Annotated in this window: 51 protein-coding genes (2 of these 51 running past the window's edge); 26 read left to right on the top strand and 25 right to left on the bottom strand. The window is 67.8% G+C overall.

What is annotated here, in order from left to right; all coding sequences use genetic code 11:
* The 7 genes from ACTVZP_RS12650 to ACTVZP_RS12680 form a co-directional block, all read left to right on the top strand.
* A protein-coding gene (locus ACTVZP_RS12650; protein WP_443212504.1) for a branched-chain amino acid ABC transporter permease crosses the window boundary here: on the top strand, positions 1-605 show its 3' portion. 394 nt of this gene lie to the left of the window's left edge; the window shows 605 of its 999 coding nt (coding positions 395-999); its start codon lies beyond the left edge, outside the window; its stop codon occupies positions 603-605.
* A gap of 1 nt (position 606) precedes the next feature.
* Positions 607-2,208: a GMC family oxidoreductase gene (locus ACTVZP_RS12655; protein WP_443212505.1), complete on the top strand. Its 1,602-nt coding sequence runs from the start codon at positions 607-609 to the stop codon at positions 2,206-2,208.
* Positions 2,209-2,277: 69 nt separating this feature from the next.
* Positions 2,278-3,963: a Na/Pi cotransporter family protein gene (locus tag ACTVZP_RS12660; RefSeq protein ID WP_443212506.1), complete on the top strand. Its 1,686-nt coding sequence runs from the start codon at positions 2,278-2,280 to the stop codon at positions 3,961-3,963.
* Between the two features lie 200 nt (positions 3,964-4,163).
* Positions 4,164-5,459 (top strand): sn-glycerol-3-phosphate ABC transporter substrate-binding protein UgpB, encoded by a 1,296-nt coding sequence (ugpB, locus tag ACTVZP_RS12665; RefSeq protein ID WP_443212507.1) that lies wholly within the window; start codon positions 4,164-4,166, stop codon positions 5,457-5,459.
* A gap of 43 nt (positions 5,460-5,502) precedes the next feature.
* Entirely contained in the window at positions 5,503-6,384 is an 882-nt protein-coding gene (gene ugpA, locus ACTVZP_RS12670) for a sn-glycerol-3-phosphate ABC transporter permease UgpA (RefSeq protein ID WP_443212508.1), read from the top strand.
* The gene (gene ugpE, locus ACTVZP_RS12675) at positions 6,377-7,240 is read left to right on the top strand and encodes a sn-glycerol-3-phosphate ABC transporter permease UgpE (RefSeq protein WP_443212509.1); all 864 of its coding nucleotides are present in this window, start codon (positions 6,377-6,379) and stop codon (positions 7,238-7,240) included. The genes ugpA and ugpE overlap by 8 nt, the downstream gene beginning before the upstream one ends.
* Complete coding sequence (locus ACTVZP_RS12680) at positions 7,241-8,290, top strand: sn-glycerol-3-phosphate import ATP-binding protein UgpC (RefSeq protein WP_443212510.1); 1,050 nt, start codon at positions 7,241-7,243, stop codon at positions 8,288-8,290.
* 55 nt (positions 8,291-8,345) lie between these two features.
* Here the strand turns inward: ACTVZP_RS12680 and ACTVZP_RS12685 are convergent, their stop codons facing one another.
* The 3 genes from ACTVZP_RS12685 to ACTVZP_RS12695 all read right to left on the bottom strand — a co-directional run bounded on the left by ACTVZP_RS12685 (position 8,346) and on the right by ACTVZP_RS12695 (position 11,563).
* Positions 8,346-8,777: an acyl-CoA thioesterase gene (locus tag ACTVZP_RS12685; protein ID WP_443212511.1), complete on the bottom strand. Its 432-nt coding sequence runs from the start codon at positions 8,775-8,777 to the stop codon at positions 8,346-8,348.
* Between the two features lie 3 nt (positions 8,778-8,780).
* Complete coding sequence (locus ACTVZP_RS12690) at positions 8,781-10,166, bottom strand: aspartate aminotransferase family protein (protein ID WP_443212512.1); 1,386 nt, start codon at positions 10,164-10,166, stop codon at positions 8,781-8,783.
* Between the two features lie 194 nt (positions 10,167-10,360).
* The gene (locus tag ACTVZP_RS12695; protein WP_443212513.1) at positions 10,361-11,563 is read right to left on the bottom strand and encodes an MFS transporter; all 1,203 of its coding nucleotides are present in this window, start codon (positions 11,561-11,563) and stop codon (positions 10,361-10,363) included.
* Positions 11,564-11,801: 238 nt separating this feature from the next.
* Here ACTVZP_RS12695 and ACTVZP_RS12700 point away from each other — a divergent pair, with 238 nt between their 5' ends.
* The 3 genes from ACTVZP_RS12700 to ACTVZP_RS12710 all read left to right on the top strand — a co-directional run bounded on the left by ACTVZP_RS12700 (position 11,802) and on the right by ACTVZP_RS12710 (position 14,511).
* Entirely contained in the window at positions 11,802-12,083 is a 282-nt protein-coding gene (locus ACTVZP_RS12700) for a ribbon-helix-helix domain-containing protein (RefSeq protein ID WP_443212514.1), read from the top strand.
* Between the two features lie 325 nt (positions 12,084-12,408).
* Entirely contained in the window at positions 12,409-12,930 is a 522-nt protein-coding gene (locus ACTVZP_RS12705; protein WP_443212515.1) for a Twin-arginine translocation pathway signal, read from the top strand.
* Between the two features lie 12 nt (positions 12,931-12,942).
* Entirely contained in the window at positions 12,943-14,511 is a 1,569-nt protein-coding gene (locus ACTVZP_RS12710; RefSeq protein ID WP_443212516.1) for a GMC family oxidoreductase, read from the top strand.
* Between the two features lie 111 nt (positions 14,512-14,622).
* On the opposite strand, the gene ACTVZP_RS12715 is transcribed toward ACTVZP_RS12710, so the two are convergent.
* The gene (locus tag ACTVZP_RS12715) at positions 14,623-14,925 is read right to left on the bottom strand and encodes a hypothetical protein (RefSeq protein ID WP_443212517.1); all 303 of its coding nucleotides are present in this window, start codon (positions 14,923-14,925) and stop codon (positions 14,623-14,625) included.
* Here ACTVZP_RS12715 and ACTVZP_RS12720 point away from each other — a divergent pair.
* The gene (locus ACTVZP_RS12720) at positions 14,924-15,340 is read left to right on the top strand and encodes a hypothetical protein (protein WP_443212518.1); all 417 of its coding nucleotides are present in this window, start codon (positions 14,924-14,926) and stop codon (positions 15,338-15,340) included. The two genes, ACTVZP_RS12715 and ACTVZP_RS12720, sit on opposite strands and share 2 nt — an antisense overlap.
* Before the next feature lie 334 nt (positions 15,341-15,674).
* Here ACTVZP_RS12720 and ACTVZP_RS12725 read toward each other — a convergent pair whose 3' ends face one another.
* The gene (locus tag ACTVZP_RS12725) at positions 15,675-17,126 is read right to left on the bottom strand and encodes a DegQ family serine endoprotease (RefSeq protein ID WP_443212519.1); all 1,452 of its coding nucleotides are present in this window, start codon (positions 17,124-17,126) and stop codon (positions 15,675-15,677) included.
* A gap of 257 nt (positions 17,127-17,383) precedes the next feature.
* Between ACTVZP_RS12725 and ACTVZP_RS12730 the strand changes: the two genes are divergently transcribed.
* Positions 17,384-18,058 carry a response regulator gene (locus ACTVZP_RS12730; protein ID WP_443212520.1) on the top strand — a complete coding sequence of 225 codons (675 nt, stop codon included), beginning with the start codon at positions 17,384-17,386 and terminating at the stop codon, positions 18,056-18,058.
* A complete protein-coding gene (locus tag ACTVZP_RS12735; RefSeq protein ID WP_443212521.1) occupies positions 18,055-19,503 on the top strand; it encodes an ATP-binding protein in 1,449 nt (482 codons plus the stop codon). Before ACTVZP_RS12730 ends, ACTVZP_RS12735 begins: the two co-directional genes overlap by 4 nt.
* On the opposite strand, the gene ACTVZP_RS12740 is transcribed toward ACTVZP_RS12735, so the two are convergent.
* From ACTVZP_RS12740 to ACTVZP_RS12770, 7 genes are all read right to left on the bottom strand, one after another.
* Positions 19,490-20,821: a hypothetical protein gene (locus tag ACTVZP_RS12740; RefSeq protein ID WP_443212522.1), complete on the bottom strand. Its 1,332-nt coding sequence runs from the start codon at positions 20,819-20,821 to the stop codon at positions 19,490-19,492. The genes ACTVZP_RS12735 and ACTVZP_RS12740 overlap by 14 nt on opposite strands.
* Positions 20,822-20,890: 69 nt before the next feature.
* Entirely contained in the window at positions 20,891-21,286 is a 396-nt protein-coding gene (locus ACTVZP_RS12745) for a VOC family protein (RefSeq protein ID WP_443212523.1), read from the bottom strand.
* Between the two features lie 80 nt (positions 21,287-21,366).
* A complete protein-coding gene (locus tag ACTVZP_RS12750; protein WP_443212524.1) occupies positions 21,367-22,215 on the bottom strand; it encodes an ATP-binding cassette domain-containing protein in 849 nt (282 codons plus the stop codon).
* Positions 22,215-23,063 carry an ABC transporter ATP-binding protein gene (locus ACTVZP_RS12755; protein ID WP_443212525.1) on the bottom strand — a complete coding sequence of 283 codons (849 nt, stop codon included), beginning with the start codon at positions 23,061-23,063 and terminating at the stop codon, positions 22,215-22,217. The genes ACTVZP_RS12750 and ACTVZP_RS12755 overlap by 1 nt, the downstream gene beginning before the upstream one ends.
* A 4-nt stretch (positions 23,064-23,067) precedes the next feature.
* The gene (locus ACTVZP_RS12760) at positions 23,068-23,970 is read right to left on the bottom strand and encodes an ABC transporter permease subunit (protein WP_443212526.1); all 903 of its coding nucleotides are present in this window, start codon (positions 23,968-23,970) and stop codon (positions 23,068-23,070) included.
* 7 nt (positions 23,971-23,977) lie between these two features.
* Positions 23,978-24,985, bottom strand: a complete 1,008-nt coding sequence (locus ACTVZP_RS12765) for an ABC transporter permease subunit (protein WP_443212527.1) — start codon at positions 24,983-24,985, stop codon at positions 23,978-23,980.
* Positions 24,986-25,053: 68 nt separating this feature from the next.
* Entirely contained in the window at positions 25,054-26,652 is a 1,599-nt protein-coding gene (locus ACTVZP_RS12770; RefSeq protein ID WP_443212528.1) for an ABC transporter substrate-binding protein, read from the bottom strand.
* 219 nt (positions 26,653-26,871) lie between these two features.
* On the opposite strand from ACTVZP_RS12770, the gene ACTVZP_RS12775 reads away from it, so the two are divergent.
* Entirely contained in the window at positions 26,872-27,081 is a 210-nt protein-coding gene (locus tag ACTVZP_RS12775; RefSeq protein ID WP_443212529.1) for a DUF2945 domain-containing protein, read from the top strand.
* 50 nt (positions 27,082-27,131) lie between these two features.
* On the opposite strand, the gene ACTVZP_RS12780 is transcribed toward ACTVZP_RS12775, so the two are convergent.
* Positions 27,132-27,542: a PPC domain-containing DNA-binding protein gene (locus ACTVZP_RS12780; RefSeq protein ID WP_443212530.1), complete on the bottom strand. Its 411-nt coding sequence runs from the start codon at positions 27,540-27,542 to the stop codon at positions 27,132-27,134.
* A gap of 266 nt (positions 27,543-27,808) precedes the next feature.
* Between ACTVZP_RS12780 and ACTVZP_RS12785 the strand changes: the two genes are divergently transcribed.
* Positions 27,809-29,047, top strand: coding sequence for a lytic murein transglycosylase (locus ACTVZP_RS12785; RefSeq protein ID WP_443212531.1), 1,239 nt, complete (start codon positions 27,809-27,811; stop codon positions 29,045-29,047).
* A gap of 144 nt (positions 29,048-29,191) precedes the next feature.
* On the opposite strand, the gene ACTVZP_RS12790 is transcribed toward ACTVZP_RS12785, so the two are convergent.
* From ACTVZP_RS12790 to ACTVZP_RS12805, 4 genes are all read right to left on the bottom strand, one after another.
* On the bottom strand, positions 29,192-29,587 hold the full coding sequence (locus tag ACTVZP_RS12790; protein ID WP_443212532.1) for a cupin domain-containing protein: 396 nt from the start codon (positions 29,585-29,587) through the stop codon (positions 29,192-29,194).
* A 208-nt stretch (positions 29,588-29,795) separates the two neighbouring features.
* Complete coding sequence (locus ACTVZP_RS12795) at positions 29,796-30,824, bottom strand: lysine-2,3-aminomutase-like protein (RefSeq protein ID WP_443212533.1); 1,029 nt, start codon at positions 30,822-30,824, stop codon at positions 29,796-29,798.
* 166 nt (positions 30,825-30,990) lie between these two features.
* Positions 30,991-31,683, bottom strand: a complete 693-nt coding sequence (locus ACTVZP_RS12800; RefSeq protein ID WP_443212534.1) for an NAD-dependent deacylase — start codon at positions 31,681-31,683, stop codon at positions 30,991-30,993.
* 52 nt (positions 31,684-31,735) lie between these two features.
* Complete coding sequence (locus ACTVZP_RS12805; protein ID WP_443212535.1) at positions 31,736-33,319, bottom strand: sensor histidine kinase; 1,584 nt, start codon at positions 33,317-33,319, stop codon at positions 31,736-31,738.
* 561 nt (positions 33,320-33,880) lie between these two features.
* Between ACTVZP_RS12805 and ACTVZP_RS12810 the strand changes: the two genes are divergently transcribed.
* From ACTVZP_RS12810 to ACTVZP_RS12850, 9 genes are all read left to right on the top strand, one after another.
* The gene (locus ACTVZP_RS12810; RefSeq protein WP_443212536.1) at positions 33,881-35,977 is read left to right on the top strand and encodes a sensor histidine kinase; all 2,097 of its coding nucleotides are present in this window, start codon (positions 33,881-33,883) and stop codon (positions 35,975-35,977) included.
* A 187-nt stretch (positions 35,978-36,164) separates the two neighbouring features.
* Complete coding sequence (locus tag ACTVZP_RS12815; RefSeq protein WP_443212537.1) at positions 36,165-36,362, top strand: hypothetical protein; 198 nt, start codon at positions 36,165-36,167, stop codon at positions 36,360-36,362.
* Positions 36,363-36,842: 480 nt separating this feature from the next.
* Positions 36,843-38,984 carry a TonB-dependent siderophore receptor gene (locus ACTVZP_RS12820; protein WP_443212538.1) on the top strand — a complete coding sequence of 714 codons (2,142 nt, stop codon included), beginning with the start codon at positions 36,843-36,845 and terminating at the stop codon, positions 38,982-38,984.
* A 47-nt stretch (positions 38,985-39,031) separates the two neighbouring features.
* Entirely contained in the window at positions 39,032-40,078 is a 1,047-nt protein-coding gene (locus ACTVZP_RS12825) for an ABC transporter substrate-binding protein (RefSeq protein WP_443212539.1), read from the top strand.
* Entirely contained in the window at positions 40,075-41,061 is a 987-nt protein-coding gene (locus ACTVZP_RS12830) for a FecCD family ABC transporter permease (RefSeq protein WP_443212540.1), read from the top strand. Before ACTVZP_RS12825 ends, ACTVZP_RS12830 begins: the two co-directional genes overlap by 4 nt.
* Positions 41,058-42,050: a FecCD family ABC transporter permease gene (locus ACTVZP_RS12835; protein WP_443212541.1), complete on the top strand. Its 993-nt coding sequence runs from the start codon at positions 41,058-41,060 to the stop codon at positions 42,048-42,050. Before ACTVZP_RS12830 ends, ACTVZP_RS12835 begins: the two co-directional genes overlap by 4 nt.
* Positions 42,050-42,817, top strand: coding sequence for an ABC transporter ATP-binding protein (locus ACTVZP_RS12840; RefSeq protein WP_443212542.1), 768 nt, complete (start codon positions 42,050-42,052; stop codon positions 42,815-42,817). The genes ACTVZP_RS12835 and ACTVZP_RS12840 overlap by 1 nt, the downstream gene beginning before the upstream one ends.
* 11 nt (positions 42,818-42,828) lie before the next feature.
* Complete coding sequence (locus tag ACTVZP_RS12845) at positions 42,829-43,890, top strand: siderophore-interacting protein (protein WP_443212543.1); 1,062 nt, start codon at positions 42,829-42,831, stop codon at positions 43,888-43,890.
* A 190-nt stretch (positions 43,891-44,080) separates the two neighbouring features.
* Positions 44,081-45,190, top strand: a complete 1,110-nt coding sequence (locus tag ACTVZP_RS12850; protein WP_443212545.1) for an alpha/beta hydrolase — start codon at positions 44,081-44,083, stop codon at positions 45,188-45,190.
* Between the two features lie 6 nt (positions 45,191-45,196).
* Here the strand turns inward: ACTVZP_RS12850 and ACTVZP_RS12855 are convergent, their stop codons facing one another.
* Complete coding sequence (locus ACTVZP_RS12855; protein WP_443212546.1) at positions 45,197-46,363, bottom strand: glycosyltransferase family protein; 1,167 nt, start codon at positions 46,361-46,363, stop codon at positions 45,197-45,199.
* A gap of 325 nt (positions 46,364-46,688) precedes the next feature.
* Positions 46,689-47,312: a TetR/AcrR family transcriptional regulator gene (locus ACTVZP_RS12860; RefSeq protein WP_443212547.1), complete on the bottom strand. Its 624-nt coding sequence runs from the start codon at positions 47,310-47,312 to the stop codon at positions 46,689-46,691.
* Positions 47,313-47,448: 136 nt separating this feature from the next.
* Between ACTVZP_RS12860 and hpbA the strand changes: the two genes are divergently transcribed.
* Positions 47,449-49,485 (top strand): N-methyl-L-proline N-demethylase HpbA, encoded by a 2,037-nt coding sequence (hpbA, locus tag ACTVZP_RS12865; protein WP_443212548.1) that lies wholly within the window; start codon positions 47,449-47,451, stop codon positions 49,483-49,485.
* A gap of 61 nt (positions 49,486-49,546) precedes the next feature.
* On the opposite strand, the gene ACTVZP_RS12870 is transcribed toward hpbA, so the two are convergent.
* Positions 49,547-49,696: a hypothetical protein gene (locus ACTVZP_RS12870; RefSeq protein ID WP_443212549.1), complete on the bottom strand. Its 150-nt coding sequence runs from the start codon at positions 49,694-49,696 to the stop codon at positions 49,547-49,549.
* Between the two features lie 193 nt (positions 49,697-49,889).
* Here ACTVZP_RS12870 and ACTVZP_RS12875 point away from each other — a divergent pair, with 193 nt between their 5' ends.
* Positions 49,890-50,813, top strand: a complete 924-nt coding sequence (locus ACTVZP_RS12875) for a GNAT family N-acetyltransferase (RefSeq protein ID WP_443212550.1) — start codon at positions 49,890-49,892, stop codon at positions 50,811-50,813.
* Positions 50,814-50,978: 165 nt separating this feature from the next.
* On the opposite strand, the gene ACTVZP_RS12880 is transcribed toward ACTVZP_RS12875, so the two are convergent.
* The 5 genes in view from ACTVZP_RS12880 to ACTVZP_RS12900 are tightly spaced (at most 37 nt apart) and all read right to left on the bottom strand, a layout consistent with a single transcriptional unit that may run on beyond the window.
* Entirely contained in the window at positions 50,979-51,671 is a 693-nt protein-coding gene (locus ACTVZP_RS12880; protein ID WP_443212551.1) for an ABC transporter ATP-binding protein, read from the bottom strand.
* Positions 51,671-52,423, bottom strand: a complete 753-nt coding sequence (locus ACTVZP_RS12885; RefSeq protein ID WP_443212552.1) for an ABC transporter ATP-binding protein — start codon at positions 52,421-52,423, stop codon at positions 51,671-51,673. The genes ACTVZP_RS12880 and ACTVZP_RS12885 overlap by 1 nt, the downstream gene beginning before the upstream one ends.
* A complete protein-coding gene (locus ACTVZP_RS12890) occupies positions 52,420-53,361 on the bottom strand; it encodes a branched-chain amino acid ABC transporter permease (RefSeq protein WP_443212553.1) in 942 nt (313 codons plus the stop codon). Before ACTVZP_RS12890 ends, ACTVZP_RS12885 begins: the two co-directional genes overlap by 4 nt.
* On the bottom strand, positions 53,358-54,275 hold the full coding sequence (locus ACTVZP_RS12895) for a branched-chain amino acid ABC transporter permease (protein WP_443212554.1): 918 nt from the start codon (positions 54,273-54,275) through the stop codon (positions 53,358-53,360). Before ACTVZP_RS12895 ends, ACTVZP_RS12890 begins: the two co-directional genes overlap by 4 nt.
* 37 nt (positions 54,276-54,312) lie before the next feature.
* Positions 54,313-55,118: the 3' portion of an ABC transporter substrate-binding protein gene (locus ACTVZP_RS12900; protein WP_443212555.1), read on the bottom strand. 358 nt of this gene lie beyond the right edge of the window; the window shows 806 of its 1,164 coding nt (coding positions 359-1,164); the start codon falls outside the window, past its right edge — the gene reads right to left on this strand; the stop codon is at positions 54,313-54,315.

Raw genomic sequence — 55,118 nt, forward strand, 5'->3', positions numbered from 1 at the left:
TCAGCCAGATGTTCTTCTTCTTCTGCCTCCAGGCGGCCTTCACCCATGGCGAGGACGGCATCCAGTCGGTGCCCCGCGGGCACCTCTTCGGCGTCATCGACCTGTCGAACACGACCAACATGTATTTCTTCGTCCTGGGGGTCTTTACGATCGGCATGCTGGCCATCTGGCGCTTCGTGAACTCGCCCTTCGGCATGATCCTGAAGGCCATCCGCGAGAACGAGCCGCGGGCGATCTCGCTCGGCTATTCGGTGGCGGAATACAAGCTCGGCGCCTTCGTTATGTCGGCGACGCTCGCCGGCATGGCAGGGGGCACCAAGGCGCTGGTGTTCCAGTTCGCCACGCTGACCGACGTGACGTGGCAGATGTCGGGCGAAGTGATCCTGATGACCCTTCTTGGCGGGATCGGGACCCTCGTCGGCCCCGTCGTCGGCGCGGGACTCGTGGTGACGCTGCAGAACTACCTCGCGACCTCGCAGTTCCCGGTGACCATCATCACCGGGCTGGTGTTCATGGCCTGCGTGCTGCTCTTCCGGCGCGGGATCGTGGGCGAGTTCTACGCCTCGCGACTGGGACGCCTGCTGGGCTTTCAGGCAGAGCGCTGAGATGGAGGCGGACTACATCGTCGTGGGGGCGGGAAGCGCGGGCTGCGTCCTCGCCAACCGCCTGTCGAAGGACCCGGCAAATCGCGTCCTCCTGATCGAGGCCGGAAAGCGCGACAACTACCACTGGGTGCATATCCCGGTGGGCTATCTCTACTGCATCAACAACCCCCGCACCGACTGGTGCTTTACCACCGAGCCTGAGGAGAGCCTCGAAGGCCGCAGCCTGATCTATCCGCGCGGCAAGGTGCTTGGCGGCTGTTCCTCGATCAACGGCATGATCTACATGCGCGGCCAGGCCGAGGATTACGACGGCTGGCGCCAGATGGGCTGCACCGGCTGGGGATGGCAGGACGTGCTGCCGCTCTTCCGCCGCCAGCAGGACCATCACCGGGGCGAGAGCGAGCATCACGGTGCGGGCGGCGAATGGCGGGTGGAGCGGGCGCGGGTCCGCTGGGCCGTGCTCGACGCGTTCCTCGACGCGGCCGCGCAGGCGGGCATCCCCCGGACCGAGGATTTCAACCGCGGCTCGAACGAAGGCGGCGGCTATTTCGACGTGAACCAACGATCCGGCATCCGCTGGAACACCGCGAAGGCCTTCCTGAAACCTGCCCTCTCCCGCCCGAACCTGCGCGTCGTGACCGAGGCGCAGGTCGAGCGCCTGATCGTCGAGGCGGGCGAGGTGCGGGGTGTCCTCTACCGGCAGGGCGGCGCGCTTCGCGAGGCGCGGGCGGCGCGCGAGACGGTGCTTTCGGCGGGCGCCATCGGCTCTCCGCACATCCTCGAGCTCTCGGGCATCGGCGACCCCGAAGTGTTGCGCGCGGCCGGAGTCGAGCCGCAGGTCGCCGTGCCGGGCGTGGGCGCGAACCTGCAGGATCACCTGCAGCTGCGCCTCGTCTTCAAGGTCAGGGGCGTGCCCACGCTGAACGAGAAGGCGACCAGCCTCTTCGGCCGCGCGGCGATCGGGGCCGAATATCTCCTGCGCCGTTCCGGGCCCATGTCGATGGCGCCGAGCCAGGCCGGGATCTTCACGCGCTCCGGCCCCGAGAAGGCCACGCCCGACCTCGAATTCCATGTCCAGCCGGTCTCGCTCGACAAGTTCGGCGACAAGGTCCACCCCTTCCCCGGCATGACGGCCAGCGTCTGCAACCTCCGCCCCGAAAGCCGGGGCAGCGTGCACATCAAGGGCCCTGATCCCGCACGCCAGCCCGCCATCGCGCCTCACTACCTCTCGACCGAGGGCGACCGCGAGGTGGCGGTGCGCGCCATCCGTCTGGCGCGGCATATCGCCGGGCAGCCCGCCTTCGCCCGCTTCCATCCCGAGGAATACCGCCCCGGCGCCGACCTCACGAGCCGCGAGGATCTGGTGGCGGCCGCAGGCCGGATCGGAACCACGATCTTCCATCCCGTCGGCACCTGCCGCATGGGGGCGGACGAGGCGAGCGTGGTCGATCCGCGGCTCCGCTTCCGCGCGCTCGGACGGCTGCGCATCGCCGATGCCTCGATCATGCCGACCATCACCTCGGGCAACACAAACTCACCCACTCTGATGATTGCAGAGAAGGCCGCCGAGATGATCCTCGAGGATGCGCGCCAGCAGCGCTGAACCGGCGCCGCGTCAGGGAACCGGATCGGAAGTGGAAGCGTTGGCACCTTCATTCGCCGGGTGACCCCATTGACACCGACCGTTCAGTTCATCGACCTGCTTGCCGCCGCCGCCCTGCTTCTCTGGGGGCTGAGGCTCATCCGGACCGGAGTGATGCGTGCCTTCGGCGCCCGGATCCGGCAATGGATCGCAGGCGCCACCCGGAACCGGGTGACCGCGGCGCTCTGGGGAATGCTGGCGACGCTCGGGCTTCAGTCGAGCACGGCGACCGCGGTCATCACCGGCTCCTTCGCCGCACGCGGGATCATGACGGTCCCCATGGCGCAGGCGGTCATGCTCGGGGCCAACCTCGGCACGGCGCTGGTCGCCGCAATCCTCTCCGTCGATGTCCACTGGATCGCCAGCCTGTGCATCCTTGCCGGAGTCGCAACCTTTTCCGCTTCGCAGGCCACCCGCGGGCGCGGCGTGGGACGGGCTCTTCTCGGGCTTGGCCTCATGCTGCTTGCGCTGCGGCTTCTGGGAGAGGTGACGGCGCCGCTGCAGCAATCGCAGACGCTCGCGCTCGTCATCGCCGGACTGGCCGAGGCGCCGGTGGTGGCAGCCCTGCTTGCCGCCGGACTGGCCGTCCTCAGCGCATCCTCGCTGGCGGTCGTCCTCCTCGTCATGGTGCTCGCCGGCGGCGGCCTTATCGACACGGTTCCTGCACTCGCCCTGGTGGCAGGCGCAAATGTCGGAGGTGCGGTCACGCCCTGGCTTGCCGTCGTGGCCGAGGGTCCGGTGGCAAGGCGCATCACGCTCGGCAATCTTGCGGTGCGCCTTGTCGGGGCGGCACTGGTCCTTCTCCTCGCCTCGCCGCTGGCCATCCTGCTGAACGAGGCGGTTGCCGACCCGGGGCTGCGGGTGATCGCCGCGCATCTGGGCTTCAGCGCGGCACTGCTCGTGCTGTTCCTGCCCTTTATGGGCCCGCTTTGCCGCATGGCCGAACACTTCCTGCCCGACCCGCCCGAAGGCGTCCGGGGCGCGGCCTTCCTCGACGAGAGTCTCCTCGACACGCCCGCCATGGCGCTTGCCGTGGCCGCGCGCGAGACGCTGCGCGTGGGCGACATCGTGGGCACGATGCTCGAGCGCAGCCGGCAGGCGCTTCTGGCCAATGACGAGCAGGCCGCGCAGGAGGTCGCGCGGCTCGAACCCGACATCGACCGCCTGACCGAGGCGATCAAGCTCTACGTCACCCGCCTCTCCCGCGCGGAACTCGACGAGGACGACGTGCGGCGCGCGACCGAGATCACCTCCTTCGCGATCAACCTCGAGCATATGGGCGACATCATCGAGACCGGTCTTGCGGATGCGGCGCTGAAGAAGATCCGCAAGCGCCTCGCCTTCTCGGCCGAGGGTGGCGCGGAACTGGCCGAAGTCCACGACAGAACAATGGCGAACCTGCGGCTGGCACAGGCGGTGTTCCTCGGGCGCGACGCGGACCTCGCGCGGCAGCTTGTGGAATCGAAGGTCGAGATCCGCAGGCTCGAGGCGCTCTCGGCCGAACGCCACCTCGGACGGCTGCGCGCAGGGCGGCCCGAGGCGATGGAGACCAGCACCATACATCTCGACCTGCTGCGCGACCTCAAGCGCCTGAACGCCCATGTCACCTCGGTCGCCCACCCGATCCTGACCGAGATTGGCGCGTTGCGCGAAAGCCGGATGCGCAGCGGCACGGCAAGCCGCAGTCTCAGGGAAACAGCCGGAACCGAAACCTGACGCGGGGGAAAGGAGCAGATTCGAGCAGTATCAACTTGCGCAAGGGTGCGAAACGCCTCAGGCTCGCCACCGTCATTGGCGGTCGGGCCGTGGACAACGCGGGCGGGGAGGCCCGCAGGTCCACCTGAATGTCGCGCAACCGTCACGCGGGCCGTCTATGCCGCACGGCATCCGGCCATCCAGCAGGGAGAGAGAAACCAATGAAACGTCGCACATTCCTCACCGCCACCGCACTTGCCCTCGTGGCGCAGGCGGGCACCGCCACGGCACAGACCGAGATCAGCTGGTGGCATGCCATGACGGGCGCCAATGCGGAGGTGGTCGAGAAGATCGCCTCGGACTTCAACGCGAGCCAGTCGGATTACAAGGTGGCGCCGGTCTTCAAGGGCACCTACCCCGAGACGCTGAATGCGGGCATCGCGGCCTTCCGCGCGGGCCAGGCCCCCGACATCATCCAGGTCTTCGACGTGGGCACCGGCGTCATGATGGCGGCCGAGGGGGCCGTGAAGCCGGTGGCCGAGGTGCTGGGCGACAGTTTCGACAAGTCGGCCTACCTACCGGGGATCGTGGCCTACTATTCCAAGCCCGATGGCACGATGCTGTCCTTCCCCTACAACTCGTCCTCGCCGATCCTCTATTACAACAAGGACATCTTCGAGAAGGCGGGCCTCGATGCAGGCACTCCGCCCAAGACCTGGGCCGAGGTCTGGGACATGGCGAAGAAGATCAAGGAAAGCGGCGCGGCCCCCTGCGGCTACACCTCGACCTGGCTCACCTGGATCCATACCGAGAATTTCGCTGCCTGGAACGACGTGCCCTATGCGACGAACGAGAATGGCCTCGCCGACGTGAATGCCGAGCTGAAGATCAACGAGCCGATCTTCGTCAACCACTTCCAGGCGCTGGCCGATCTCGCGCAGGACGGCACGTTCAAGTATGGCGGCCGCACGTCCGAGGCCAAGCAGATCTTCCTCGCCGGCGAGTGCGGGATCTTCACCGAAAGCTCTGGCGGTCTCGGCGACATCGTGAAGTCGGGCATGAACTACGGCATCGGCCAGCTTCCCTATGACGAGGCGGGCAACGGGCCTCAGAACACGGTTCCGGGCGGCGCGAGCCTCTGGGTCATGGGCGGCAAGTCGGACGAGACCTACGAAGGGGTCGCCGCCTTCTTCAATTATCTTTCCCAGACCGACGTGCAGGAATATCTGCACCAGACTTCGGGCTACCTGCCCGTGACGATGGAGGCCTACGAGGCGACCAAGGCTTCGGGCTTCTATGACGAGAACCCGGGCCGCGAGGTGCCGATCACCCAGATGATGGGCAAGGAGCCGACCGCGAACTCGAAGGGCGTGCGGCTCGTGAACCTGCCGCAGGTCCGCGACATCGAGAACGAGGAGTTCGAGAAGATGCTCGCCGGCCAGCAGACCGCCCAGGAAGCGCTCGATGCCGCCGTGGAGCGCGGCAACGAGGCGATCCGCCAGGCCGTCGGCGGCTGAGGACCTGCCGGCCGCCCGCATCCGGCGGGCGGCCGCATCCCCGATGCATCGCTCGACCTTCCCCCACCGTGTCCTTCCCTGGCTGCTGGTCGGCCCGCAGCTGCTCATCTCGGCCGTGTTCTTCTACTGGCCCGCAGGCCAGGCGCTCTGGCAGTCGTTGCTGCGCGAGGATGCCTTCGGCCTGAAGTCCACCTTCGTGGGCCTCGCCAACTTCCGCCGCGTCCTGTCGGATCCGGCCTGGCTCAACTCGATCCAGGTAACGGCTGTCTTCTCCGTCCTGACCGCCTTCTTCTCGATGGCGATCGCGCTGCTGCTCGCCGTGCAGGCCGAGAAGGTGGTGCGCGGCCGCGGCTTCTACCGCACCTTGATGATCTGGCCTTATGCCGTGGCCCCCGCCATTGCCGGGATGCTCTGGCTCTTCATGTTCAACCCGTCCTTCGGCACGCTCGCGTGGCCGCTGCGCCAGTTCGGCATCCGCTGGGATCCGCTGCTCGACGGCAGCCAGGCGATGACCCTGGTCGTCGCCGCCGCAAGCTGGAAGCAGATCAGCTACAATTTCCTGTTCTTTGTCGCGGGCCTGCAGGCCATTCCTAAATCACTGCTCGAAGCGGCTGCCATCGACGGCGCCAGTGCCCAGCGGCGGTTCTGGACCATCACCTTCCCGCTTCTCGCGCCCACGACCTTCTTTCTCCTCGTCGTGAACTCGGTCTATGCGCTCTTCGACACCTTCGGGATCATCCATGCTGTGACTGGCGGCGGACCCGGAAAATCGACCGAGACGCTGGTCTACAAGGTCTACAATGACGGCTTCGTCAACCTGCGCTTCGGCGATTCCGCAGCCCAGTCGGTCATCCTCATGGTAATCGTCATCGCCCTGACCGCCTTCCAGTTCAAGTACATAGAGCGGAAAGTTCATTATGGCTGAGCACGAGATGATCGGCACCTCGCGCCAGAGCCGGGTCATGGCGCACTTCCTGCTCGTGATCGGGGTGATCGTGGTAGCCTTCCCGATCTGGTACGTGTTCGTGGCCTCGACCCACCCGCTCCAGCAGATCCTGCGGCCACCGCTGCCGATGCTGCCCGGCGCCGAGGGGCCGGACAACTACGCCCGCGCGCTCGGCGGCGGGATCGGACGGATCGGCGGCGTGGGGGTGGACCGGCTCCTTCTCAACACGGCCGTCGTGGCGTTCGGCATCGCCATCGGCAAGATCGTGATTTCGATGGCCTCGGCCTATGCGATCGTCTTCTTCCGCTTCCCGCTGCGCATGGTCTGCTTCTGGCTGATCTTCATCACGCTGATGCTGCCCGTCGAAGTGCGGATCCTGCCCACCTACAAGGTGATGGTGGACCTGCGCCTGATCGACACCTACGCGGGCCTCATCCTGCCGCTGGTGGCCTCGGCCACGGGCACGCTTCTCTTCCGGCAGTTCTTCATGACCATCCCGAACGAGCTGATGGAGGCCGCCCGCGTCGATGGCGCAGGCCCCTGGCGGTTCTTCAGGGACATCCTTCTGCCGCTCTCGGCCACCAACATCGCGGCGCTGTTCGTGATCCTCTTCATCTACGGATGGACGCAGTATCTCTGGCCGCTCCTCGTGACCAACTCGAACTCGATGAACACCATCGTGATCGCCCTGAGAAAGATGATCTCCTTCGCCGATGCCGACACGCCTTGGGACCTCGTGATGGTCACCTGCGTGCTGGCCATCCTGCCTCCGATCCTCGTGGTCGTGCTGATGCAGCGGTGGTTCGTGAAGGGACTTGTGGAGACGGAGAAGTAGGTGGCGGAAATCTCGCTCAGGGACGTGCGCAAGAGCTATGCGGGACTCGAGGTGATCCATGGGGTCGATCTCGACATCGCGGACGGCGAATTCGTGGTGATCGTGGGTCCGTCGGGCTGCGGCAAGAGCACGTTTCTGCGCATGGTCGCAGGGCTCGAGGAGATCACGAGCGGCGAGATCGCGATCGGGGGCCGCGTGGTCAACCGGCTCGAGCCACGAGAGCGCGATATCGCCATGGTGTTCCAGAACTACGCGCTCTACCCGCACATGACGGTGCGCGAGAACATGGCCTACGGGCTGAAGATCGCCAAGCTCTCGAAGGCCGAGATCGGGGAGAGGGTCGCGCGGGCGGCCGAGATGCTGGAACTGGGCCAGCTTCTCGACCGCAAGCCGCGCCAGCTCTCGGGCGGACAGCGGCAGCGGGTGGCGATGGGGCGCGCGCTGGTGCGCAATCCGGCGGCCTTCCTGCTCGACGAGCCGCTCTCGAACCTCGACGCGAAGCTGCGCGTGCAGATGCGATTGCAGATCAAGGAGTTGCAGCGCAATGTTCGCACGACCTCGATCTATGTAACTCACGATCAGGTCGAGGCGATGACCCTGGCCGACCGTCTTGTGGTCATGAACGGCGGCGTGGCCGAGCAGATCGCCACCCCGGCCGAGATCTACGACCGGCCGGCTACGACCTTCGTGGCGGGCTTCATCGGCTCGCCCGCCATGAACATGCTGCCCGCGCGCGGGTTGGGCGATGCGGTGGAGGTGGCGGGCCAGAGGCTGCCCGTCGCCGCAGCCGCGGGGCGAGAGCTGACCCTTGGGATCCGGCCCGAGCATCTTCACATCGCGGGTCCCGGCGAGCCGGGAATGGAGCTTCATGTCCAGGCCGTCGAGTGGCTGGGCGCGGACGCCTTTGCCCATGGGAAGCTGGCGGACGGAACCGAGCTTGTTCTTCGCCTGTCCGGCAAGGCCGGCATCCGCGAAGGGGAACGGGTGACCGTCAAGCCGGATCCGAACTCGCTGCATTTCTTCGATACCGCGTCCGGGCGGCGCCTCTGACCCGCCCTGCGAAGGCTTCGCCGGCCGGCGCATCGACGGATCGGAACAAGGGCCGTCAGCGAAGCTGGTCGAGCGCCTCGCGCATTTCGGGCAGAAGCGGCGCCGGACGTCGCGTGACCGCATCGACATAGACATGGACGAAGAAGCCTTCGGCGGAAGCCTCGACCGCGTCGTTGCGGAAGAGGCCCAGTTCGTAACGCACCGAAGAGCTGCCGACATGCCCGACCCGCAGCCCCGCCGTGATCCGGTCGGGATAGCCCATCTCGGAGTGGTATCGGCAACCGGTCTCGGCCACGAGCCCGATCCGCGCACCCTTCGCCGGATCCAGAAGCCCCTCGGCGATCAGCCAGGCATTCACCGTGCTGTCGAACAGCGAGTAGTGCACGACGTTGTTCAGGTGCCCGTAGGCATCATTGTCCATCCAGCGCGTGCTGTGCTCGCGGAAGACCAGATAGGCAGATCGCAGGCCCGGCGCAGGGCGCGGCATGGATCAGATCAGCCCTTCGCTGCGGACCCAATCCGCCGTCCGGTCCAAAGCACGGCGCATCCGCTGGAGGATACGGGCGATGTCGGCCTCGGTCACGATCAGTGGCGGGCAGAGCGCGAGCGTGTCGCCGAGCGCCCGGCACAGCAGCCCTTCTTCCGCCGCAAGGGCCGCCGCCCGCGCGCCCACCTTCCCGAGCGGCTCGAAGCTGCGCTTCGTCTTGCGGTCAGCCACCATCTCGACCGCGGCAATCAGCCCGGTGCCGCGCACCTCGCCCACCAGCGGGTTGTCAGCCAGCGCCCGCAGCCCCTGCTGGAACGGCGCCTCGAGACGGGCCGCATTGCCCATCAGGTCGCGTTCCTCGATGATCTTCAGGTTCTCCAGCCCGACGGCCGTCGCGACCGGATGGCCCGAGGCGGTGAAGCCGTGGCCGAGGGTGCCGAGCTTCTCGCTGTGATCGGCAATGGCCTGATAGACCGCATCGGTCATCAGCACGGCGGCCAGCGGCATGTAGGACGAGGTCAGCTGCTTCGAGGTCACGAGGATGTCGGGCGTGAAGCCGAACCTCTCGCAGCCCCAGCGCGCGCCGGTGCGGCCGAAGCCGTTGATCACCTCGTCCGACACGAGGAGGATGTCGTACTTGCGGCAGAGCGCCTCGATCCCCGGCCAGTAGCCCTCGGGCGGCACGATCACGCCGCCGGCGCCCATCACCGGCTCTCCGATGAAGGCGGCGATGGTCTCCGGGCCCTCGGCCAGGATCGTCTCCTCGGCCTCTCGCAGCAGACGTGCGCAGAAGTCGGCCTCGCTCTCGCCCGCCTCGCCGAAGCGCCAGTAGTGCGGACAGCCGAGATGAACCACCGGGATCGCGGGCAGGTCGAAGCCGCGGTGGTTGACCGGCAGCCCGGTCAGCGAGCCCGAGGCGATGGTGATGCCATGGTATCCCTTGATGCGGGCAAGGAACTTCTTCTTCTCGGGCCGGCCGAGGGCGTTGTTCATGAACCAGACGAGCTTCACGACCGTGTCGTTCGCCTCGGACCCCGAGTTCGTGAAGAAGACCCGTGTGAGCGGCCCCGGCGTCATCTCGACCAGCTTCTCGGCCAGCCGGATCTGCGGCTCGTGCGCCTTGCCCGCGAAGGTGTGGTAATAGGGAAGTTCCGCCATCTGCCTTGCGGCGGCCTCGGCAAGGCGCTTCTCCGAAAAGCCGACCGCCACGGACCAGAGCCCGGCCAGCCCCTCGATGTATTCTCGCCCCTCGCTGTCGTAGACATGAACCCCTTCGCCGCGGGTGATGATCACCGGGCCATTGCGCTCGTGGGAGCGGGCGTTCGTGTAAGGATGCAGCGAATGGGCGATATCCGCGGCGGCAAGCGAGTTCGAAAGGCTGTTCATCATAAGGCCGTGTGAAAGTTGCATCTTTGGGTCTAGCCTGTCCTGCGGCTCTTGTCGATCTTGTCCCTTGGGATGAGACCGGTTCCGCATCCACACCGGAAGGCGGAGCCTGCGTCACGGCCGCAGGCCGGCCAGAGCGAGCCGTCATGCGCAAAGCCCCTGGCTGAGCCGGTCCGTTCGCGGCCGATTGCGCGCGATCACCGCATACCATGAGCCATTCGTCTGGCCTCGGGCATCCGCCGCAGCGCGAGCATCGACCAGGCGCCAAGGAACGGTCCGGGGGCAAGCGCGAGGAAGACCCAGCGCCACCCGACGAGATCCGCCAGCAACGGCAGCGCCCAGATTGTCGCTATGGTCAGGGCAAATCCGGTCCCCATCTGGAAAGCCAGCGCCGAGCCCACCAGATGCGGCGGCGACAGTTCGGTGACCGCGGCCGAGAACTGCGCGCTGTCGGCCACGACCGCGAGGCCCCAGACCAGCGCGAGGGCGACGAGGAACCAGGCCGGGCCACTCCACGCAAGGCCGATCGCCAGCGCGCAACTGCCCGATATGCCCATGGCAAGCGCGGTGGTGCGGCAGCGTCCGATCCGGTCCGACAGGATCCCGCCAAGGACGCAGCCGGGCGCCCCTGCCGCCACCACCGCGAAGGTCAGGAGCGAGAGGTTGCCGAGCCCGACGCCCGTCTCAGAGGCGGCACGCGCCCAGGCGAGAAACCAGCCCCACATCGCGTAGAGTTCCCACATGTGACCGAAATAGCCGAGGTTGGCCGCCATCACCGGCCGGTTGCGCAGGATCGAGAGCGTCTGGCGCAGGTCCACACGGGCGGCGCGGCCGAAGGGATGGGGACCTTCACGCAGGGCGAGCCCGAAGAGCAACGCGGAACTCAGGCTGAAGAGACCGGCTGCTGCAACGACCAGCCGCCAGTCGAGTGTTTCCCCGAGGCCTCGCACCAGATGCGGCAGGGCCGACCCGAGGGTCAACGCCCCGATGAGGCAGCCGAGGGCGAGGCCCCTGCCCCTCTGGAACCACGTCGCCATCAATCGGATCGCAGGCGGGTAGACCCCGGCCAGGGCGGCGCCGGTCACGACGCGCGCGGCAATCGCCGCAGCCGGCCCCGGCTCGAGCAGGAGGACAAGCGTCGCCAGTCCCGCAAGCGCCGCCGCCGCCGCCATCAGCCGGTTCGGATGGAGGCGATCGGGCAACGCCAGTGCGCTCGAGGCGAGCGCGCCCACGACGAAGCCTGCCTGCACGCCATTGGTGAGCCAGGCAGCCTCGGACGGACCCAGCCCCCAGAGCCGCACCAGCTCGGGCATGACCGCGGTCGCCGAGAACCAGGTCGAGAGAGACAGGACCAGCGCCAGGCAGGCGAGGACCAGAAAAGCCCAGCGATTGCCCCTCATGCCGCGCCGTTCCCGATCATGAGAGACCTCCCGCCTTCCCGGCCAGCATCATCGCGGGCGCTCACCTTCCGCCACCGAAGGATCCTCGCGCCTGCGGAAAAGCATTCCGCAGGCGCAGAAAATCCGGCCCCCGCGTCGGCGGAGCAGCGCGGGAGGCCGTTGCTGATCCTAATTGACAGTTTCGCGATCCGGCAATCCGCGTCACTCTGTCTCACACGATTGACCGGAGACCAGACCCATGTGCCAGATCTTCGCCCGCCAGGATCCAGCCGGATACCGTCCGATCACCCGCCGCCTCCGCCTCAACGGGCAGAGCACGAGCATCCGGCTCGAGCGGCTGTTCTGGGAGATCCTCGACGGGATCGCCCGGTCGGAAGGACTCTCGACGCCGGCCTTCGTCTCGAAGCTCCACTCCGAAGTCCTCATCGCCGCCGGCGAGGCGCACAACTTCACCTCGCTCCTGCGCTGCACCTGCCTGATCGCGCTCAGCCGCGAGCGGCCGGCCTACGCAGCCGAATGATGCAGCCGTAGTAGGCGATTACTACCCGCCCGCGCGGGCGCTCTGCCACGCTTCAGGGGTGGCGCGAGGGGAGGCGCGGACCACGGGACCATCCTCCGGGCGCAAGGCGTCCGGATGAAGATGGTGCGCTTCTTCCCGAGACACCGCACGTGGCCATCCGGCGCATGAGGACGGCTGGGTGTGTTTGCCGCCGAGGGCCGGAATTGCGGAGCCAACCGCGACGATTGCCCGCCGACGACCTTCAGGCGCGGCAGGGATCCGCGCCGAGGCACGAGCACCGCCTGCGGATCAGCCGCAGCGGCCGCACCAGGATGGGAGGAGAGACATGGGAAGGATCAACCGCAGCGCGCTGACGCGACGCGAGCTTCTGTCGCGCAGCATCATGGCCGGCGCAAGCTTCGCCCTCGGCGCGGGCTTCGTCGCCGGACGGGACGCGGTCTGGGCGCTCGAGGTGACCGAGCTTCAACCCGGCAGCATGGCCACGCTGATCCAGATGGCCCGCGACATCTATCCGCACGACCGCGTGGCCGACGAATTCTACGCCACGGCAGTCAAGGGCTACGACACGGCGGAGACCAGGGAGATGGTCGAGACCGGCATCGCCGCCCTCGACGCCGCCGCGCGCGGCCGCGGGTTCCCCAGCTATCTCGAGACCGGATGGGAGCGGGACCGGGTCGAGATCCTGCGCGGCATGGAGCAGAGCCCCTTCTTCCAGACCGTCCGTGGCGGCCTCGTGACCGGCCTCTACAACCAGAAGGCGCTCTGGCCGCTCTTCGGCTACGAGGGCGAAAGCTTCAGCCACGGCGGCTACATCGCCCGCGGCTTCGACGACATCACCTGGATCTGAGGGAGAGAGACCATGCCTGCACCCTATGATCTGAACGACGAAACGGTGGTGGTCGTGATCGGCACCGGCGCCGGCGGCGGCGTGCTCTCGAACGAACTGGTCCAGCGCGGCGTCTCGGTGGTCGCCCTCGAGGCCGGCGGCCGATACCTGCCCGACGACTACATCAACGACGAATGGGAGAGCTTCGGCCAGCTGGCCTGGGTGGATCCCCGGACCACCTCCGGCGACTGGCGGGTGGCGAAGGATTTCTCGGGACTGCCCGCCTGGATCGTGAAGGCGGTGGGCGGCACCACGATCCACTGGGCCGGGGCCTCGCTCCGCTTTCAGGAACACGAGTTCAAGGCGCTCTCGACCTACGGACCGGTGTCGGGCGCCAACCTGCTCGACTGGCCCATCGACCTGGCCGAGATGGCGCCGTGGTACGACAAGGCCGAGACCAAGCTCGGCGTGACCCGGACGGGCGACCGCGCGGGCCTGCCCGGGAACAACAACTTCAAGGTGCTCGAGGCGGGCGCAAAGAAGCTCGGCTATTCCGAGGTCCATACCGGGCGGATGGCGATCAACTCGGCCGAATACGACGGGCGTCACCAGTGCATGCAGACCGGCTTCTGCTTCCAGGGCTGCAAGTGGGGCGCCAAATGGTCGGCGGCCTATACCGAGATCCCGCGGGGCGAGGACACAGGTCATCTCGAGGTGCGCGACCATGCCCATGTCGTGCGGATCGAGCACGAGGGCGGGCGCGTCACCGGCGTGACCTATGTCGACAAGGACGGCAATCGCAAGACGCAGAAGGCGCGGATCGTCTGCCTGGCCGGCAACTCGATCGAGAGCCCGCGGCTTCTCCTCGCCTCTGCCTCCGACAGCCACCCGAGCGGGCTTGCCAATTCCTCGGGTCAGGTCGGGCGGAACTACATGCGCCACGTCACAGGTTCGGTCTACGGCATCTTCGACAAGCCGGTGCGGATGTGGCGCGGCACGACGATGGCGGGGATCGTGCAGGACGAGGCGCGGCACGATCCGTCCCGCGGATTTGTCGGTGGCTACGAACTGGAGACGCTCTCGCTGGGCCTGCCCTTCATGGCGGCCTTCCTCGATCCCGGCGCGTGGGGGCGCGAGTTCACCACGGCGCTCGACGCCTACGAGAACATGGCCGGCATGTGGATCGTGGGCGAGGACATGCCGCAAGAGACGAACCGCATCACCCTGAACCATGCGGTGAAGGACGGCTTCGGCACTCCGGTGCCGGATGTCCACTTCTCGGACCATCCCAACGACATCGCGATGAGAACGCATGCCTACAGGCAGGGCATGGCGATCTACGACGCGATGGGAGCCACGCGCACCATGCCGACGCCACCCTACCCTTCGACCCACAACCTCGGCACCAACCGCATGTCGGAAGACCCGCGCCTCGGCGTGGTCGACCGCTGGGGCAAGGCACATGACGTGGAGAATCTCTACGTCTCGGATGGAAGCGTGTTCACGACCGGCGCTGCCGAGAACCCGACCCTCACCATCGTGGCACTCGCGATCCGGCAGGCTGACCATATTGCCGGCCAGATCGAGAAGGGCGTCCTCTGACGCCCCTGCCGGGCGGCGGACCTCCCCCCGCCGCCCGGCATCCCTGTCATCCAGACTTCTCGTGCGCCCCAAAGACAACTGCGGGGTCCACCGAGGCGCCTGCAGAAGCCGTCAGAGGCTCTTCGCGCGTTCGATCGCATCGAGGCAGGCAGCCTCATCGCCGCGCGCCAGCGCCGTCCGCGCCTCCTGGATCGCGCCGGAGCGCGTGGTCGCGTCCGCGCCCGAGGATCCTTCCGCCGCTTCCGCCGCCATCTGCTCGCCGTCCTGCTGGGCGGCCACGTCATTGCCTGACATTGCGATGGTCGAGGTGTCGGTTCCACCGCCGTCCGGCTGCTCGAGCGGGGCAAGCGAGCCGTCCTTCGCGATCGCCTCGCCGTTCCCGCCCGAGGTGCCTCCGGTGTCGCTGGAAGCCATGTCGGACCCCCCGCCCGCGGTCGTCGTGCCCGGACCTGTCGAGGTCGTGCCCGTCGTGCCAGCCGCCGTGTCCGTTCCCGAACCGCTCATGCTGCTGTCGGCGCTGCCGCTGCCCGATCCGGATGCCATATCCGATCCTGTCGTGGCGCTTCCGGACGCGCTGCCCGTAGCCATGTCGCTGCCGCCCGATCCTGCAGTCGCACCAGCCCCTGCCATGTCGGATCCGCTTGACCCGGTTCCGGTGGTTGACGAGCTGCCCGCCATGTCCGACCCGGCTGATGCTGCCGTGTCCGTGCTGCCGCCTGTGGATGACATGTCCGTGCCGCTGCCGGTCGCACCTGCGCTGCCCGTCGCCGAGGGCATGTCGGACGCGCCGCCGGTCAGCGATGCAAGTTCTTCCGAGCAATCCGCATAGGCAGCCGTCGCACCGACCAGGGCGAGTGCGCAGGTCGTGAGGGTCAGGCGTTTCATGGATCTCCTCCTCTCCGTGATGGACGCAAGGCCCTGCAACGGCGAGAGGCGGCGCTTGTTCCGACACACCTGCCGGCTCCGGCGCGCTTCGGCGCATTGGCGCGACAGATACTTGAAAATTATTTTCGGAATTTGACGTGGTTCGGGCACCTATCCGCCGAACGGAGCAGCGTGGTCGTCTTGGTATCATCCAACGGGCCGAGCCTACATTGCAGGTACCTCCTCCGCCCGGCCGGAAGGCCGACCCCGCAGGCATTGCCTTGGGGTCGGCTTCGACATCAGGACGAGGCCACTTCCGCGCCGACATAGACCGGGTTGCCCTGCCGTGACACCTTCAGAAGCAGCACCCCCTTGCCGTCCGACTCCCGAACCGCCGACGCCAGATCCCCCGGCGTCCGGATCTCGCGGCCGGCGGCTTCCTCGATCACGTCGCCCGGCGCGAGCCGGTCGGCGTTCGGACCCGCCGGATCGACTGCCGTCACCACCACGCCCGAGGCCCCGTCCGGAAGGCCCAGTTGCCGGGCGAGCGAGGGCTGCAGCGGCTGCACCTCGATCCCCAGCGGGGCACCCAGAACCTCCGGAGACTGGCTCTCCGCCACACGCGTCCGGTCGGGCGTCAGCTCGCCGATGGTGACGGTCACCTCGCGCTCACGCCCGTCGCGCTGGACGGCCAGCGTAGCCTCCTGCCCGTTCGGGATCGCCGCGATGAGCCGCGGCAGGCTCGACCGCTCGGTGACGTCCTGGCCATTCACGGCAGTGATCACATCGCCGCTCTTGAGGCCGCCCTCGTCGGCGGGGCTCCCATCCTGCACCTCGGCCACCAGCGCGCCGTCAGCGCCCTCCAGCCCCATCGCCTGCGCGATCTCAGGCGTCATCGGCTGGATCGTCACGCCGAGCCAGCCGCGCGAAACCGAGCCGTTCTCCTGCAGCTGATCCACCACGTCCCGCACCGTATTCGCGGGGATCGAGAACCCGATCCCCACCGATCCGCCCGAGGGCGAGAAGATGGCGGTGTTCATCCCGACGACCTTGCCTTCGGTGTCGAAGAGCGGCCCGCCGGAGTTGCCGCGGTTGATGGCCGCGTCGGTCTGGATGTAGTCGTCGTAGGGTCCGGAGTTGATGTTGCGTCCCATCGCCGAGACGATGCCGGAGGTTACGGTGCCGCCGAGGCCGAAGGGGTTGCCCACGGCCACCACCGCATCGCCCACCCGCAGCCTGTCGCTGTCGCCCAGCTCGACGAACGGCAGGTCGCTCGCATCCTTCAGCTTGATCACGGCGATGTCGGTCATCGGATCGGTGCCGACGACCTCGGCCTTGAACTCCCGCCCGTCCTCCAGCTTCACCTTCATGTCGGTGGCATTCTCGACCACATGGTTGTTCGTCACGATCACCCCGTCGTTCGAGACCAGGAAGCCAGATCCCAGCCCGTGCATGACCTGACCGCCCTCAGGTGCTTGCGGCATGCGGAACTGCGGGTCGACCTCGCCAAAGCGGCGGAGGAATTCCTCGAGCGGCGAGCCGGCCATGCCGGCAGGCTCCTGCGACTTGGCGGTGACCTCGATGAAGACGACGGCGGGCGAAACGCGCGCCACGAGGTCGGCATAGCCCTGCATCGGCACTTCGGCTTGCGCCGACGTGACCGGCAGGCTGGTGCCCGCGACGCCGGCAGTGACGAGGGTGCTGGCGATCAGGACGGCCTTGAGCGAGGATCGCGGGGTGAGCATCGGCATATGGAATCTCCTTCGTTTTCCGGGGCGCATGGTCGCCGGCGGACCTTGGGCCTTCATCCCGAGGTCGCCGGCATGGGCTGCCTTGAGTCACAAGATGGGTTGCGAGCTTGCGGGCGCGCTTACCGCGGCATTACCATTCCGTAACCTCGCGTGGACGTGATCTCGGGCGATGCAGCGGCAGACCTTACCGAACGGTGAGGAGCCGGAAAGGTTGCGGCAAGGCGCGCAGTGCACAGTCCGGCAGGATGGAGAACGACATGAAGATCCTGCTTGCCGAGGACGACCGCCAGACCGCCGACTACCTGCGCCAGGGCCTCCTGGCCGAGGGCTACAGCGTGGACCACGTGCCCGACGGCCGTGACGCGCTGGTCCAGGCGACGCTGCAGCCCTACGATCTCATGGTGATCGACCGGATGATGCCGGGGCTCGACGGCCTCTCTCTGGTCAAGGCGCTGCGGAGCGCGCAGGTCAAGGCACCGATCCTCATCCTCACCGCCATGGGCGGCGTGACGGACCGCGTCGAGGGGTTGCAGGCGGGGGCCGACGACTATCTCGTGAAACCCTTCTCCTTCTCCGAGCTTTCGGCCCGGCTGGCGGCGCTTGCACGGCGGCCCGCGCTTCAGGAAGGCGCGCGCGATCTCCTGCGGGTGGGCGACCTGACGATGGACACGATCCGCCGCACCGTCACCCGCGGCGGCACCGAGATCGAGTTGCAGCCGCGCGAGTTCCGCCTGCTGGAGCATCTGATGCGCGCGGCGGGCCGCGTGCAGACGCGGACGATGCTGCTCGAGGCGGTCTGGGATTTCCACTTCGATCCCGGCACGAGCGTCGTCGAGACCCACATGAGCAGGCTGCGTTCCAAGATCGACCGGCCCTTCGACAAGCCGCTCCTCCACACCGTGCGCGGCGCGGGCTACATGCTCAAGGCATGAGCGCAGGCCTTCCCCCCGATACCGGTGAAGCCGACCCTCCACCCGTCGTCCCACGGCAGGAGGGCCCGTCCGGCGCGACCGGCCTTGCGCGATTCTTCGGCTCCTCGTCTCTCAGGCTCGCCGCGCGGCTCGCGCTGATCTTCGTGGGGGCAACGCTGCTCGCCGGGCTGGTGTCGGTCCCGCTCCTGACGGGCGCTCTCAAGGAGAGGTTGCGGGCGGATGCACGCCAGATGGCCGAATCGCTCGCGGCCACGTGGCAGGTGGCCGGGTTGGTCGACCTGCACGCCCAGATCGCAACGAACATCGCCACCACCCGAGACTTCGCGAACCTCTACCTCTTCATCGACAATTCGGGTCGGATCGTCTTCGGCAACTTCAACCTGCGCGAGCCCTTCGTGGGTCCTCGCGAACTCGTCTCGGGGCGTGACATGGTGCTGCCGGGGCGGGCGCCCGACGGGCTGGGCTTCTCGGCCTATGGACTGCACATCCCTGCCGGCTATGTGATCGCCGCGCGCCAGACAACCGCGCTGGACGAGGTGCGCGCCATCGTGATCCGCTCGGTGGCCTCCGGCCTTGCGCTTGCCATCCTGCTTGCCGTGGGCGTCGCGGGGCTCCTCGCCTGGCGGGCGGAACGCCGGATCGCCCGGCTCTCGGACGTGCTGACCCGGGCTGCGGGGGGCGAGCTGTCCGAACGCGTGCGCGACACGGGAAGCGACGACATCGGCCGCATCGCGGGCGCGGTCAACGCCACGCTTGACCAGCTCGAGCTGACGGTCGAGAGCCTCCGGCAGGTGTCGTCGGACGTGGCCCACGACCTCAGGACGCCCGTCACGCGGCTGCGCACCTCGCTCGAGCCCCTGATGCTGCGCGAGGACCTTCCCGAGGATGCGGCGGCCGAGATTGTCTCGGCCGTGGCTCAGGCGGACCGGATCGTGCGGATCTTCAATGCCGTGCTGCGCATCGCGCAGATCGAGGGCGGCGGCGCGCGGCCCCGGTTTGCACGGCTGGATCTGGGGATGCTCGCGAGCGACCTGCACGAGATGCTCGAACCCGTGGCCGAGGAACTCGGGCATCGCCTCATCGCAGAGGTCGAGCCCGTGACGGTGCTGGGTGACCGGGACCTGCTCGCACAGGCGGTCTCTAACCTCGTCGAGAATGCGTTCCGCCATTGCCCTGCGCCTGCCCGCATCCGGCTTGCCGTCCGGCGCAACGGGGCGGAGGCGGTTCTCACCGTGGCGGACGATGGCCCGGGCATCCCCGCGCCCGAGCGCGAGGCCGTGTTCCGTCGCTTCTACCGGCTGGAGCGCAGCCGGAACAGCGAAGGCAGCGGACTTGGCCTCAGCCTTGTGGCAGCCATCCTGCGCCTTCACGGAGGTCGGGTGGACCTCGCCGACGCGCAGCCGGGGCTGCGCGTCACGCTTCGCCTGCCGGTCAGCGCCGGCTAATCTCCATCCCGGCCAGCGGGCACTTGCCGTCCTCGACCTTCTCGAGCTTCAGGACCCTGGCCTCCTTCACCAGCTGGCAGACCATCGGGAAGCTGGTCGAGCCGCTGCCGCCCTCGGGATCCGACAGGGTGAGCCGACCGTCCGTCGCCGTCCACTGGCCGGTAACGGAGGTGTCGAGTTCCGTGTTGCGCATGGTGAAGGTGCCGTTCGGCGAGAAGGTCGCAAAGAGCGGCCCGATGCCATAGGTTCCTGCACCAAGTTCCGGAACCTCGGCGGATGCCGCGGCTCCGGCCTGCCCACCTGCTTCGGCTCCGGCCGCCGGCTGCCCGGACGCGGTCGCCTCGTCGGCCGCAGCCTGATCTTCCGGCGCGGCCCCGGCTTCGGGTTCTTGCGCAGCGGGCTCCTCTGCCGCCGCCGCGTCATCCGGCGCCGCCTCTTCCGCCGCTGCCTCGGCTTCTTCGGCGGCAGGTTGCTCTGCCGCGGGATCCGACCCCTCCGTAGCCTGCCCTTCGGCGGCGACCTGCGGCTCCGCTTCCGGCTCCGCTTCGGGCGCTGCCTGATCCTCGGCACCCGCGGCCTGATCCCCGGCCGTGGCGTCTTCCTCGGATGCAGCCTGCGATCCTGCGCCAGCCGCGGCAGCCAGCGGCGCCGGCCCCTTGGTCGGCACCTTCAGGTCCTGCTGGCTGATCCGCCGCTCGAGCTGGACGAGCTCTTCGGAGCGCGAGGCAAGGATCTGCGCCAACGTCTCGGTCATGTTCTGCAGATCGCCGCGCTGCTTGGCCGCCGACTTGGCAGCGGCAACAAGGGCGCCGCTCTCGGCGCGCAGTCCCTCCATGCGGCGGTCGAGGTCCTGCACCTCGGCCGACAGCCGCGAGACGGTGGAGCGCAGCCTGTCCTCCCGGTCGGTCAGCTCCTTCAGCCGCGCCTCGGCCGCCTTGAAGTCTGCAACAGCCTTCTCCGTCCCCTGTTCGGCCTCCGCCCTGCGGCTGTCGAAACTCGCGATCTCCTCGCGCATCGGCGCGAGTTCGGACGAAAGCCGCTGGTGCTCCTCCTGTACGGTGGAAAGCTCGGACCGGGCCGACTCGAGCTGCGCATTCAGGTCCGCGAGCTGGCTCTCCCCGGACTTCACCTGCGAGGTCAGCCCCGCCACTTCGCTCTCGAGCGTCGCGATCGAGCCGCTCAGCTCCGACTGCCGCGCCAGATCCTCGAGCGCGAGGTTGCGCTCGTTCATCATATAGGCGCCGAAGCCGGCACCCCCCACGGCGATCACGGCCAGTGTCACCGGCAGGGCGACGGCCATTCCCATGCTCTTCGGCATGATACCCCCTTGCTTCCAACCCGAGCCGGCATGCCCACAAGTGCGTGGGCCCCGGCACCGCGTGGAAGCTTACTTGTAGCGGCCGCCCCGCTCCAACACCTCAATCTGGTATCCGTCGGGATCCGCGATGAAGAAGAACCGGGCGATCACCTCTCCGCCGGGGGCAAAGTCCACTATTTTCCGCGGGTTGAGGCCGGATTCCGTCAGGCGCGCATGTTCGGCTGCGACATCGGCGACCGACACCGCCATGTGGCCGTAGCCGTCTCCAAGGTCGTAGGGCTCCTCCCGTCCCTTGTTGATCGTCAGTTCCAGCTCGAACTCCGCCTCGGGGTTCGAGAGGTAGACGAGGGTGAAACCCTCGAAATCCAGCCTGTCGGCAACTTCGAGGCCGAACGCCTCCCGGTAGAACGCGAGCGAACGCGCTTCGTCCTGCACGCGGATCATGCTGTGGATCAGCTTGGCCAAGGGGTCCTCCTGCAATCGGTGCCGCAAGTCTGCGGACGCAGCCGCGACGGGGGTAGTAGCGGGCTACCACCCCCTGTCTTTCATGCGGCCGACACACCGATGCCCGCCGCGCGACGGCGCTCGACGCGCGCGCGGATGGCCGCCACGTCCGTCACCGGCGTCGCCGCGAAGAGCGTGCGGGTGTAGTCGTGCTGCGGCGCGCCGAACACGGCGTCGCGCGTGCCGTATTCCACGACCTCGCCCTTCCACATCACCAGCACGTCGTCGGCAATGTAGCGCACCACGGAGAGGTCGTGGCTGATGAAGACATAGGTCAGGTCGAACTCCTCCTGCAGGTCGGCGAGCAGGTTCAGCACCTGCGCCTGCACCGACAGGTCGAGCGCCGACACCGGCTCGTCCAGCACGAGAAGCCGCGGGTTCACCATCAGCGCCCGCGCGATGGCGAGGCGCTGGCGCTGGCCGCCCGAGAACATGTGGGGGTAGCGGTGGAAGTGCTCGGGCAGGAGACCGACCTTGACGAGCATGGCCATCGCCTTCTCGCGCCGCTCGGACGAGCCGTCGTTCGTGTTCAGGATCAGCGGCTCCATCAGCATGTCGCCAACCTTCTGGCGCGGGTTGAGCGAGCCGTAGGGGTTCTGGAACACGATCTGCACCTTGCGGCGCAAGCCCGGCGGCAAGCCCTGCTTCGCGATGTCGATGGCCTCGCCGTCGATCAGCAGCTCACCCTCGGTGGCCGGGTCGATCAGGGTGATGATCCGCGCGAGGGTGGACTTGCCGCAACCGCTCTCGCCGACGACGGCAAGGGTGCGGCCCTGTTCGACCTTGAAGGAGATCCCCTTCAGCGCACGGACGGGCTGCGCCCGGCGGAAGAGTCCGCCAGACCCCGCGTAATCGCGCACGATGTTGCGGGCTTCGAGAACCGGGGCCATCACACACCTCCCGCAAGGGCGTCGGCATCGACGAAGTCGGCCACCGTGGGCAGGCGGTCGCCGGTGGCAAGCTCGGGCAGCGCCGAGAGGAGCGCGCGCGTGTAGGGATGCTTCGGCGCCTCGAAGATCTCGAGCACGCCCGCCTCCTCCATCTTGCGGCCCTTGTACATCACGACCACGCGGTCGGCGGTCTCGGCCACCACGCCCATGTCGTGGGTGATCATGATCATGCCCATGCCGGTGTCCTCCTGCAGCTTCATCAGGAGGTCGAGGATCTGCTTCTGGATCGTCACGTCGAGCGCGGTCGTCGGCTCGTCCGCGATGAGAAGCTTCGGCTGGCAGGCGATGGCAATGGCGATCATTACCCGCTGGCACTGCCCGCCCGACATCTGGTGCGGATAGGAGGACAGGCGCCCTTCGGGATCGGGGATGCCCACCGCATCGAAAAGCTCGATCGCCCGGGCGCGCCGTTCCCGGGCGCCGAGACCCAGGTGGACGCGCAGCACCTCCTCGAGCTGGAAGCCCACGGTGAAGCAGGGGTTGAGCGAGGCGATGGGCTCCTGGAAGATCATCGAGATCTCGCGCCCGATCAGCTTGCGCCGGTCCGTGTCGGACATGGCGAGCATGTCGCGGCCGTCGAAGCGCAGGAGATCGGCCTCGACCCTGGCGGTGGCGGGCAGAAGGCCCATCGTCGCCAGCATCGCGACCGACTTGCCCGAGCCGCTTTCGCCGACGACGGCCAGCACCTCGCGGCTGTTGACGGTCATGTCGATGCCCTTCACCGCGTCGAACCGCCCCGTGGAGGTGGCGAAGCTGACGGAGAGGTTGCGGATTTCGAGTAGCGCCATCGGCTCAGCTCCGCTTCAGTTTCGGGTCGAGCGCGTCGCGCAGCCCGTCGCCCACGAGGTTGATCGCGAGCACGGTGATCAGGATCGCGAGGCCGGGGAAGGTCACGACCCACCAGGCGCGCAGGATGAACTCTCGCGCTTCGGCGAGCATGGTGCCCCATTCGGGTGTCGGGGGCTGCGCGCCCATCCCGAGAAAGCCGAGCGCCGCCGCGTCGAGCACTGCGTTCGAGAAGGAAAGCGTGCCCTGCACGATCAGCGGCGCGAGGCAGTTCGGCAGGATGGTGCGGAACATGAGCCGCAGGCGCCCTGCCCCGGCCACGCGGGCGGCCATCACGTATTCGCGGTTCTTCTCGGCCATGACCGCCGCGCGCGTCAGTCGCGCGAAGTGGGGTTGCAGCACGATGGCAATGGCGATCATGGCGTTCAGGAGACCCGGCCCGAGGATCGCCACCATGACGAGGGCAAGGAGCAGCGAGGGGAAGGCGAGGATAACGTCCATCACCCGCATGATGACCGCATCCACCCAGCCGCCGAAGAAGCCCGCGACAAGGCCAAGGATGATGCCTCCGCTGAGCGCGATCGAGACCACGACGCAACCTATGAAGAGCGATTGCCGCGCCCCGAAGATCAGCCGCGAGAGGATGTCGCGGCCCACGGCATCGGTGCCGAGGAGGAAGGTGGCCGTGCCGCCGTCCTCCCAGAAGGGCGGCACCAGCAGGGCGCCGCGGTTCTGCAGCGTCGGGCTGTGGGGCGCCAGAAGCGGCGCGAAGGTGGCGATCAGCACGAGCGCAAGGAACACGGCGAGGCCGATCACGGCGCCGCGGTTCTCGGAGAAGTAGAACCAGAACTCGCGCAGCTGGCGGCGGATCTCGGAACCTTGCGGGGCGGGGGGCGTCACGGCTGTCATGGAACCCTCACGAATGACGGATGCGGGGATTGATGACCCCGTAGAGCAGATCGACGATCAGGTTCACCAGCATGACGACGCCCGCCATGAGAAGAAGCCCGCCCTGCACCGATGGATAATCCCGGCGCGAGATCGAATCGATCATCCACTTGCCGATTCCGGGCCAGGAGAAGATCGTCTCGGTCAGGATGGCGCCTGCCATCACGACACCGACCTGAAGGCCGATGGTGGTGACGACGGGGATCAGCGCATTGCGGAGCGCGTGGACCGAGATCACGCGGAAGGGGCTCATTCCCTTGGCGCGGGCGGTGCGCACGTAATCCTCGCCCAGCACCTCGAGCATGGCCGAGCGGGACTGGCGCGCGATGACCGCCATCGGGATCGTGGCCAGCACGATCGCGGGCAGGATCAGGTGGCGCATGGCCGAGACAAAGGCCCCCTTCTGCCCCGAGACGAGCGAGTCGTAGAGCATGAACCCCGTCCCGTTCGGGAAGAAGTAGAGCAGGTCGATCCGCCCCGAGACCGGCGTCCATTTCAGGATGCCAGAGAAGAAGATGATGAGCAGCAGCCCCCACCAGAAGATCGGCATGGAGTAGCCCACCAGCGCGGCGCCCATCGAGATCTGGTCGAACCAGCTGCCGCGCTTGATCGCCGCGAAGACGCCGAGCGGAATGCCGATCAGCGTGGCGAGCGTCACAGCCACGAGGCCGAGCTCGATGGTGGCGGGGAAGAGCGTCAGGAACTCGGTCAGGACCGGCTTCTTCGTCGTGAGCGACAGCCCGAAATCGCCCTGGAAGAGATTGCCGACGAAGTCGAGATACTGCACCCAGATCGGCCGGTCGAAGCCGAGTTGCGCCGAAAGCTCCGCGTGACGCTCTGGCGAGAGGCCGCGTTCGCCTGCCATGAGCAGCACCGGATCGCCCGGCAGGAGCCGCACGAAACCGAACGCCACGATGGTGATGCCGAGAAAGGTCGGTATCAGATAGGCGAGCTTGCCGAGAAGGAATCTGATCATCTGAACCCTGAATGATGAGAGGCGCGCCGGGGATGCTCCCGACGCGCCTTCCCGTTACTCTAGCCGTTTTACTCTTCGATATCGACGCCCGAGAAGCTGTGCTTGCCCAGCGGGTTCATCACATAGCCCGAGACCTTCTTCGACATCGGCATGAAGACCGTCGAATGCGCGATGGTGGCCCAGGGGTTCTCGCGCTTGAAGACCACCTGCGCCTCTTCATAGAGCTTGGCGCGCTCGGCCTGATCCGCCGTGACCTTCGCCTTCTGGATCAGGTCGTCGAACTCCTTGTTGCACCATTGCGCGCGGTTCGCGCCGCCGTCGCCGGTGGCCGAGCAGCCCAGCAGCACGCCCATGAAGTTGTCCGGATCGCCGTTGTCGCCGGTCCAGCCGAGGATGACCGCGCCCTTGCGGGACGGATCGGTCGACTTCTTCAGATACTCGCCCCACTCGTAGGAGACGATCTCGACGTTGACGCCGATCTTCGCGAAGTCTTCCTGCATCAGTTCCGCCGTGCGGCGTGCGTTCGGCATGTAGGGCCGCTGCACCGGCATGGCCCAGATCTCCATCGAGAGGTCGGAGACACCGGCTTCCTCGAGCATCTTCTTGGCGGCTTCCGGATCGTAGGGAAGCTCCTCGACCGCGTCGTTGTAGCTCCACATGGTCGGCGGGATCGGGTTCTTCGCGACCTCGCCCGTGCCCTGGAACACGGCGTCGAGGATCGCCTCCTTGTTCATCGCCATGTTCAGCGCCTTGCGCACGTTCGGATTGTCGAAGGGCGCCACGGTGGTGTTGTAGGCGAGATAGGCCACGTTCAGGCCCGGCTGCTCCATCACCTGCAGGTTGGGGTCGGCCTTCAGCGCCTCGATGTCGGCGGGTGCCGGATAGGGCATGATGTGGCATTCGCCGGCCTGCAGCTTCTGCATCCGCACCGCCGGATCGGGGGTAATGGCGAAGATCAGGTCGTCGATCTTCTCGCGCCCGCCCCAGTAGTCGTCATGGGCCTGATAGCGGATCACCGCGTCCTTCTGGTAGGCCACGAACTTGAAAGGGCCGGTCCCGACGGGCGCGTTGTTGAGGTCTTCCTTGCGGTCTTCGGCCTCGAGCTTGTCGGCATATTCCTTCGACATGATCGAGGCGAAGTCCATGGCGAGGTTCGCGAGGAAGGGCGCCTCGGGGCGCGTCAGGACGAACTTCACCGTCAGGTCGTCGACCTTCTGGATTTCCTTGATGACCGTCGGCATTTCCATGCCGCTGTAGTATTCGTAGGTGATCCCCGACACATACTGGTGCCACGGGCTCGACGTGTCGCCCTGCCGCGTGAACGAGAAGATCACGTCGTCGGCGTTGACGTCGCGCGTGGGCGTGAAGAAGTCCGTCGTGTGGAACTTCACCCCCGGGCGCAGGTGGAAGGTGTATTCCATCCCGTCGTCCGAGATCTCATAGCTCTCGGCGAGTGCGGGCGCGATCTCGGTCGTGCCCGGCTTGAATTCGACGAGCTGGTTGTAGACCGCCTGAGAGGCTGCGTCGAAGGTGGTGCCGGCAGTGTAGGGGGCCGCATCGAAGCCCTCGGGCGAGCCCTCCGAGCAATAGACGAGGGTCTTCGCGTTGGCTCCGGCGGCGGCCATCAGGGCCAGCGAGGACGCGGCCATCAGATGAGCGATTTTCATGGGTGAACCTCCATCATGTTGGAAGTGCCGCCTTCTGGCGAACGGGCGGCGCCTCGGTGCGGATCAAATGCCGTGTTGAAACCGTTTGCAAGGCGGATTCTCATGCTTGACGTTGCGACGCTTCGGCGAAACGGGAACGTTATATGGGCAATTACGTTCCCCGCCCCTTCGAGCATCACACCCGCGACTCCGAGTCGCGGGCGCGACAGGAGGAGCGCCATGACGAAGAACCTGAAGAAGGGCGATGCAGTGACCTGGAATACGAGTCAGGGGAAAACCAGCGGCCACGTCGTCAAGAAGCAGACCGGCGACACGCGGATCAAGGGCCACAAGGTCTCCGCCTCGCCTGACGACCCGCAATATGTCGTCGCAAGCGACAAGACCGGAGCTAAGGCCGCGCACAAGCCCGAGGCGCTCCGGAAACGGTAGGCCACCTTGCCCGCCCGCAACGTGCGGCTCAAACGGCCGCGGGGGCGGCGCTACCTTATGATCAGTTCGCGCCAGCCGGATGCCGCGCATGGCTCGCGCGAAAACGAGAGATCCTGCAGCACGAGCAGCACGATCTCGAGCGTGGTGAAGACGCGCGCCTTGCCTTGGAGATGGCCACCCGTGACGCGCCCCTCTCCGTCCGCGATCGCGAGATGGAGATGCCGGCCTCCGGGCTCGATCGTGCCCGAGAGCGAGACGACCTCGAAGGGACCATCGAGGTCGATGCCATCGACGCGGGCCGCAAACCGAAGCCGCGCGGACGCAAGGCTGCCCACGGCGGAGACCAGGCTTGCGGCGCCCCATCCCTCACGCTCGACGATCTGCGCCAGCGCCGAGACGACCTCCTCTCCCGGCATGAGCCGCAAGGCCACGAAGCGTCCCCTGCTCTCTCCCTGCTGCATGTTCCCCTCCTCCCCGAGGCTCGCCCCGTCCGACGCAGGTCGCCTCGGCGGTCTGTCCCGCAATCGAGGTTATCGCAGTTGCCGCCGCCGGCCCCATCGCCGAGGCTATCGCGCCACTGCCCACCGGCGTGCCCGATCTTCCCTCGCGAAGAACCGGTCGGCAACGGCCCGCCGAAGCGGTTTGCGCGCTGACCGGATTCGGATAGGCTCGGTCACGAGGCACGATCAAATCACAAGAGCAAACGACAAGAGCAGGAGAAGGCGCGATGCAGGCGACGCGGCGTGCGATGATGCTTGGACTTCTGGCCACCGGACTCGCCGGCTGCGGCGGCGGAGCGTTCGTCTCCGTCCCCACCGCGGAGCCCGTGATGCGCGCCGTGCCCAATCCCGCGTGGGATGCCTGGGTCGCAGGCTTCCGACCGCGCGCCCTCGGGGCCGGGATTTCCGCGGACACCTTCGACCGCGCGTTCCGCTCCGCCGGCTTCCTTCCCGAGGTGATCGAGCGTGATCGCAACCAGACGGAATTCACCCGCACCACCGAAGACTATCTGTCCATCGCGGCCTCCGACGAGCGCATCGCGCTTGGCCGGGCGGCGCTGTCCCGCAACGCCGCCGTCCTGTCGCAGATCGAGGCCCGCTACGGCGTCGAGGCCGAAGTCGTCGTTGCCATCTGGGGTGTCGAAAGCCGCTATGGCGAGCGCCGGGGCAACGTGCCGATCGTCTCGGCCCTGTCCACCCTCGCCTTCGACGGGCGCCGGGGCGCTTTCTTCGAGAGCCAGCTGGTGGCTGCGTTGAAGATCCTGCAGGCGGGCGACACCGATCCCTCGCATCTGACGGGAAGCTGGGCGGGCGCGATGGGGCACACCCAGTTCATTCCGACCTCCTATCTCGCCTATGCGGTGGATTTTACCGGTGACGGGCGGCGGGACATCTGGTCGGACGATCCGACCGACGCGCTTGCCTCGGCGGCAGCCTATCTCTCGCGCTCCGGCTGGCGGCGGGGGCAGCCGTGGGGCGTCGAGGTGCAGCTGCCCGCGGGCTTCAACACGGGCCTTGCAGGACGCGGCACGACCCGCAGCCCTGCGGCATGGACCGCGATGGGCGTGCGCGACATGGACGGGCGTGCCGTGCCTGACTTCGGCCCGGCCTCGATCCTCATTCCCATGGGAGCAGCAGGGCCCGCTTTCGCGGTCTTCCGCAACTTCACCGTCATCACCCGCTACAATAATGCCGAGAACTACGTGATCGGGGTCGGCCACCTTTCCGACCGACTGCGGGGCGGCTCGCCGATCCGCGGGCGCTTTCCGCCCGACGCCCGCGGGATGACCAAGGCCGACAGGCAGGAATTGCAGCGCCGCCTGACCCTTGCGGGCTACGATACCGGCGGATCCGACGGCGTGATCGGCGGCAAGACCGAGGCCGCCATCTCGGCCTACGAGGCCGCCAATGGACTGCCGGTGACGGGCGAGCCCTCGATCGTCCTGCTGCGGCGCCTCGGCGGGTAGACCATCCGCCCGAGGGGCGCGAACCGAAGGCGGACGCCTTCCGCCGCAGAGCGCAGCGTCCAGCAACGAGACTCGCACGACGTCCCCGAAACCTCCGGGTCGGACGTCCTGCTGCCATGCCTGTCGCAGTCCGTGGCAGACCCTTCAGGGCACCAGTGCCTCGAGGTCGGGCAGCAAGGTCACGCTCTCCTGCTCGTTCGGGTCGGTGCGGGCGATGACCGCGACCGCCGGCCGGTCCGAGAGGTTCATGGGCAGATGGGGCATGTCGGCGGGTATGTAGAGAAGCTCGCCAGCGCCGACCTCCATGCGGTTCTCGAGCCGCTCTCCCCACCACATCACCGTCTCGCCCTCGATCACGTAGATTGCCGTCTCGTGGCGGGTGTGCTTGTGCGCCTTTGCCCGCCCGCCCGGCGGGATCGTCAGCAGGTGCATGCAGATTCCGGAGGAGCCAACGGACTGGGCGGAGAGACCTTCGTTATAGGTGAAACCCTGCCGACCGTCGTAGAGGCCGGTCGGGCGCAGTTTCCTGCAGTCGGCCATGATGCGCCTCCCGAATGTTTGCCAGCGATGCTAGCATGGATGAGCTCTCCCGACATCCGTCATCATGTGCCCGGCCCGGCGAGGTTCAGGCCGGCATCATGGTGTCCGGATCGAGCTGCCGGATTGTCCTTGGTCCAACCTCTATCGAAGTTGCGCGCATATGCTCATGTCAAACGAGAGAATTGTGTCGCAAACCATTGTTGATAATTTAGTAAACTGGATCGGCGTATCGGTGCATCCCCCCGGCAGGATCGCGGATCAGCCAGCGGCCGGGGCTCTCCTCGGTCAGATGGTCGGAGGAGATGGGAACCTTGCCGTAGCCGCCGGGAATATCGAGGACATAGGTCGGCAGGCCGATGCCGGTGAGCCTGAGACGCAGGTCCGCCATGAGCGTCCGGCCCTGCGCCAGCGTGGTGCGGAAGTGACCCGCTCCTCGGGCCAGATCGCAGTGGTGCAGGTAGTAGGGCTTCACCCGCAGCCGCAGGAGCGCCCGGAACAGCGCCTCGAGCGTGTCGACGCTGTCGTTGACCCCGCGCAGGAGAACCGACTGCGACAGAAGCGGGATGCCCGCATCGCTGAGGCGCCGGATCGCCGCGCGGGAAGCGGGGCGCAGTTCCGAAGGATGGTTTGCATGGACGACGATCCAGACCGGCACGGGCCCGAGCAGCGCCGCGATCAGCTCGTCGTCGATGCGATCCGGCGCAACGACCGGCACCCGGCTGTGAATACGGATCTGGTCGAGGTGGTCGATCCGGCCCAGCCGCTCGACGATCGCCCGCAGACGTCTGGGAGAGAGGGTCAAGGGATCGCCCCCGGTCAGGATGACCTCGCGAACGGTCGGTGTCGCATCGATGTAATCGAGTGCCGCCGCCAGATCCTGCTCCGAAAGAAGCCCTTCTCCGCCAACCACTTCGCGGCGGAAGCAGAAGCGGCAGTAGACGTCGCAGATGCGCGTGACATGCAGGATCACGCGGTCCGCGTAGCGATGCGTCAGGCCGCGCAGCGGGCTGCGCGCCTCGTCGCCGATCGGATCGGCAAGTTCTTCCGCGCCGATCTCCAGTTCCTCGATGGCCGGAACGAACTGGCGGGCGACGGCGGGATCCACCGAGGCTGCCACCATCTCGGGTGTCACCCGGATCCGGAACGCACGCGCGACCTCGTCCAGCCGCTCCGCATCCGGATCGGCAAGGCCTGCCCTCACGAGGTCCCGAAGGCTCTCCAGCGCAACTTCGGTCAAGAGGTTTCCTCCGCGCAAGAAGGGCGCCTTATCGACGCACGCCGTCCGATGCGCAACCTGTAAATCCGGCCGTGTCGGCGTCACGAGCCTGCGCGCGGCAGTGGACTTGAAAGCAGCCAATGGGGCCCATCTGCTCCCGGGCGCCGCTCTCTGCCGCTGCCTGGCTTCAACCGCCGAGCAGGCCCTCGACCCAGCTCGGCACGACGGCGCTGGCCGGGCCGTAGAGCCCGCTGCCGAAGAGATTGCCGCGGCCGCACGGCTCGAGGTTGATCTCGACGGTCCGCGCGCCCTGCGACACGGCTTCCTCGACGAAACCTGCCGCCGGATAGACCTCTCCCGAACTTCCGATCACCGCAAAAAGCCTTGCCCGGGCGAGGCGCTCGACGATCTCGTCCATCCGGTAGGGGACTTCGCCGAACCAGACGATATCGGGACGCGTCGCGGCGCGGTCGCAGGCCGGGCAACGATCCTCGGGCAGCATCCTGGCCGGGGCGGGCCAGCGGTGGCCACAGGCAGCGCAGAGTGCCCGCAGAAGCTCGCCATGCATGTGGATCACCTCGGCCGCGCCCGCACGTTCGTGCAGGTCGTCGACGTTCTGCGTGACGAGGGTCACCTCGCCCGGATAGTCCCGTTGCAGCCGCGCCAGCGCCTGATGCGCAGCGTTCGGAGAAGCCTCGAGGCAATTCTGCCGTCGCATGTTGTAGAAATCGTGCACGAGCGCGGGATCCGCGCGGAAGCCCTCTGGCGTGGCGACCCGGCGCAGGTCGTACCGCGTCCAGAGACCATCCTTGTCGCGGAAGGTGCCGAGCCCGCTCTCGGCCGATATTCCTGCCCCTGTCAGGATGAAGATCGCGTCCATGGGTGGGTCCTTCATCGGCGGAAGAGCGACTGTCGGCAGCGCCGCGCGAGGATCAGGACGCCATGCGCGAAGGCGCTGCGGCGGGAAGCTGGACCACGGTATGACCGCGGATCGGGAAGGTCAGCAGGAAGCGCGTGCCGCCGCCGTCCTGCCTCTCGAGCACCGCATCCGCCTGCTCGACCAGAGCCTCGACGATGCCGAGGCCGGAGCGCCGCGTGCCCTCGCCCGAGGTCACTCCTACACCGTCGTCTCCGATCATGAGCCGGGCGTGATCGGGATCCAGACGACTGAGTTGCACGCAGATGCGGCCGGGGCGTCCGTCCGGGAAGGCGTGCTTCACCGCGTTGGTGAGAAGCTCGGCCGCGACGAGCGCCAGCGGCACGGCGCTGTCGGGGCCGATGCGGATGCCATCCTCGACCTCGCGTTCGACGGTGATGCGGGACTCGGGCGGCACCAGGGCCTCGCTGACACTCAGCCGGTCCACGAGACGGCCGAAGTCGAGATCGTAGCGTTCCCCCGCGGCGAACAGCATCGAGTGCACCTCGGCAATCGCGAGGATCCGTCCCTTGAGCTCTGGCCCCTCGATCCGGCCGCGCAGGCGGATCTGCCGGTCGACCAGCGCCAGAACCAGCGCGAGATTGTTCTTCACGCGGTGGCTCAGCTCCTGCATCAGCCGCGCGCGCTGCTCGGCGATCTTCTGCGTCGCCTCGAGCTTCTGGCGAGTCTCGAGCGCCTCGACATTCATTTCCATGGCGCGCCGGATGCGCCCTGAAAGCACGTAGATGAAGAGTGCGAGCAGCGCGAGGAACATCCAGATCGGAACCACACGCCAGAGCCAGCCCGCCCGTATCTCCGACACGGGCGCGCCATAGGTGGCGACGAGCGGCAGGTCACCCACTCGCGTGAAGGCATAGAGCCGGTTGATCCCATCCGAAACCGCCACGGTCCGGTAGCTTCCCGCCACATGACCCTCCAGGTTCTGCATGGCGGCAGCCGAGGGAGGAAGCATGATCGGGCGCGAGACATTCCGGCGCAGCATGAGGAATCCGTCCGTGCGCAGGAGCGAGGCAGCCTCGGTCGGCTGTGGCGCGATCTGTTGCAGGAAGGCGCGGATCGCACCCAGCGTGAGCATCGAAACAAAGATGCCTTCGCCACTTTCGTCCGAAAAGTCGGCGGCGACGAAGATCCGGTCCTCGACCGGGTCGGGCGTCTCGAAGCGGCCGATGAAGACGCGTGTTCCCGCCTCGCGCGCCTGCCGGAACTCCTCCAACGGAAACCTGAAATCTCGCGGATAGAGGGCGCCCGCCGCGATCTGCGAGCCGTCGAGAGCATGCACCGCCAGTCCGCCCGACGAGGATTGCGCGCTTTCGATGGCGGTCAGGAAGCTCGCGAACGCCTGCGAGCGCAGGTAGCCGGGAGGCTGGCCCTTCAGGTCGCGCAGCGCCGCCTGCTGCAGGATCAGCTGCGTCTGGATCAGCCTGTCGGCATAAAGGGCGATGAGCCGCGACTTGCCGAGGCCCTGATTCTCGAGCTCCGCGATTTCCTCGTTCCAGGACCAGATGGCCCAGATCGCCATGCCGCAGAGCGCGAGGACGGCCGCGCCCACCCGTAACCCGGTGAAATGGGCGGACTTCATGGCCTTGACTGCCGGGCACTTGACGCGACGCACATGGACATAGACTACGCTGCGCTATCCGCGGGCTCAAGCACCCCGTCCGTTCGATAGGACGGCCGCGGACGCGGCATGCAGATGACCGGAGAGGCGTGGGACGTCCGGCCCCGATCTTGCCCCGGCGACGTCCGGACCGGCGGGTCCGGCGCTCGGAAATCGCCCGCAGCCAAGTCACGTGCCGGGGCGTTCGGGCAAGCGGCAATCCTGCAGGGTCGCCCGCGTCTGCTCGGCATGCGTCCAGGTGCAGCTGCCGCGCAGCGAAAGAGCGCCTCCCGGATCCGTGCGAGGTCGCGCGTGTGGCAGCCCGCACAGGGCGCTGGAATTCCCTCACCCGGCGGGCTAAGGAGAGCCGCCCTGAAAATCTCCCGCGCCGCCCGCGCCCCTGGAGATCATCAGTTCTTTTGAATGTAGCTCCCATCACAAATGCTGGGAGCGAGTGCTTCTTGGAGCGGTGGCTTTACACGATTGGAGCGAGGCGCTAGCAAGTTGCGGTTTGCAGGGTTTGGCTTTTCAGGGTAGTGTCGCATGTCCCGGATTGCGGAAGTCGACGGCCATGGGCCGGTCCCCCTGAGCAAATGGCTTTGGCGCTCTTACATCAAGGCTGCCCTCGTTCCGCTGCTGCTGATCGAATTCGGCTTCGTCGGCGTTTACCTGATAACCAGCCAGGTGGTCTACGACCGCAGCGCCTCTGCGATCACCCGCATTTCCACCACCACGCTGCGGGACGACTCGATCCGTGAGGCCGATATCATCGGCCACCGCCTTCAAAGCATCAGCGCGGTCACGCAGATCTTCGGCGAAGAAACCGGCCGCGCCCTTTCGGCGCCCGCAGATGCGACCGAAGCCGAAAAGGCCCGTCACGCCTATTCTCCGGACGGCGTCTTCTACACCACGAAGGACACCGGAGGCTCCGCGGTCTTCTATTCCGGCCACGTCCCGATCGGCGAGGCAGAGCGCGAGAAGGTCTGGCGTACGGTCAGACTCGATCCGCTGATGAAATCCATCAAGGACAGCGATCCGCTGATCGCGCAACTCTACCTCAATACCTGGGATTCCTACAATCGGATCTATCCGTATTTCGACGTGCTGGATATCTACGCACCGAAGATGGATATCCCGAGCTACAACTTCTATTACGAGGCCGATCAGGCACATAATCCTTCCGGAAAGCCGGTCTGGACCGATGCCTACGTGGATCCGGCGGGTGAGGGCTGGATGGTTTCCTCCATCGCGCCGGTTTACGGACCGGACAGGCTGGAGGCGGTGGTGGGGATCGACGTCACCATCAAGACCATCGTCGAGCAGGTGCTCAACATCAAGCTGCCGGGCGACGGCTTCGCGATCCTGATCGGGCGCGACGGCACGATCCTGGCGCTTCCGGCCGTGGGCGAGACCTATCTGGGCATCACCGAGCTGATGGGCCACAGCTATGCCGAAGCCGTGCTGCAGGACACGTTCAAGCCCGCGGAGTTCAACATCTTCCGCCGTCCGGACCTGTCCGCAATCGCGCTACAGATGCAGAACGATCCCTCCGGCGTGACCCGCGTCAACATCCGCGAGCCGATGATTGCCGCCTGGGCCACCATCGCGGGACCGAACTGGCGGCTCCTGCTCCTGACGAGCGAGAAGAGCCTGCTGACCGAGGCGACCAACCTGCGCAGCCAACTCGGGTTCGTCAGCAAGATCATGGTCGCGATCCTCGTGGTCTTCTACGCCGGGTTCTTCGCCTATCTCTGGAGACGCTCGGTCGCGATGAGCGCCCGGGTCGCCCGGCCGCTCGGCGATCTCGAAGAGCGGATGGTGCTCATCAGCGAGGGCAACACGCTGCCCCCCTCGGCGCCGTTCGAGATCCAGGAACTCCAGACGGTGGGCGAGCATCTGGCAACGATGGGGGACAAGCTCGACGCCGCCAACCGCGCCAAGTCGAACTTCCTGTCCGCGATGAGCCACGAACTGCGCACGCCGCTGACGGCGATCATCGGCTATGCGGAACTGCTCGAAGCCTCCGAGGGGCGGAAGATCGAGGGCGACAGGATCCAGCAGGTGCGGGCCATTTCCAGCTCGGGCTGGAACCTCGTGAAGCTCGTGGATGCCGTGCTGGAGCTGAGCAGGCTGGAGCACAAGGACCTGCGGCTGGCCACCAGTTCCATGGACCTCATGCCGCTGGTGCGCGAGGCCTGCGACCGCGCGAGACAACAGGCCGAGCGGATGAAGGTCACGCTGCGGATCGGCAAGCCGGACGAGCCGCTGCCCTCGGTCGTCGGCGATCCCGACATGCTCGGGCGCATCATCGACCAGCTGCTCTCCAACGCCATCAAATACAACGTGCCCGGCGGACGGGTCGATGTGGAATTCGACCTCTCCTCGCCCAGTTCGGTCGACCTGCGGATCGTCGACACCGGCGTCGGCATCGAGCCGGACCGTCAGGCCGATGTGTTCAAGGCGTTCCAGCGGCTCGGGCACGAGAACAGCGCGATCAGCGGCGCGGGCATCGGCATGACCATCGCGCAGCGGCTCGCCGAGGTGACCGGCTGCGATCTCAGCTTCGAGAGCGAGCCGGGCAAGGGCACGACCTTCCTGCTGCGCATTCCCCGGACCCGGCAGGGCCGCGCGCAAGGGTAGGTTCGGCGCGACGGCGGGGCCGCCCGTTGCCGCCGCGATCGGCGCGAGGGCTTTCCGCCCCCAAGACCCGCGGCAGGTCCGGGCCACCCGGCGCGCCGCGCGACCGGCTGGTACATCATGACGCACGGCGGCACGGACGGCACGATTCCTGCAAAGCATGGTGGAGCACCACGAGAAAGGAACCCGGATGTCCTGCACTCCCTGCCGCCTCGCCCGCCGTGGCCTTCTCAACGGCCTTCCCCTCTTCGTGCTCTTCTGGCAGCTCGGGCTGAACGAAACCCGCGGCGAGCCGCAACTGGGCCTTGCCTTGCTCGCGATGGGCGGCTGCCTCGTGATCCTCTCGCTCATGCTGCGCGCCGCACGCTCGACGCATCGCAGAGGCTGAGCGCTTCGATCCTCTCGGCCCGCCGCCGGGCGCGCACCGAATCCCGGAGTGCCGGCAGAACCCGGATGAGGCCGGATCGCATGGTCTGGGCTCTGGCTGGCACGACGCGTCATCACGTTCTCCGCCGGAAAACGGGCGGCGCAGTCCGCTGACGGTCCGCACGCGCCAACTGGCACATGGCGTGGCCAAGAGGCGCGATGCGCCGGTGGGCCTCTGGCCCTGCCATTGCGAATTGCTTCCTATGTCCAACGCACACGCCTGACTAACCGGCGGCTGACACGGCTTCCGGCGCCGGCAGGCGGCCCGCCACCGAGACGCGGTCGGTCCGCCGGAAGGACTGCCCGAGAGACCTAGTTGACTTGTCGGGAATTCCGCGTGCAGTAAGGGGCCGAAGCGAGCCAGCGTCCGCGCAACCCGCATCTGCTCTCCGGAGCACAGGTGCAAGCGAGCCACCCCAGACCCTCCAGCGCGGTGGACGCCATGACCCAACTCGCCCTCCCGGACCATCCGGGTCCCTTCTCCTTTTTGGATTCGACGGCCGCGCGCCGCCCGAAACGTCTCGCCTTCCTGCTGGCCTGCACGACGCTGGCGACATCCGGACCGGCACTTGCCCAGCAGGAGGACGTCCGGCTTTCGCCCATCGTGGTCGAGGGGCTGGCCGATGACGACGCGGAGAACATCGGCGCGACCTCCGAATCGACAGGCAGCAAGATGGCCACGCCGGTGCTCGACACCGCGGGCTCCGTCTCTGTCGTCACGCAGAAGGAGATCGAGACCCGCAAGGCGCAGAACCTCGAACAGGTCCTGTCCTACAGCGCGGGCATCCTCGTCAACGAATGGGGCGGAGACGACCGCTACGACTATTTCCGCATCCGCGGCTTCGGTCAGGATACGCTGCTGACCTTCCGCGACGGCATCCCCGTCCGCGGGTTCGGCTGGACCTTCGGCCGGCTGGAACCCTACGGACTGGAACGCGTGGAGGTGCTGAAGGGCTCGAACTCCGCGCTCTTCGGCCTCAGCGCGCCGGGCGGCGTCATCAACGCGGTGACCAAGGTGCCGAAGGCCGAGGCGTTCGGCGAGGCCTATGTGACCTTCGGCGAGGATCACGCCGAGACCGGCACGGACTTCGGCGGGGCGCTGGATGCCGATGGCAGGCTGAGCTACCGCATCACCGCCAAGGCGCAGGAGGCCGACGGCTTCTACGATCATTCGCAGGACGACCGCCGCTACCTCGGCCTCGCCCTCACCTGGGCGCCGACGGATGCCACCTCGCTCACGCTGCTCGCGGACTACAACGAGCGCGACGGCTGGCCGGGCACCGGCTTCCCGGAGGGGCTCGCAGAGGAACTGGGATACGAGACCTTCCTGGGCGAGCCGGACTTCAATGCCTTCGACACGCGGGAGAGAAGCCTCGGCTACCTCTTCTCGCACGACTTCGGCAACGGCCTCACCTTCCGCCAGAACGCCCGCTACGGCGTGCTCGATCTCGACTACGAGCAGGTCTACGGTGCCTCGCCCGACCCGACGGTAAGCCGCAGCTCGTTCGACGTGGAATCGACCCTGAAGCAGTTCGCCGTCGACAGCCAACTCCAGTACGACACGAGCTTGGGAGCCACCGGGAGCCGCACGCTTCTCGGCTACGAATACGGCCGCATCGAGGTGGACGAGCTGGTGCAGTTCGGCACGGCCGACCCGATCGACATCCTCGACATCACCTATTGCGGCCGAAGCTGCGTCGATCTCTTCCCCTACATCGACTGGGTGCCGGAGCAGACAACCAGCGCGATCTACCTCCAGCAGGAACTGACCTTCGCCGACCGCTGGATCCTGACGCTGGGCGGGCGGCAGGACTGGACGACGGTGGAGATCGACTATGGCGCGGGGGACTACCGCGGGCCGGCTGAAATCGAGCGCGACTTCGACACCTTCACCAAGCGCGCGGGTCTGACCTACAGGATCACGCCTGACCTGTCCGTCTATGCGAACTACTCGGAAAGCTTCGAGCCCGATTCTTGGGCCCCCGCGAACGAGCCCAAGGAAGGCACCCAGTACGAGGCCGGGATCAAGTATCGGCCACAGGGCATGAACGCACTGTTCTCGGCGGCGGTCTTCGATCTCACCCAGACCAATGTTGCGGTCGCGGTAAGCCCGACACAGACCCGGCAGATCGGCAAGGTCGGCGTCCGCGGTCTCGAGCTGGAGGCGAAAGGCGCGATCACGGAGAGCGCGAACCTGACCTTTGCCTATTCCTACTGGGATGCGAGCATCGAAGAGGACGGCACGGCGGACACGGTCGGAAACCGGCCACCCCGCGTCCCGCAGTCGGTGGCCTCGCTCTGGGCGGATTACACCTTCGCCGCGAACGAGGCGCACAACGACCTGACCCTGGGCGCCGGCATCCGCTACGTCGGATCGACCTATGGCGACGACGGCAACAGCGTCGAGATCCCGAGCTACACCGTTGTCGATGCGATGGTGAACTACGACCTCACCCCCAACGTCGCGCTGCAGGCAAACGTGACCAACCTGTTCGACAGGAACTACCTCGTGACCAACTACTACGGCACCGAGTATTTCGGCGATGGCCGGACCGTTTCGGCGACCGTCAGATACAGCTGGTGAACGGCACGGGATCGCAAGAGACGATGTGCGCGACGGACCGTCACGACATGGCTCGGCCGGAGGATGCGGGCGGATGCCAAGGCAGCCGGCAGGGCCTCGGCACTGGCCTCACCCGGCGGGCCCTTCTGGCTTCGGCCGGCGCGCTGGTCGCCGCTCGGCCGCTTGGGGCAGCGGCGGCCGACCTCAGCTTCCGCCACGTCTGGGGCGAGTTCACGCTTCCCGCCCCGGCGCGGCGCGTCGTGTCGCTTGGTGCCAGCACGCAGGACCCTCTTCTGGCGCTCGGCGTCGTGCCGGTGGCAATCCGGAGCTGGTTCGGCGACTTTCCCTACGGCGTCTGGCCCTGGGCGCAGCAGCATCTCGGTGACGCGACGCCTGTGCTTCTCGGGGGAGAGGTCTCGGCAGAACGGATCGCGAGCCTCGAGCCGGATCTGATCGTGGGGATCGGCTCGGGCCTCTCGCAGGAAGAGCATGCGATCCTGTCGCGTGTCGCACCCGTCCTGATGCAGGATGCCGGCGTCTCGACCTGGGGCATGGCCTGGGACAGCGTCGCCCGTCGTATCGGACGCGCCGTCGGTCGCGAGGCCGAGGCCGCGCGGCTGGTCGAGGGGGTGACGGGCGAGTTTGCGGGCTTCCGCGCCCGCCATCCCTCGTGGGTTGGCAGGACCGCGGTCGCTGCCTGGCAGGACTCCGGCCAGACCGGCGCCTTCACCGGCGAGGACACGCGCAGCCGCTTCCTGTCCGATCTCGGCTTCCGTCCACCCGAGGCGCTGCTTGCGCTGCCCGCGCTCGACGGCTTCTACACCACGCTTTCCTCCGAGGACTTCGATCCGATCGACGCGGACCTGCTGGTCTGGATTTCGGACCTCGGGCGCGCCGCCGACATTGCACGGCTCCCGATGCGCCGGACCATGCGTGCCTGGCACGAGGGGCGAGAGATCTTCTCGGATTTCCTCACCACCGGGGCGATGTCGTTCGGCACCGTCCTGTCGCTGCCCTTCGCGCTGCACAGGATGGAGCCAGAGATGATCCTGGCTCTCGATGGCGATCCCGCGACGACCGTGCCCTCGGCCGTCGAGGCGGGGCTTGCGCCATGACGGCCGTGCTGCGGGTCGTTCCGCTGCTCGCCGCGGCAGCGCTGCTGTCCATCCTCGTCGGCGTCCGGCAGGTCGGGCCAAGCGACCTCTGGGCGATCCTGACGGCCTACGATTCAACCGACGCCGATCACGTGGCGGTCGCCATGGTCCGCCTGCCGCGCGTTCTGGCGGCCATCGTCGCCGGCAGCGCGCTCGGCGTGGCGGGGTCGATCCTGCAGGCGATCACGCGCAACCCGCTGGCCGAACCCGGTCTTCTCGGCGTGAACGCCGGCGCGGCCTTCGCGCTGCTCGCCGGGACGCTCGTCTTCGGGGGCATCGACCAGACCCTGGCGGCAGCCCTCACCTTTCCGGGTGCGGCCATTGCCTCGGCCGCGGTCTTCGCACTGGCCGGAGGCTTCGGAGGAGCCTCGGGTCCGATCCGGCTCACGCTCGCCGGGGCGGCCCTGAACGCGCTTCTGCTGTCGCTCGTGACGGCGGTCGTGATGATCCGGCAGGACACGCTCGAGGTGATGCGCTTCTGGGTCGCGGGTTCGCTCGCGCAATCGGCCACGCGGCCGCTTCTGGCGATGAGCCTCGCCGCCGGCACCGGGTTCGTCCTGGCGCTGATCCTTGCGCCCCGGATCGAGGCGCTGTCACTGGGCGAGGCGCTGGCGCGGGGATTGGGCGCGCATCCGGGCTGGACCCAGGCCGGCGCGCTGGTGGCCGTAACCCTCGCCACGGGCGCGGCCGTGGGCATCGCCGGTCCCATCGCCTTCCTCGGACTGATGGTTCCACCGCTGGCACGACGCCTCGCGGGTCACCGCTTCCGGGCCGAACTCTGGCTCGCCGCGATCCTCGGAGCTTCGCTGATGCTCGTCGCGGATACCCTCGGCAGGCTCGTGCTGGCGCCGTCCGAGGTGCGGGTGGGCATCATGACGGCGGTCATCGGCGGGCCTGCCTTCGTCTGGATCGCGCGCAGCCTCCGGCCCGGAGACGCTCCATGAGTGGCCCTGCGCAGATGCGGGGAGTGGCGCTCGCGCTGCTCGTGCCGGCCGCGGCGCTGGTGGCACTGGCATGGGGACAGGTCGGGATCGGCCCGCGCCTCCTCTGGGAGGGCCTGACGACCGGCGACGGTCCGGGGGCTCTGACGCTCTCGACCTTCCGAGGGCCTCGAGTCGCGATCGCCATCGCGGCGGGCGCCCTGCTGGGTGCGTCGGGAGCGCTGCTGCAGAGCCTCTTCCGAAACCCGCTCGCCTCGCCCGACATCATCGGCTTCACTCAAGGGGCGGGCCTGGCCGTGATCGCGGCCACCGCCTTCGGGCTCGGCGGCCCCATGCCGCTGATCGCGGCAGCCGGAGGCCTGGCCGCAGCGGCCCTCGTCGGGCTGGCCAGCTGGCGCCCCGGCCATGTCACCCCGCCCCTCACCATGGTGCTGGTGGGGCTCGGCGCAGCCTTCCTGTGCTCGGCTCTCTCCACCTTCCTCATGACGTTGATGCCGAGCGCCGCCGCCGCCGAGGCGCAACGTTGGATCACGGGCTCGCTCGCCGGCAGCGACTGGACGCAGGCGGCACGGATCTGGCCCGCGGGTCTCCTGCTTCTTGCGCTGGCGCTTGCCGCCTGTCGGCCGCTGGCAGCACTGCAGCTGGGCGAGGACCTGGCAGTCGGGCTCGGCACGAACCTCGGGCCGGCCCGGTGGAGCATCGTCGTGGCAGCGGTGGCGCTTGCCGCAGCAGCCGTCGCGGTTGCCGGTCCGGTGCCCTTCGTGGCCCTGATGGCGCCGCCCCTCGGCATCCGCTTCACCGGCGCACGACGCCTTCCGGGGCAGCTTCTGTCAGCGGCGGCGGCTGGAGCGATCGTGCTGACGCTCGCCGATGCCTCGGCGCGCTCGCTGCTGCCGGGGATCGAACTGCCGGCCGGCGTGATGACCGGGATCCTCGGCGCGCCTTACCTCATGTGGCGTCTCGCGCGGGAAACGAAGAAGGGGAGCCTCTGATGCTGGCCGCAAGATCTCTTTCCGTGGGCTATGGCACACGGCGGGTGATCGAGGATCTCGACCTCGAATTGCCCGGCGGGCGGATGGTCTCGATCCTCGGCCCCAATGGCTGCGGAAAATCGACCCTGCTCCGGGCGCTGGGGCGGCTGCTGCCGCCCGCGCGCGGGACGGTCGCGCTCGACGGGCAGGACCTGCGTCGCTACGGCGCGCGCGCTCTCGCGCGGCGGCTCGCGATCCTGCCGCAGTCTCCGCTTGCCCCCGAGGGCATCCTCGTGGGCGATCTCGTCCGGCGAGGCCGCCTGCCCTGGCGCGGGGTGCTGAGCCCCTGGAGGGCGGCGGATCAGGCCGCCTGCGAGGCGGCCCTTCAGGCGGTTCGGCTTGACGATCTGGCCGATCGGCCGCTCGACGAGCTTTCGGGCGGGCAGCGGCAGCGCGCCTGGATCGCGCTGGTGCTGGCACAATCCACGCCGCTTCTGCTGCTCGACGAACCGACGACCTTCCTCGACCTCGTCCACCAGATCGAGGTGCTGAGCCTGCTCCGCCACCGCAATCTCGAGACCGGCCTGACGGTGGTGAGCGTTCTGCACGACCTGAACCTCGCCGGGAGGTTCTCGGATCTCGTGGTGCTGCTTGGCCCCCGAGGCATCGTCGCCATCGGGCCGCCGAGGGAGGTGCTGACCGCGCCGAACCTCCGCGCTGCCTTCGCGCTCGAGGCCGATATCCATCGCGATCCACGGACCGGCACGCCGCTGGTGATCCCGCATTGAGGAGCCATCCGATGTCCTTCCCCAAGTCCACAGCCGGGCAATATGAGGGCACCCTGCCCGAGAACCTGCTCGACCATATCGTCGACCATGTGGCCGATTACGGCGTCCCGCTGGAGCGGGACGGCCATCAACTTCGCATCTCCCACGCCCGGGCCGAAATCAGGATCGAGGCGCTGGACGGGGTGCTGCGCATCGGGATCGGCGCGGCGGGCGCCGTGGATCTTTACCACGCGCGCGAAAGCACGATGTTCCTCCTCGACCATGTCTGCCCCGAAGCGGGCGCCGGCATCGCCTGGAGCGGCGAGGCATGGACCGCGCATCCGCCAAGCTTCCACCTCGCCACCCTCCACTCCCGAGAGCGGGTCGGAGCAAGCTTCCTCCGGCTGACGATGGCCTGTCCGGGCGTGGAGGCGCTCTCGACCGGGGGGATGCACTTCTCGCTGCTGCTGCCGCCCGAGGGGCGGCCGCCGGTCTGGCCGAGCCTCGACGGCCGCGGCCGCACCTGCTGGCCCGAGGGCGACGACGCGCTCCACCGTGCGGCCTATACCTTCGTGAGCCTCGACGCGAAGGCGGGGAGCTTCTCGTTCGACCTCTTCCTGCACGAAGGCAGCCGCGCAAGCGCTTGGGCCGAGGCCGCACCCATCGGCGCGACGGCAGGCATCATGGGCCCGGGCGGAGGCGACCTTCCCGAGGCCGCTCACGTCCTTCTGGCCGGTGACGAGACCGCTCTGCCCGCGATCCGGCGCATCCTCGAACTTTCCTCGCCGGACCGGCGCGGGAGGGTGCTGATCGAGACCGGCGACGCTGCCGACCGGTGCCCGCTCGCCCTGCCCGCGGGTATGGACCTGACATGGCTGAGCCGACGGGCGGGCGAGACGCTGCTGGACGCGCTGCGTTCCCTCGACTTCGACAACCGGGAGCCGCCGCCCTACCTCTGGATCGCGGCCGAGCAGGCGACCGTGCGCGCGGCGCGCGCCCACTTCGGGCGCGATCCGCGGGTGAAGGGGATGCGGCCCTACTTCTCGGCCTACTGGCGCCGGAACCCTTCCGCCACGGATCCCCGGCCCGCCTGATATCCTGCAGCAAGCCGAGCGGTTAGCGCATCCCTCTGCAACCTCCCGCGGTACGGTGTGCTTTGAGAGCCGAGGCGGCGATGTTAGCATCCGCAGGCCGGCGGTCCGGGCCCTCGACCCCGGCGGAGACGGGGCCGATGCGGACCCGTATTCCGGGGGGTGGGCTCACTGGTCAGGGAGTGCGAGTGTCATGCCGACCATCCATTTTGCCAGCAACAGGAATGTCCTTCACGAAACGTCGTCCTCCGGCCATGTGCTGGGCGAGCGGTTCAACGCGGGCGGGCCACAGATCTTCCGGGTCGGCGCCGCCGAGGTGTCCTTCGCCGGGGGTGATCCGAAGGACGACGACAACTGGACGGTCGGTGCAACCAAGCTCTATGCCGAGAACCTCGACAGCCGCCGGACGGACGGGCTGAAGCTCGGCTCGGCCCGGCTCTTCGAGGAACTGCGGGCGGCCCTGAAGGACGAGGACCGCGACGTCATCATCTACCTGCACGGCTTCGCCAACACCTTCGAGGAATCCGTCCGCCGGGCGGCCTCGCTCGAGCATCTCTATTCTTCTGCCGGGCAGCAGGTGACAGTCGTGCTGTTCTCCTGGCCCTCGAACGGCCGGGTGCAGCCCGCCTGGGATTATTTCTCGGACCGCGAGGATGCCGAGGCCTCGGGTCTGGCCATGGGCCGGGCGCTGATGCGGCTCGTCGACTTCCTCACCAAACTCCGCGAGGAGGACCACAGGGTCGTGCTCGCCGCCCGCAGGGACGGCGCGGTACCCCGGAAGGACGCGCTTCGCCAGTGCACGCGACGCCTGCACATCCTTGCGCATTCGATGGGCAACTGGGCGCTCCGTCACGCCTTGAGGAAGTTCTCGGAGCTGAACGGCGGTCGGATCGCCCGCGTGGTGGACTGCGTCTTCCTGATGGCGGCGGATGAGGACAACGATGCCCTGCAGGTGCCGCTGAAGCTGCAGGCGCTGGACGAACTCGCCAACCGGATCTTCGTCTACCATTCGGCCAATGACGTGGCGCTGACCATCTCGGACCGGACGAAGGGGATGCCCGACAGGCTGGGCTCGGACGGGCCGCAGAACCTCGACAAGGTGGGCGAGCGCGTCTTCGCCATCGACTGCAGGAAGGTAAGCGAGACCGCACCATTCCACGGCCGCCACCAGTATTTCCGCCTGCGCGACGAGGTGATCCGCGACGTGCAGGAGACGCTGGAGGACCGCCCCCAGGATGGGCGGCCCGGTCGCGACGTCCTCCGGCCGGGGCGAAGCTGGCGTCTGGTGCCCGTGACGGGCTGAGCCGGCCTAGGCGGTCGCGTTGGACGCCAGCACCGTCGGCCGCATGCGGACGACGGGCTCGGCGCGCTCGACATGGGCCGCCATCTCGTTCAGTTGCTGCAGGCGCCGCTCGTGCTCGGGCGTGGCCGTCAGGCCGAGCGTGTCGATGACCCGCTTCCAGCGGTGCGCCCAATCGTGGCGGCGCAGGGACTGGGCGATGTTCGTCCGCCGCGCCCGTTCCACGCGCTCCGGATCCGCCTCGAGCTCAGCCAGCACCTCGCCAACGTCGCGGTCGAGCGGGATCAGAGCGTCGGGCCAGTCGAAGGCCTGACGATACTCGGGACAGTCCGGCGCGCTGCCGAGCACGAGGGCGCCGCCGGCAGCCCCTTCGAAGTAGCGCGTCGAGAGTGCCCGATCGCCGCCGGCAAGCTCGCGCACGGCGGAAGGGTCGCCGGGATCCCAGGCCAGGAAGCAGTGGCTGTGGCGGATCAGGTCGGCGTTGTAGCGCCGCACCGGCGCCCAGCCGTCGCGCATCTCCTGCCCTTTCCACACGTCGTAGACATAGACCAGATCGCGCTCGGCCGCGAGGTCGAGAAGCCGCTCGTGCACGGTGGCGTCCCGCCGCCCGATCACGGTCACGTCGATCCCGCGCTTCGGCAGATGCGGGAAGGGCGCCGTCAGCATCGTGTCGGTCGCGGTCGAAAGCTGGGTGATCGGCGCACTGGTGTAGCGCGCCAACGCCTCCATGCTGGAACCGTTCAGCACGAAGACGTGGTCGAACCGGTCGAGCAGCCGCAGCTTGTCCTTCCAGCGTTCGAAGGTCGAGGACCAGCTTTCGAGCAGGAAGATCGCCGCGATCCCCGAGCGGTCGCGCCACTGGCGGATCTGGTCGAGTTCCTCTATCTCGTAGACGAACTGGCATGTGTAGAGGGTGAGATCGTAGTCCTCCTCAAGCGTCGTGGGTTCCATCCGCGGAATGTAGTGGCCCCGCATCGTCCGGTATTTCAGCGCCATCCGGTCCCCCAGCGGCAGCTTCACCGGCCCTGCCCCCGGCCTGTAGAGCCGATCGCACGGCGCCACGACCCGCGCCCCTTCCAGCCGCGTGACGACGTCGGCCCATTCCCAGAGCACGCCGCTCCAGGGCCGGGCATCCATGTTGTGCGTAGAAACAAGAAGCGTTCTGCGAATGCTCATGCAGACTGTCCCCAAACGATTTTGTGCATGGCCACCCGGAAGGCAGGCCCGCGAATGGCAATCAAAAAAAGGTCCCTGCAAGGATGCCTATCTGGCGCCTCCTTGCAAGCATCGAATGCCGGATGGGAGAGAATAGAACGCTCCCCAAAGGTCTCCAGTCCTGTCGCTCGCCGTCCGGGCGAGTGTCTGCCCGCGTGGAAGACGTTTGCTCCCGGCCTGTGCACCGCAGCATCGAATCGAGCGATGGCTGACGGCGGTGTGCCCTCGCCGCAAACCGGCTCGGGCTCTGCGGTCGGCGCGGCGTCGCGGATCGCGGCGTCGCGGATCAGGGTTCGAGACCCAGCCGGGCACGGAACCGCGCCATCTCCCGCGGCGCGGGTCGCTTCCCGGTGTAGATCTCGACATAGTTCGGGATGCGCGAGAGCCGCGTCTCCAGTGGTTCGTCGGACCGCATCGAGATGTAGCCGATCTGCACCAGATAGACGGTGCGCGCCCGCACATCCGCATCCTGCGCATCGTGCCCCCATCTGCCGAGCATCGCGGCGAGCGCATCAAGCCGCTCGGCATCGGCAGCGCCAACGGCCGCGGCCATCGCCGCATCCTGAAGGCCCCAGCTGCGCGCGGCAAACTCGAACCGCGCGTCGAACCGGCCGGACAGGAAGCTGGCCAGCAGGTTCAGCATCGCCTCGGGTCCGCTCTCGGCATATTCACGACAGGCCGAGACCAGCGGCACTGTCGTCGCCTCCACCCACCGAGCGCGCAGAGCGTCCAGAACGTCGGCGCGGTCCTTGAAAAACCAGTAGAAGCTGGTCCGCGAGAGCTTCAGGCGCGCGGCGAGCGTCATGATCTTGACCGAGTCCACCCCGCCGTCGATCAGCGCCTCGTAGGCCGCCTGCAGCCACCCCTCGCGCGAGCCGCGCCAACCCGTATCGCCTGCGAGATCATCCATTCCCCATTGGTAGGCCAGCCCCGGCAGGTGCACAAGAGATTGTTCATCCGTGACCTTCTGCCGTTCACTGCCGAACCTATACTTGACACATATGAACATTTCAGGCGTTGATGCTCCATCAGCCACGGAGTCCCCGATGTCGAACGACCCGCTCCTCCAGCCCTACCAGCTCAAGCACCTCACGCTGCGCAACCGGATCCTCATCACGAGCCACGAGCCTGCCTACCCCGAGGACGGCATGCCGAAGGAGCGGTACCGCGCCTATCATGTCGAGCGGGCGAAGGCGGGCGTCGCCCTGACGATGACGGCCGGTTCGGCGAGCGTGGCCCGCGACAGCCCCCCGGTCTTCAACAACATCCTCGCCTGGAAGGACGAGGTGGTCGGCTGGATGAAGCAGCTCGCCGACGAATGCCACGATCACGGTGCCGCCGTGATGATCCAGTTGACCCATCTCGGCCGCAGGACCCGCTGGGACAAGGGCGACTGGCTGCCCGTGGTGGCGCCGAGCCATGAGCGCGAGGCCTCCCACCGCGCCTTCCCGAAGCGGATCGAGGACTGGGACATCGACCGGATCATCCGCGACTTCGCGGATGCGGCCGAGCGCATGAAGGAGGCGGGGCTCGACGGGATCGAGCTCGAAGCCTATGGCCACCTGCTCGAGCAGTTCTGGTCACCGCTGACCAACGATCTCGCGGAACCCTGGGGAGGAAGCCTCGACAACCGGCTTCATTTCACCTTCGAGGTGCTCCGCGCGATCCGCGCCCGCGTGGGCTCGGACTTCATCGTCGGCGTCCGCTACACCGGAGACCAGGACGTCGAGGGCGGCATGGGGAAGGCTGAGGGGCTTGAAGTCTCGCGCAAGCTCAAGGAAAGCGGGCTGGTCGATTTCCTGAACGTCGTGAAGGGCCATATCGACACCGACCCCGGCCTGACCGACCTGATCCCGATCCAGGGGATGCGCAGCGCGCCGCATCTCGACTTCGCCGGCGAGATCCGCGCGGCAACCGACTTTCCTACCTTCCACGCGGCGCGCATCCCCGACGTGGCGACCGCCCGCCACGCCATCGCCAGCGGCAAGCTGGACATGGTCGGCATGACGCGGGCGCATCTCGCCGACCCTCACCTCGTCCGCAAGATCGTCGAAGGCCGCGAGGACGACATCCGCCCCTGCGTCGGCGCAAACTACTGCCTGGACCGGATCTACCAGGGCGGCATGGCGCTCTGCGTGCACAACCCCTCGACCGGGCGCGAGATCGAGCAGCCCCATGCCATCGCGAAGGCCGCGTCGAAAAAGAATGTCACGATCGTCGGCGCGGGGCCTGCCGGCCTTGAGGCGGCACGTGTCGCAGCCGAGCGCGGACATCGGGTGACGGTGTTCGAGGCCGCCTCGGAAGCGGGCGGCCAGGTCCGCCTGACCTCCCTGCAGGAGCGGCGGCGCGAGATGATCTCGATCATCGGATGGCGTATGGCGCAGTGCGAGAAGCTTGGCGTGAAATTCGTTTTCAACACCTTTGCCGACGGCGAGACCGTGCTGGCGACCGATCCGGACGAAGTCCTCGTCGCAACCGGCGGTCTGCCGCATACCGAGATCCTCGCAGAGGGGAACGACCTCGTCTGCTCGGCCTGGGACATCCTTTCGGGGGATGTGAAGCCGGAGGCGAGCGCCTTGGTCTTCGACGATGCCGGCGACCATGCGGGATTGCAGGCCGCCGACATCATCGCGGCGACCGGAGCTGCGGTCGAGATCGTCACGCCCGACCGGAGCTTCGCGCCGGAGGTCATGGCGATGAACCTCGTGCCCTACATGCGCAGCCTTCAGGCGCGCGAGGTGACCTTCACCGTCACCTGGCGCCTGATCGCGGTTGCGCGCGAGGGAAACCGGCTGCGCGCGACGCTGGGAAGCGACTACGGCGGTGCCCGGCGCGAACGGGTGGTCGAGCAGGTCGTGGTGAACCACGGCACGCGCCCGCTCGACGAGCTCTACTTCGAGCTGAAGCCGCTTTCGTCGAACCTGGGCGAGGTGGATTACGAGGCTCTCTCGACGGGAGGCCCGCAGCAGGTCCTGCGCAATCCCGAAGGCCGCTTCCGACTCTTCCGCATCGGTGACGCCGTGGCGGCGCGGAACACCCATGCGGCGATCTACGACGGGCTACGTCTGGCTCGCGAACTCTGACGGAAGGCACGTCGCTGCCGCGCGGCGGGCTGCCAGTGAAGCCCGCCCCCGTCCGCGCGGATCAGCCGAAAAGCCAGAGCCCGAATTCGGCAAGTCCCACGACCGCCGACACGGGCAGGGTGAAGGCGAGCGCGACCCAGAGCGCTCCGATGAAGGTTGGACGAGGGGCCGGGGCATGGATGCCATGAACGGTCCCTCCTCGACTTTTCATGCCCTTGTCCTTTCTCGAGTTGGACCCGTCGCCTCGGCAGCACGCCGGACAGGGACACGTCGTCACCCTGCACAGAATATGAGCGCGATCCCGGCTCTCTGTCGCGCAAGGCTGAATTCCGGACGCCATTTACCACATGTTATCCTTCCATGTGATTAACGGGATCATGATACCGCACTGGACGGAAACCGGAATGCCGCGGCCGCTTCACGAGGCCGGACTGCCGATGCAGCAGCATCCGTCCTATGCGATGGCTTGCCGGGCGCTGGGAAGCGAGAGCCTGTGGCTGGATTGGTGCGACGATGGCCATGTGCTCGGCTGGGCACAGATCCTCTCGCGGAGATGGCCCCTCGTCGGGCGGGTCGCGCTTCTCTCGCGTGGTCCGGTATTTGCGCCGGATCTCGACCGGAAGCGCACCGCAGCGGCTGTCGCGGGCCTCGTTGCGCAAATGTCCCTCGGGCACCGCGCGGTGATCGTCACGCCGGAAAGGACGGACGAGGCGCATTACATGGGCCGTGCGGGGATGGTCCGGATGATGACCGGCGCACATGTCGCGCGTCTGTCCCTGACGCCGGATCTCGCAACCCTCCGCTCCTGCCTCCACCGCACCTGGCGTCACCGCTTGAAGTGTGCGGAGGCGGCCGGTCTGGAGGTGCTGCACGAGAGCCTGCCGGTCGATCCGAGCCACTGGCTTCTGCAGGCGGAGGCCGATCAGGCCCGCAAGCGCGGCTATGCGCGTCTGCCGCCGGCATTTGCCCTCGCCTGGGCGCGGCACGGCCGCACGCTCCTTCTCTCGGCCCGGGACGGGCGGAGACCGGTCGCCGGGATGCTCTTCCTGATCCACGAGCCCTGGGCCAGCTATCACCTTGCCTGGACATCGGAAGCCGGGCGCAAGGCTCATGCGCACAACCTGCTTCTGTGGAGGGGCATCGGGATGCTGAAGGACGCAGGGCTCACCGCGCTCGAATTCGGCACGCTCGATACGGAGCGTCTGGAAGGGATCGCCCGCTTCAAGCTCTGCACGGGCGCGCAGCCGGTGGCGCTGGGGGCGACGTGGATGCGCGCGACCGGAACGCCGTTGCTCGCGCGGGCATCGCGGGCGCTTGGAGTGTCCTGAGGCGCTGCGGCCTGCGGTCCCGCATGGTGTCCCGCTGCAGGCCACTGCGGCATCGCGGGCAGCGGCTCGCTCCTCGCACACGAGGAAGAGCGGGAGGGCACGCGGTGCACGCCACATGGCATGGCCTTGTCTGACGACTGTGGTCGGAATGGCGCCGCTGCTCCGTCAGACGTGCAGGAACCGCTCCCGGACGCGCGGCTCGGCGGCAAGATCCGCGCTCGTGCCCTGCCAGACGAGGCGGCCGCGCTCGATAACCACATGACGGTCGACGAGCCGCGACAGCGCGCCGATGTTCTTGTCGATCACGAGGATCGCAATCCCTTCGGCCCGGAGCCTTCCCAGACAGCCCCAGATCTCGGCCCGGATCAGCGGCGCGAGGCCTTCTGTCGCCTCGTCGAGCACGAGAAGCCGCGGGTTCGTCATCAGAGCGCGCCCGATGGCCAGCATCTGCTGCTCTCCTCCGGAGAGCTCGTTGCCGCCGTGCCTGCGCCGCTCGGCCAGCCGCGGGAAGAGGTCGTAGACGCGGCCGAGATCCCAGATCCCGCCACCACGGGCGGTGGCGATCAGGTTCTCCTCGACGCTGAGCGTGGGAAAGATCTGCCGCCCCTCTGGCACGAGGCCGAGGCCCGCCCTCGCCATCGCGAACGGCGGTGCGCCGGTCATGTCCTGCCCCGCGATCTCGATCCGGCCCGCGGTGGGACAAAGGAGGCCGAAGATCGTCCGCACCGTCGTGGTCTTGCCCATCCCGTTGCGGCCGAGCAGCGCCACCGCCTCGCCCACAGCGATGCCGAGGTCGATCCCCGCCAGCACCTGCGAGCCGCCGTAGCCCGCGAAGATCCCCTGGAGGCGGAGGAACATCAGCCCGCCTCCCCGTCGCCGAGATAGGCCGCGCGCACCTCGGGATCCGCCCGGATCTCATCGGGGCGGCCGGTCGCGATCATCCGGCCGTAGACGAGCACGCTGATCCGGTCGGCCAGCGTGAAGACGGCCTCCATGTCGTGTTCGATCAGCACGATCGAAAGGCGCCCCTTGAGCCCCGCGATCAGGTCGAGCAGCGCCGCGCTCTCGCGGTGACCGGTGCCGGCCAGCGGTTCGTCGAGCAGCAGCACCTTCGGCTCCATGGCGAGCGCGATGGCGATCTCGAGCTGGCGCTTCTCGCCATGCGAGAGCGTGCCCGCCTGCCGCCCCTCGGCCCCTGCGAGACCTGCCGCGGCGAGCGCCGATGCCGCGGCCTCGTTCAGCGCCCGCTCGGAGGCGGCCGGACGCAGGAAGCGAAAGCTTGATCCGGAGCGCGCCTGAACCGCAAGGGCCACGTTTTCGAGCGCGGTGAAGCCCGCGAGGATCGAGGTGATCTGGAAGGACCGCGCAAGACCCCGCCGCGCGCGCGCGGCCATGGAGAGCCCGGTGATGTCCTCGCTCCCGAGCAGGATGCGCCCCGCATCGGGCGCGAGGCTGCCCGAGAGCTGGTGGATGAGCGTGGTCTTGCCCGCGCCGTTCGGCCCAATGATGGCGTGGATCTCGCCGGGCGCCAGGTCGAAGCCGATGGCGTCGCTCACCTTCAGCGCGCCGAAGCTCCTGGTGAGACCCTGAACCGAGAGCGCGGGCGTCATCCGCGCCCCCTGCCCCGCAAGGCACCGAGAAGCCCGCCGCGGGTGAAGAGCACGGCCAGCACCACGGCCGCGCCGAAGGGCAGCCGCCAGTGGGTCGTCATGCGCGCAAGGACCTCTTCGGAGAGGATGAAGGCCAGCGCCCCCAGCACGGGGCCCGTGAGGGTTCCCATGCCCCCGAGCACCACCATGGCGATCATCTCTCCTGACCGCGCCCAGCCCATGTAGGAGGGCGAGACGAAGGAGGCGTGGTTGGCCAGCAGCACCCCCGCCAGTGCCGCGATCATGCCCGAGAGCGCATAGGCCGTCAGGCGGTAGCCGAAGGGCGAGAAGCCGATGGCCTGCATCCGGATCTCGTTCTCGCGCGTGCCCGCCAGCACCCGCCCGAAGCGCGATCGCGTAACGACCCGCAGCCCGAGCCAGAGGAGACCCAGAGCCGCGAGCGTCGTGTAGAAGAAGCGCCAGGGCCCGCCGAGAAGCTCGGCCCCGAAGAGCGTCGAGCGCGCGGCGAGCGTCATGCCGTCATCGCCGCCATAGGCCGAGAGCGAGCTCATCAGGAAGAAGGCCATCTGCCCGAAGGCGAGCGTGATCATGATGAAATGCACCCCCCGCGTCCGAAGCGAGATCGCCCCGGTGATCAGCGCGAAGAGAGCCGCCGCCACCAGCGCCACCGGCACCTGCCATTCCAGCCCGGTCACGCCGTTCGCGGCGAGGATGCCGGCGGCATAGGCCCCGATCCCCAGATAGGCCGCATGACCGAAGGAGACCATCGCGCCGAAGCCGAGGATCAGGTCGAGCGACAGAGCCGCGATGGCGAAGATCAGCGCGCGGGTGAGCACGACCGTCAGGAACGGCTCTCCCAGCGCTGCGAAGAGCGCGGGCATCGGCAGAAGCAGGAGGAAAAGCCCGCCCATGACCCGGTCGGACAGGGCAAGCCTCATGTCCGCACCGGGAAGAGGCCCGCAGGCCGGAAGGCGAGGATCGCCGCCATCAGGATATAGATCAGCATCGGCGCCAGCGTCCGGCCCGCCTGGCTCGCCGCATCGGGCTCCATCAGGCTGCGCAGGAGGATCGGCCCGAAGGTCCGGCCGAGCGTGTCCACGAGCCCCACGAGCAGCGATGCCACGAAGGCCCCGCGGATCGACCCGATGCCGCCGATCACGATGACCACGAAGGTCAGGATGAGCACCGTGTCACCCATGTCGGGCTCGGCCGAGACGACGGGAACCATCATCGCGCCGGCAAAACCCGCAAGCATCGCGCCCGCGCCGAAGACCAGGAGGAACAGGCGGTTGATGTCGGTGCCGAGCGCCGAGACCATCTCGCGGTTCGAGGCGCCGGCGCGGAGCAGCATCCCCACGCGCGTCCGATGGATCGCCCACCAGAGCCCGACCGCCACCGCAAGCCCCGCCGCGAGGATCGCGAGCCGGTAGACCGGATAGCGCAGGTTGCCCCAGACCGGGATCGAACCCGAAAGCGCCTCGGGCATCTCGACCGAGATCGGCGCCGACCCCCAGAGAAGCCGCACGCCCTCGTTCAGCATGAGCATGAGCCCGAAGGTCACCAGCACCTGATCGAGGTGGCTCCGGTCGTAAAGCCGTCGGATCACCAGCCGTTCGAGGAGAAGTCCGAAACCGAGCGCAAGCGGGACCGCGCAGACGAGCCCGAGGAGGAAACTGCCCGTCAGCCCCGTAAAGGCCGCCGCCAGATAGGCGCCGACCATGTATTGCGAGCCATGCGCGAGGTTGATGACATCCATCACCCCGAAGACCAGCGTCAGCCCTGCCGCGACAAGGAACAGCAGGATGCCGAACTGAAGCCCGTTCAGGCCCTGCAGGATCAGGAGGTTGGTCATTGCGGGGCCTGACTTGTGGGGGCATTCGCCCCCGGTCTCACTTCATCGGGCATTCGGCCGCGTAGGCATCGACGGGTTTTTCGAGCACTTTCTCGACGATCTGGGTCTGGAACTTCCCGTCAGGACGTTCGGCCACCTGCGTGACGTAGAAGTCCTGCAGCGGGAAGTGGTTGGCGCCGAAGGCGAAGTCGCCGCGCACGCTCTCGAATTCGGCGGCCTTCAGCGCTGCGCGCAGCGCGTCCTTGTCCGACAGATCGCCGCCCACCGCCTTGACGGCTGCGTCGAGCAGGTAGGCCGCGTCATAGGCATGGGCCGCATAGGAGGCCGGCACCCGGTCGTATTTCGCCTCAAAGGCTGCGACGAAGGCCCGGTTCTTCCCGGTGTCGAGATCGGGCGCCCAGTCGCCACCGGAGTAGAAGCCGACCGCATCCTTCTTCTGCGCGGGCAGCGTCACCTCGTCCACGGTGAAGGTCGAGTAGAAGGGGATCGATTCCAGCCCCGCCTGCCGATACTGGCGCACGAAGTTCACGCCCAGCCCGCCCGGCATGAAGGCATAGACCGCCTCCGGAGCGGCCGCTGCGATCTGCGCAAGCTCGGCCGAATAGTCCATCTGGTCCAGCGGCACGTATAGCTCCTCGGCCACCTCGCCCGAATAGGTGCGCTTGAAGCCGGTGAGATGGTCCTTGCCCGCCTGGTAGTTCGGCGCGATCAGGAAGACGCGCCCGGCCTTGCCGCTGACATAGGTGCCCACCACCTCGTCGGGTTGGTCGTTCTGGTAGGAGACGGCGAAGAAATTCGGGTTGCAGCCCGCCCCCGCCAGCGCCGAGGGGCCCGGATTGGGCG

This window comes from Rhodobacter sp. NSM (assembly GCF_052244495.1).
Taxonomy (GTDB): Bacteria; Pseudomonadota; Alphaproteobacteria; order Rhodobacterales; family Rhodobacteraceae; genus Cereibacter_A.

What these genes read in the sequence shown, in the direction of transcription:
- ACTVZP_RS12855 (WP_443212546.1), bottom strand. Translation starts at nt 46,363, where the DNA reads ATGAGCATTCGCAGAACGCTTCTTGTTTCTACGCACAACATGGATGCC.
- ACTVZP_RS12705 (WP_443212515.1), top strand. Translation starts at nt 12,409, where the DNA reads ATGGGAAGGATCAACCGCAGCGCGCTGACGCGACGCGAGCTTCTGTCG.
- ACTVZP_RS12780 (WP_443212530.1), bottom strand. Translation starts at nt 27,542, where the DNA reads ATGCAGCAGGGAGAGAGCAGGGGACGCTTCGTGGCCTTGCGGCTCATG.
- ACTVZP_RS12775 (WP_443212529.1), top strand. Translation starts at nt 26,872, where the DNA reads ATGACGAAGAACCTGAAGAAGGGCGATGCAGTGACCTGGAATACGAGT.
- ACTVZP_RS12760 (WP_443212526.1), bottom strand. Translation starts at nt 23,970, where the DNA reads ATGACAGCCGTGACGCCCCCCGCCCCGCAAGGTTCCGAGATCCGCCGC.
- ACTVZP_RS12895 (WP_443212554.1), bottom strand. Translation starts at nt 54,275, where the DNA reads ATGACCAACCTCCTGATCCTGCAGGGCCTGAACGGGCTTCAGTTCGGC.
- ACTVZP_RS12830 (WP_443212540.1), top strand. Translation starts at nt 40,075, where the DNA reads ATGACGGCCGTGCTGCGGGTCGTTCCGCTGCTCGCCGCGGCAGCGCTG.
- ugpE (WP_443212509.1), top strand. Translation starts at nt 6,377, where the DNA reads ATGGCTGAGCACGAGATGATCGGCACCTCGCGCCAGAGCCGGGTCATG.
- ACTVZP_RS12875 (WP_443212550.1), top strand. Translation starts at nt 49,890, where the DNA reads ATGCCGCGGCCGCTTCACGAGGCCGGACTGCCGATGCAGCAGCATCCG.
- ACTVZP_RS12720 (WP_443212518.1), top strand. Translation starts at nt 14,924, where the DNA reads ATGTCGGACCCCCCGCCCGCGGTCGTCGTGCCCGGACCTGTCGAGGTC.
- ACTVZP_RS12740 (WP_443212522.1), bottom strand. Translation starts at nt 20,821, where the DNA reads ATGCCGAAGAGCATGGGAATGGCCGTCGCCCTGCCGGTGACACTGGCC.
- ACTVZP_RS12850 (WP_443212545.1), top strand. Translation starts at nt 44,081, where the DNA reads ATGCCGACCATCCATTTTGCCAGCAACAGGAATGTCCTTCACGAAACG.
- ACTVZP_RS12890 (WP_443212553.1), bottom strand. Translation starts at nt 53,361, where the DNA reads ATGAGGCTTGCCCTGTCCGACCGGGTCATGGGCGGGCTTTTCCTCCTG.
- ACTVZP_RS12820 (WP_443212538.1), top strand. Translation starts at nt 36,843, where the DNA reads ATGACCCAACTCGCCCTCCCGGACCATCCGGGTCCCTTCTCCTTTTTG.
- ACTVZP_RS12785 (WP_443212531.1), top strand. Translation starts at nt 27,809, where the DNA reads ATGCAGGCGACGCGGCGTGCGATGATGCTTGGACTTCTGGCCACCGGA.
- ACTVZP_RS12790 (WP_443212532.1), bottom strand. Translation starts at nt 29,587, where the DNA reads ATGGCCGACTGCAGGAAACTGCGCCCGACCGGCCTCTACGACGGTCGG.
- ACTVZP_RS12690 (WP_443212512.1), bottom strand. Translation starts at nt 10,166, where the DNA reads ATGATGAACAGCCTTTCGAACTCGCTTGCCGCCGCGGATATCGCCCAT.
- ACTVZP_RS12730 (WP_443212520.1), top strand. Translation starts at nt 17,384, where the DNA reads ATGAAGATCCTGCTTGCCGAGGACGACCGCCAGACCGCCGACTACCTG.
- ACTVZP_RS12860 (WP_443212547.1), bottom strand. Translation starts at nt 47,312, where the DNA reads ATGGATGATCTCGCAGGCGATACGGGTTGGCGCGGCTCGCGCGAGGGG.
- ACTVZP_RS12870 (WP_443212549.1), bottom strand. Translation starts at nt 49,696, where the DNA reads ATGAAAAGTCGAGGAGGGACCGTTCATGGCATCCATGCCCCGGCCCCT.
- ACTVZP_RS12765 (WP_443212527.1), bottom strand. Translation starts at nt 24,985, where the DNA reads ATGATCAGATTCCTTCTCGGCAAGCTCGCCTATCTGATACCGACCTTT.
- ACTVZP_RS12655 (WP_443212505.1), top strand. Translation starts at nt 607, where the DNA reads ATGGAGGCGGACTACATCGTCGTGGGGGCGGGAAGCGCGGGCTGCGTC.
- ACTVZP_RS12835 (WP_443212541.1), top strand. Translation starts at nt 41,058, where the DNA reads ATGAGTGGCCCTGCGCAGATGCGGGGAGTGGCGCTCGCGCTGCTCGTG.
- ACTVZP_RS12725 (WP_443212519.1), bottom strand. Translation starts at nt 17,126, where the DNA reads ATGCCGATGCTCACCCCGCGATCCTCGCTCAAGGCCGTCCTGATCGCC.
- ACTVZP_RS12685 (WP_443212511.1), bottom strand. Translation starts at nt 8,777, where the DNA reads ATGCCGCGCCCTGCGCCGGGCCTGCGATCTGCCTATCTGGTCTTCCGC.
- ACTVZP_RS12810 (WP_443212536.1), top strand. Translation starts at nt 33,881, where the DNA reads ATGTCCCGGATTGCGGAAGTCGACGGCCATGGGCCGGTCCCCCTGAGC.
- ACTVZP_RS12735 (WP_443212521.1), top strand. Translation starts at nt 18,055, where the DNA reads ATGAGCGCAGGCCTTCCCCCCGATACCGGTGAAGCCGACCCTCCACCC.
- ACTVZP_RS12800 (WP_443212534.1), bottom strand. Translation starts at nt 31,683, where the DNA reads ATGGACGCGATCTTCATCCTGACAGGGGCAGGAATATCGGCCGAGAGC.
- ACTVZP_RS12825 (WP_443212539.1), top strand. Translation starts at nt 39,032, where the DNA reads ATGGCTCGGCCGGAGGATGCGGGCGGATGCCAAGGCAGCCGGCAGGGC.
- ACTVZP_RS12805 (WP_443212535.1), bottom strand. Translation starts at nt 33,319, where the DNA reads ATGAAGTCCGCCCATTTCACCGGGTTACGGGTGGGCGCGGCCGTCCTC.
- ACTVZP_RS12695 (WP_443212513.1), bottom strand. Translation starts at nt 11,563, where the DNA reads ATGAGGGGCAATCGCTGGGCTTTTCTGGTCCTCGCCTGCCTGGCGCTG.
- ACTVZP_RS12700 (WP_443212514.1), top strand. Translation starts at nt 11,802, where the DNA reads ATGTGCCAGATCTTCGCCCGCCAGGATCCAGCCGGATACCGTCCGATC.
- ACTVZP_RS12880 (WP_443212551.1), bottom strand. Translation starts at nt 51,671, where the DNA reads ATGTTCCTCCGCCTCCAGGGGATCTTCGCGGGCTACGGCGGCTCGCAG.
- ACTVZP_RS12885 (WP_443212552.1), bottom strand. Translation starts at nt 52,423, where the DNA reads ATGACGCCCGCGCTCTCGGTTCAGGGTCTCACCAGGAGCTTCGGCGCG.
- ACTVZP_RS12815 (WP_443212537.1), top strand. Translation starts at nt 36,165, where the DNA reads ATGTCCTGCACTCCCTGCCGCCTCGCCCGCCGTGGCCTTCTCAACGGC.
- ACTVZP_RS12770 (WP_443212528.1), bottom strand. Translation starts at nt 26,652, where the DNA reads ATGAAAATCGCTCATCTGATGGCCGCGTCCTCGCTGGCCCTGATGGCC.
- ACTVZP_RS12715 (WP_443212517.1), bottom strand. Translation starts at nt 14,925, where the DNA reads ATGGCTTCCAGCGACACCGGAGGCACCTCGGGCGGGAACGGCGAGGCG.
- hpbA (WP_443212548.1), top strand. Translation starts at nt 47,449, where the DNA reads ATGTCGAACGACCCGCTCCTCCAGCCCTACCAGCTCAAGCACCTCACG.
- ACTVZP_RS12710 (WP_443212516.1), top strand. Translation starts at nt 12,943, where the DNA reads ATGCCTGCACCCTATGATCTGAACGACGAAACGGTGGTGGTCGTGATC.
- ACTVZP_RS12845 (WP_443212543.1), top strand. Translation starts at nt 42,829, where the DNA reads ATGTCCTTCCCCAAGTCCACAGCCGGGCAATATGAGGGCACCCTGCCC.
- ugpA (WP_443212508.1), top strand. Translation starts at nt 5,503, where the DNA reads ATGCATCGCTCGACCTTCCCCCACCGTGTCCTTCCCTGGCTGCTGGTC.
- ACTVZP_RS12750 (WP_443212524.1), bottom strand. Translation starts at nt 22,215, where the DNA reads ATGGCCCCGGTTCTCGAAGCCCGCAACATCGTGCGCGATTACGCGGGG.
- ACTVZP_RS12840 (WP_443212542.1), top strand. Translation starts at nt 42,050, where the DNA reads ATGCTGGCCGCAAGATCTCTTTCCGTGGGCTATGGCACACGGCGGGTG.
- ugpB (WP_443212507.1), top strand. Translation starts at nt 4,164, where the DNA reads ATGAAACGTCGCACATTCCTCACCGCCACCGCACTTGCCCTCGTGGCG.
- ACTVZP_RS12755 (WP_443212525.1), bottom strand. Translation starts at nt 23,063, where the DNA reads ATGGCGCTACTCGAAATCCGCAACCTCTCCGTCAGCTTCGCCACCTCC.